Source organism: Mycobacterium mantenii (assembly GCF_001667865.1).
GTDB classification, from domain to species: Bacteria; Actinomycetota; Actinomycetes; order Mycobacteriales; family Mycobacteriaceae; genus Mycobacterium; species Mycobacterium mantenii_A.
In genome coordinates this window covers 56530-114200 of record NZ_LZJP01000029.1, presented here as the reverse complement: position 1 = coordinate 114200, position 57671 = coordinate 56530, and the positions used below count along the sequence as shown (strand labels likewise).

Here is a 57671-nt window from a genome sequence, read left to right as displayed (position 1 = left end):
CGTCATCGACTGGGAGATCTGGTCGATAGGCGATCCCCGCATCGACGCGGGCTGGTTCCTGATCAACTGCGATCCGGACACCTACCGGCGGGTGGCACCCGACGGCACGGTGCCGCCGATCGGCGAGCTCGCCGAACTGTATGAGTCTGAGTTGGGTTGCGCGGTCAGCGACTTGGCCTGGTTCAGAGCGCTGGCGTGCTTCAAATCGGCGGCGACGTGGTCGCTGATCGTCAAGCACAATCGGCGGCGAGCTTCGCCCCGAGCCGAATTGGAGGCCATGGCGGCAACGCTTCCGGGGTTGCTGGATCGGGCCCGGTCACTACTGGATTAACGGGGCAGCCGATCAGCTGCAGTTGGCGTGGAGATTTTGGCACCACATTCCGACGCCGCCCCAGTCACCTGACGAGCCGACTGAATCTTCGTATGGGTTCGTCATTGTGGTCGGGTACTGGATCTGCCATTCGTCGATCGTCGGGATGTCGTCCACCTGGCCCGGGTCCGGAGACGCGAGCGCTACTCCCACTGCCATTCCGGCGCCGCCCGTCAAAGCGGCAAGGGCCGTCAAACCCACGATAAGTAGAGCAGCAAATCTACGTTTCATCGTCGCGGCCCTTCCGTCGTCTGCCTGAACCGCCGGCTAACAGAGCTCAATTCTACCTTCGGTGTCTATATCGCATAAGAGTCACAAACAGACAACAACTCTGATCGGCCACCCAGCAAATTTCGCGACTCGGAACGGGGAGTGCTTACGTTGGCGTGCGTGAGGCCGGTAGCCATGGTTGTTCGTCGCGCGCTGGTGGTCGCCGTTTGCCTGGCTATGTCTGTGGTCACGGCGCCGGCGGCGACCGCTGATCCCGATGACGGTCCCGAGATCGAGCCTGCCGCCGCAGCTTCGGCACCGGCCGGGGGCGCCGTGCCCTCGAATCCCCCCGTCATCCTCAACACTCCGGACGGCTGGACCCTGGGGCTGGGCGCGAAGGACGAAGCGCAAGTCCCGGTGGCACCGCTGACCACCTCCATAGCGTCGCGCGAGTACATGGCCAGCGGCATCTTCGTCGGCTCGCTGAAGGGATCGGAAGAGCCCCACGGAATCCTGGAGGTGGGCTATCAGATCGGCTGCGGGATCGATATGAGTACATCCAACGGCGTGATCATGGAGGGTGGTGCCGGCATCATCCCGGGCGTCAGCCCCACCTTCGATACCACCGGTACATTGCCGCCCCTGCTGCCGTTCGTTTCGACTCCGCTGAACGGCGTGATGAGCGTCGGAATGAAACCCGGCCTCGTCCTCACGGTGCCGGTGATCAAGAAAAATTTCAAGGGTGCGAATCCCTGGGTCATGATCAGCAACTTCCACATCAAGATCGACGGATGCGTGGGCCAGTCGTTCATCCGCTCCTACGCGGTGCTGACGCGAATGACCGACCTGTCCGACATCGTGCTGTCGTACGTCGGCGTCACCAAATCGGTCTAAGGCCGATGGTGGCGACCCGCTTCGCCCGGCTCCGCCGCGCTAGCGATCGCCACGCCGCGCGATGCCGGCCAGCTTATCGGCGAACTTCGCCTCCGCCGCCGCGCGCAACCGCAGCAGGTGTTCGGACGGGAACAGATCGGGCGCGGGCTCGCGGTCCTTCAACAGCAATCGGGCCAACGTGACCTTGTGCACCTCGGTCGGGCCGTCGGCCAGTCCGAGCACGAACGACTCCACCAGATACTGCACGAACGGCATCTCATGCGTGGTGCCTAAAGACCCGTGCACCTGCAGCGCCCGCGAGGACACGTCATGCAGCACCTTCTGCATCATCGCCTTGACGGCCGAGATGTCGGCCCGCACCGCCTTGTAGTCGTTCAATTGGTCGATCTTCCAAGCCGTTTGCAGGGTCAGCAGCCGAAACGCCTCGATCTCCATCCACGAGTCAGCGACCATCTCCTGGACCAGTTGCTTGTTGGCCAACACCTCGCCCTGGGTGTAACGCGACACCGCCCGCTCACAGATCATGTCGAAGATCCGGCGGACCAGGCCCACGGTGCGCATCGCGTGGTGAATTCGCCCGCCGCCCAGGCGGGTCTGCGCGACGACGAAGGCCCCACCCCGCGGGCCCAACATGTGATCGGCGGGCACGCGGACGTTTTCGTATCGGACATAACCCTCACGCCCACCGCCGATCGGCTGGTAACCCAGCCCGACATCGCGCAGCACGTTGATGCCGGGGGTGTCGCCCGGAACCACGAACATCGAGTAGCGCTCGTACGGCGGGGCCTCGGGATCGGTCATCGCCATCACGATGAGGAACGACGCCATCGAGGCGAACGACGAAAACCACTTCTCCCCGTTGATGATCCAGTGATCACCGTCTTGGACCGCGGTGGTGCGGAACACCTTCGGGTCGGCCCCGCCCTGCGGCTCGGTCATCGAGAAACACGAGACGATGCGGTTGTCCAGCAGCGGCTCCAGGTAGCGCTCCTTGAGCTCGGGTGTGCCGTAGTGCGCCAGGATTTCGCTGTTGCCCGAATCGGGGGCCTGTGAGCCGAAGACGATCGGCGCGCACTCCGAGCGGCCCAGGATCTCGTTGAGCAGCGCCAACTTCACCTGCCCGTAGCCCGGACCACCCAGCTGCGGGCCCAGGTGGGTGGCCCACAGCCCGCGCTTTTTCACGATCTCCTGCAGCGGCGGGATCAGCGCCTGACGCACCGGGTCATTGAGGTCGTGGGATTCCTTGACGATCAGGTCGATCGGCTCGCACTCTTCGCGCACGAAGCCTTCGACCCACTGCAGTTGTTCAGCCCACTCCGGGTCGGTGGCGAAGTCCCACGACATTTGTCGTCCTCTCTGGGTCGGTCACTTGGCGCTGCTTTGGGCCACCACGCCGGCGTGCTCGAGCGCGGTGATGGCGTCGGCGTCCAGGCCGAGCTCGCGCAGCACCGCGCGGGTGTGATCGCCGGGAAGCGATGGCGGTGCGGGCGTGGCCGGACGGGTTCGGGAGAAGCGGGGCGCCGGTGCGGGCTGCGTGACGCCGTCGAGTTCGACGAAGGTCTGCCGCGCCACGTTGTGCGGATGCCCCGGCGCCTCGGTCAGCGAAAGCACCGGCGTCGCACAGCATCCCGGCGCGTCGAGGAGGCGCTGCCACTCGGCGCGCGGCTTCTCGGCGAAGCGCGCGGCCAGCGCGGCCCGGTGGGCGGCCCACGCGTCCGGGTCGTCCTCGTCGTGTGGTACGTCCACGTCGAGCCGGTCGCACAGTTCGGCGTAGAACTTCGGCTCCATCGCGCCGACGGCGATGTGGCCCCCGTCGGCCGTGGCATAGGCGCCGTAGAAGTGCGCGGCACCGTCGAGCAGATTGTCCTGACGCCGGTCGCGCCAGGTGCCGGCGCGAAGCATGCCGAAATACGGGGCCAGCAAAGCGGCGACGCCGTCGACCATCGCCACATCTAGGACCTGACCCGCACCCGACTCGCGGGCCTCGAGGATCGCGCTGAGCAGCCCCACCGCCAACAGCATTGCGCCGCCACCGTAGTCGCCGACGAGATTCAGCGGCGGTACCGGTGTTTCCGCGGTCCCGATGGCGTGCAAAGCGCCCGTCAGCGCAAGGTAATTGATGTCATGACCGGCGTGACCGGCCAGGGGACCGTCCTGCCCGTAGCCGGTCATGCGGGCATAGACCAGGCGAGGATTGAGTTCCCGCAATACCTCCGGGCCGATGCCCAGGCGCTCGGCCACTCCGGGCCGGTACACGTCGACGAAGGCATCGGCGTCGGCGGCCAGCCGATGAACGAGCTCCCGGCCGCGCGGGTCCTTCACATCGGCGGCCAGTGAACGCTGGCTGCGCCGGACCGTGTAGTCGACGGGCAGCGGAGCGTCGACACCCGCCAGCGCATCGATGCGGATGACTTCGGCGCCCAAGTCTCCCAACAGCATTCCGCACAGCGGTGCGGGTCCCAACCCGCCCATCATGATGATGCGCACGCCGTGCAGGGGACCGGTCATTTCGACCACTTTTGCCGGCGTTCGGCCGCCTCATCGGTCGCGTGGGAGATCACCTGATTGCGGTTTTCCAGTTCCATGGCCGACGCCAGGCTCGCGGCGTCGGCGTTGACCTGAAGGGCGCGCTTGGTGAGTTGCGCGCCGAGCGGCGCATGGCTCGCGATCAGCGACGCCAACTCCACCGCGCGTTCGGTCAGCCGGTCCGGTTCGACGACCTCGCTGACCAGGCCGCGCCGGTCGGCCTCGCCGGCCGACACGGTCCGGCCGGTCAGCATCCAGTCCGCCGCAACGCTGGTGCCCACGATGCGCGGCAGGTGGTAGCTCATGCCCATCTCGGCGCCCGAGAGCCCGAGCAGGATGGCGGCGTTGCCGAAAGAGGCTGCTTCCGAACAGATTCGGATGTCAGCAGCCAGGCACAGCGCGAGCCCGGCCCCCACGCACGGACCGTTGACGGCGGCGATGACGGGCTGCGGCAACGCACGCACCGCTTCGGCGAGGGCGGCCATCCGCTCCTGAAAACGCATCCGATCCAGCGCGGGTGCGCCGGCGTCCGGCATCGAGGGCCCGAAGCCGCGCATGTCGATGCCCGCACAGAAGCCACGTCCGGCGCCGGTCAGCACGACGGCGTGCACCGTAGGGTCTGCGGCCAAATCGCCGAGCGCGTCCCGCAATTCGGTCTGCATTGTCTCGTTGATGGCGTTGAGCCGCTGCGGGCGATTCAGCCGCAGAACGGCAACCGCGTTGCAGGGCTGTTCGAGCTCCACCGTTTCCGGCATGGTCACACCCGCTCGATGATCGTTGCCGTGCCCATCCCGCCGCCGGTACACATGGTCACCAGACCCGTTGTCAGATCGCGGCGTTCGAGCTCGTCCAGAACGGTGCCGATCAGCATTGCGCCGGTGGCGCCGATGGGGTGCCCGAGCGCGATCGCCCCGCCGTTGACGTTGACCACCTCGGGGTCGATGTCCAGATCGCGCATGGTCTTGAGCGGTACGGCGGCGAAGGCCTCGTTGATCTCCCAGAGGTCGATGTCGGCCACGGTCATGCCGGCGCGCTCGAGGCATCGCTGCGCCGCGGGACCGGGCGCGGTGAGCATGATGATCGGTTCGCTGCCGACGGCCGCGGTGGCCCTGACCTGCGCGCGCGGCGTCACCCGATGGGTGTGCATCCAGTTCGAGGAGGCCAGCGCAACGGCGGCGGCGCCGTCGACGACGCCGGAGGAGTTGCCCGCGTGGTGCACGTGGTCGATGTGGTCGATGCCGGGATAGCGCTGCAGGCATATCTCGTCGAACGTGCGCTGCTCACCGTCGGCACACGCGGCGCCCATCGCGGCGAAGGCCGGTTTGAGGCGGGCCAGCGATTCGGGGGTGGTGCCGGGGCGGGGATGTTCGTCGCGTTCGAGGCAACCGGCCGGTGTCGGCACGTCGACCAGCGAACGCTCGAAGTGTCCCTGCTCGATGGCCGCGCCGGCGCGGCTCTGGCTCTGCGCGGCGTAGGCGTCGACGACGTCGCGGGTGAATCCCTCCAGGGTGGCGATGAGGTCGGCCGAAATACCCTGGGGGACAGTCGGATAGAGTGCGCGAAGGTCCGGGTTGTTGCCGTCGATGGTCGGGACACCCGCGGTGACGTCCCAGCGCGACATCGACTCGACGCCGCCGGCGATCACCAGATTTTCGCTGCCCGCGGCGATGGCCGAGGCGGCAACGGTCACGGCCTGCTGGCCCGACCCGCAGAATCGGCTCAGCGTCATCCCGGGAACGCTCTCGGGCCAGCCCGCCAGCAGCACCGACAGGCGGGCGATGTCGTCGCCATGGTCCCCGCTGAGAATGCCGTTGCCGGCGATCACGTCGTCGACGTCGGCGGGGTCGAAGCCGGTCCGCTCGGCCAGCGCGGTGAGGCACCGGGCGAGCAGGGCTTGCGGATGCACGTTGTGCAGTGCGCCGTCGGGGCGGCCACGCCCGCGGGGCGTGCGGACCGCGTCGAGAATCCAGGCGTCGATGATGGACTCCGATCGTCATGGTTCACCGGACCTGCTTCGGACGGACCGGCACAGGTCATCAGCGATCGTAATCTGTCTCTCGAGTGCGGAGAACTACCTTCTCCAAATTGGCGAAGCTGTTCTCGCTCGGCGCTGGCGGGCGGCGGTTGCGTTTCTCTGGTCACATGCGCCCCGCCAGTCCCCGCTGGGCCGGATGGGATGTTTGCCCGCCTTTGAGCGACAACGCTGCGGGCGGGCCGGAGCGCGGTGGAGTTGTCGCTCAGAGGCGGGCGCTTGACACTGTCTTCCGCGGAGCGAGCGAAGCTACCCGAGCGGTTGCGCCTAGTCGCCGATCCGGCGCATCGATCAGTGCCGCGAAACCCGCTGTCCGGTGGGGTGATTCGGCCGGGTCCGAGGTCGCGCAGCCGGGCTCAGCACGAAAACCCCGCGCCGCAGGTAAACAGCGCTGGCGGCGCATAACCGGGCGCGCAGCGGGTAGCCAGGCGCCATGACCAAGATCGGATACTTTCTGACCTGCGAGCAATTCGGCCCGAAGGAACTCATCGACCAGGCCAAGCGTGCGGAGGACGCCGGATTCGAAGCGCTGTGGATCTCCGACCACTATCACCCCTGGAATGACGAGCAGGGCCAGAGCCCGTTCGTGTGGGGAGTCATCGGTGCGCTGTCGGAGGCGACGTCGCTGCCGGTGAGCACCGCGGTCACCTGCCCGACCATCCGAATCCACCCGGCGATCATCGCGCAGGCGTCGGCCACCGCGGCCGTCCAACTCGACGGACGCTTCGTGCTCGGGGTCGGCAGTGGCGAGGCCCTCAACGAACACATTCTGGGCGATCCCTGGCCGTCCGCCGGGGTGCGTCTCGAGATGCTGGAGGAGTCGATCGAGGTCATCCGCAAGCTGCACAAGGGTGGTGAGGTCAGCCACCACGGCACGCATTACGAGGTGCAAGAAGCGCAGATCTACACCCGGCCGGACCAGCCGGTGCCGATCTACGTCTCGGCGTTCGGCCCGCAGGCCGTCGAGCTGGCCGCCCGCGTCGGCGACGGCTACAGCATCGCCATGCCCGACGGCGACCTGGTCCGACAATTCCGGGAAGCCGGCGGCGGCGACAAGCCGGTGCAGGGCGGCATGAAGGTCTGCTGGGACTCCGACGCCGACGCCGCGCTGAAGACGGCGCACCGGTTGTGGGCCAACGAGGGGCTGCCCGGTCAGACATCGCAAATCTTGCCGCGGCCCAAGGACTTTGCGGCCCTCATGTCGCTGGTGCCGCCGGACGCGGTGTCCGAGAGCGTCGCGTGCGGACCGGATCCCGAAAGGCACATCGCCCAGGTCCGCAAGTACATCGACGCCGACGTCGACGAGATCTACGTGCAGCAGATCGGCCCCGACATGGACGGGTTCTTCGCGGCGTGGGAGCAGGGCGTGCTGCCCGAGGTGCGCGGGTAGGTTCACGCCTGCGCATCGCCGTAAAAGCCGACCCGAAGCAATGCGGTGATCTCGCTGACCAAGGGCATCCGGGGATTTGTGCGGTTGCTGAGGTCCTCGAATGCCGTCATCGCCAGCGTGGGCAATGCCGCCAGGAATTGCTCCTCCTCGACGCCGCACTCCCGCAGCGATCGCGGCATGTTCAATCGGTTCAGCAGATCGTCGACCCCATGAAACAACCGGCCGCGGCATTCGTCGGATTCGTGGCCGCCAAAGATCAGCCGGCCGAGCTGTGCGTATTTGTCCGGCGCAACGTAGGCGGAATACCCCGGCGCGGGCATGAACTTGCTTGGCAGACTTGCGTTGTAGCGCAGCACATGCGGGAGGAATATCCCGTTCGCCCGGCCATGCGAGATACCGAACGTCGCGCCGACGGCATGGGCGAGCGCATGATTCGTCCCGACGAATGCATTCGAAAAAGCAAGCCCGGCAAGGGTTGCCGCGTTGGACATGTCCGTTCGAGCGGATAGATCGTCGGGGTCGTCGTATGCCCTCGGCAACGCCTCGAAGATCAGTCGTGCCGCCTGGGCGCATAATGCATCCGTGTACGGCGACGCGAAGATCGAGACGCCCGCCTCCAGGGCGTGGGTCAGCGCGTCGATGCCGGTGTCGGCGGTCAGCGTCTGTGGCATCGACGAGGTGAGGATCGGGTCGACGACCGCGAGGTCGGGCACCAGGCTGTAGTCGACGAGGGTCTCCTTCCTTCCGCGCACCGTCAAGACCGCCGCTGGCGAGACTTCCGAGCCGGTGCCCGATGTTGTTGGGACAGCGACTAATTGGATGCGATGACGGTCGACCGGATAGTCTGCCACCCGCTTGCGGGGGTCGAGGAAAGGCATCGTCAACTCGTCGAGGCTCTTTTCCGGGTGTTCGTAGAACAGCCGGATCGCCTTGCCGGCGTCCAGCACCGAGCCGCCGCCCACGGCGACCAGCAGATCGGGTTGGACCCGCTGCAGCAGCGCGACCCCACGGCGGATGGTCATCTCGTCGGGCTCCGGTGTGACCTCGCTGAACACCTGCACGTGCTGGGCGCGTAACTTGCCGCGTAGCTGGTCGACCACGCCGCGCTCCTCGGTGGAGGCGTCGGTGATCATGACGACGGTTTCGCAGTCGAGTTCGCGCAAGTTGTCCAGTGCGCCTTCGTTGAAGTAGGTATTGGACGGAACGCGAAACCATTGCGGCGGGGTGCGGCGCCGCGAGATGGTCTTGATGTTCAGCAACTGGCGGTAGTTGACGTTCTCCGTCGTGCTCGACCCGCCCCAGGTGCCGCAACCCAACGAGAACGTGGGTGTCAGGTTGTTGTAGACGCCGCCGAGGGCCCCGACCGCAGTGGGCGCGTTGACCAGGATGCGTCCCGTGCGAACCGCCAGACCGTATGCCTCGATGACGTCCTCGTCGTTGGCGTACACCGCCGAGGTGTGCCCCAGCCCCCCGTGCTCGGTGACCAGAACGGCCACGTCGATGGCGTGCTGGACGCCGCTTGCGCGGACCACCCCGAGCACCGGCATCAGCTTCTCGGCCAACAGGGGATGCGCAGCGAGCTCGTCGAGGTCGGCGGGAAGCTGTGCCAGCAGCACCTTCACGGTCGGCGGCACGCTGAAGCCGGCCCGGGCGGCCAGCTCCGACGCCTTCTGGCCGACCGCCTCGAGCGAGATCTTGTCGCCGCAGCCAAACGCGAACTCCGCCACCGCCTCTGCCTCGTCGGAGGTGAGCAATCGGGCGCCCATCCGCTCGAACTCGGCCATCACCTCGTCGTATACCTCGTCGTCGACGATGCAGGTCTGCTCGGCCGGGCAAATGACCGACGAGTCAAAGGTTTTCGAGATCAGGATGTCGACGACCGCGCCCTTGAGGTCCGCCGTCTTGTGAACGTAGATCGGCGCGTTGCCGGGACCGACGGACAGGCCCGGCTTTCCGGCCGAATTCGCCAGCGCGACGATCTTCGGTCCGCCCGTCACCCAGATGAAATCAACTCCCGGGTGCTTGAACAGATAGTGCGTCACCTCGTGCGCGGCGTCGGGAATGACCTGCAGCGCCCCTGGTGGCATCCCGGCCTCCTCGGCCGCCGTGCGGAGGATCTCCACGCTGCGTTCGCAGCAGCGCACCGCATACGGCGACGGCCGAAAGAGAATGGCGTTGCGGGTCTTGGCGGCGACGATCGCCTTGAACAGCACCGTCGACGTCGGGTTGGTCACCGGGGTGATGGCCAGCACGACGCCGATCGGCTCGGCCACGTAGGCGATGTTGTGTTCGACGTCCTGGTCGATGACTCCCACCGATTTCTTGCCGCGCAGATAGTCGTGCAGGAACTCGGTGGCCACATAGTTCTTGACGACTTTGTCCTCGAAGACCCCGAAACCCGTCTCCTCGATCGCGACACTCGCCAGTTCCCCGGCGGCGCGTACCCCGGCGCGCACCATCGCTTCGACGATCGCATCGACCTGCTGCTGGTCGAGGTTGCGGAAAGCTCGGGCCGCCTCGGCCGCAGCGTCGACGATCGCGTCGACTTCGTCTCTGCGCTGTTCGGCAACCGCGGATGTATCGAGGGAGGAGGCGGGCTGGGTTTGCGTAGTGGTCATGATCGCGTTCTCGACTCGGGAAGGGACACCAAGGGTGTCGGAGAATGAGCAGACGCTACGCCGTTCGCCTCGGGGCAAACTAGGGCTGAAAGGCCCTCGACGAGCTGGCCCGGCCAGGCCACATCTGGCGCGTGCGGACCGTCCGCGGTGGCCCGCAGCCGCCGACACTGGGTCTCATGCACATCGCCGTCGACTATGACCTGTGTGAGGGGCACGGGCAGTGCCTACTGGCCGCCCCCGACGTTTTCGACATTCCCGACGGCGCCGAGCAAGTGGTGGTGCTCGAGCCGGACCTGCCCGAAGCCGACCGTGAACGGCTGATCCGGGCGGCCGCAATGTGTCCCATGCAAGCGATCCGAATCCTCAACTGATCCGGCCGTTTTCGGCAACACCGTCGAGCAACCGGTAACGCCCGGCCAGCGCGGCAGCGGCGATGCGATTGCTGACCCCGAGTTTGTGCAGCAGCGCGGCGACCATGCGCTTGGCGGTGCGCTCCGACACCAGCATCCGCTGGGCGATGTCTCCGGTCTCCATGCCGGTCGCGAGCAGGGTCCACAATTGGAGATCCTGGGCGCCGAGGCTGTCCAGCAGTTCGGACGGCGGCTTGCGGGTGTTGCTCAGCAGCGCATCGACCAGCGCGCCGTCGATGACCCGCAGGCCCTCCGCGATCGTCCACAGCGGCCCCGCCAGCGCCTCGGGCCGCGCGGTTTTGGGCAGAAAGCCGTCGGCGCCGGCCCGCAACGCCTCTTCGGCCAGCGCCAGGTCGTCGGTCCCCGACAGCGCCAGGATTCGGGTTTTCGGGTGGCGTGCCTTGATGTGCCGGATGGCGGCCACCCCGCCCAGCGGCGGCATCGAGAGGTCGATGATCGCGACGTCGGCATCGCAGCGGGCCACCAAGTCGGCGGCCTCTTCCACGTATGTCGTCTGGCCGCCGACGGTGAACAGTTCGCCCCATTCACGGGTGAGCAACAGGGCCAGGCCCTGTGCGAACAGTTCATGGTCGTCCACGATCACCACGACATACGGCGAACGAGTCATTGCCGCGATGCTAGCCCCAACTCTATGGTCAGCCTGGTGAGACCGCTCGATCAGCTCGGAACCGCGATGGACTTCGACGGCGGGGACTACGGACTGGCCCGCACCGTCGTCGCGGTGCGGGTAGCCGTGGTCGTCTCGATCGGCGTCCTGCTGGCGATCGGACCCCAGTGGGTCCGGCAGCACGCGGCGGCCACCGTGGCGGTCCTGGCCGCCGCGATGGTCTACGCGGCTGTGCTGATGGCCTATCCGCAGCTGGAGGTGCGGCGCACTCGGTATTCGTGGCTGGTCACCGGGTTCGACTCGGCGTTCACGCTGGCGCTCATCGCCCTGAGCGGGGGCGTCTACAGCCCCGTGGTCGCGGTGTTGGCGCTGGCGGTCATCGCCTCGGCGGCGCGGCTGTCCTTCAGCGAAACCCTGCTGGTTGCCGTTCTTTTGGGCGCCGCTTACGTACCCGTGGCGCTGACGTCGTCGCCGAGACTTCCGGTTAACGCGGCTCCGGCGCTACAGGCCGGCTGGTCGGCGGTGTACCTAATCTTCGTCGCGATCATCACCGCGGGGCTGTCCGCGCTCGCCGAACGCGAACACCGCTCGCGGCTGCGGGCGCTGGTGGAGGCCGAGGCCGAGCACGCCGCCGCCGAAGAGGAGCGCGACCTGCGGGCGCGACTGCTGCGGTCCTACCAGTCCCAACAGGACGGACTCCAGGTGATGGTGCACGAATTTCGCACTCCCGTAACGTCTTTGGAGGCGCTGACCGAGGCGCTGACGTCGACGCGGCCGATGTCGCAGGGTGACCGGGACACCAGTCTGCAGCTGGTGGCCCGGCACGTGCGCCACCTGACCGACATGCTTGACGCCCTCTCCGACGTCGCGCTGAGTCGCCGTCCGACATTCTCGACGGGGCGAGTCCGCCGCGTCGAGGTGGCCGACCTCATCGTTGCCGCCGCCGATGCTGTCGGCCTTGCCGCGCCGCGGTTGCGGCTGAGCGTCGGCGGCGACGTCGGCGCCGTGGCCGTGAACGCCCAAGGGCTGCGCCGGGTGCTGACCAACCTGCTGGAGAACGCCTCCCGGCACGGCCGACAGGAACCGGTCGACGTCACGTGCTCGCGGGAAGGCGACGAGCTGGTCTGCACCGTGGCCGACCGGGGGCCCGGTATCCCGGCCGCCAGCGTGGGCGAGCTGACCACCAAATACGTCAGCGTCGGCGGCCAGCGTGGCACCGCGGGCCTCGGCCTGTGGATTGTCCAGCAGATCGCGGAAGCGATGGGCGGCCGGGTCGACTTCGCCGCGCGCGACGGCGGCGGCCTGGTCGCCACCTTTCGCACGCCCATCGCCTGATCGCCGGTTCCTGCGCTGGCCCGTGCAGGCCAGTGATTGGCACTCGCGTCTGTGCCGCGCCGCCGTCGCGCTGACCAGCATGGGTGCGAAGCCGCGGTGACGTGCACCACTGCGCACCGCCAGAAAGGGCCCCTGATGACCGCACCCACGACCGCACCCACCCATAAGGACATCGATCTCAGCGCCCGCGAGTTCTGGGCCAGACCCCCGGAAGAGCGGGACGCCGCCTTCGCCGTCCTGCGCGCGGAGAACCCCGTGCCGTGGAGCCGCCCCGCGGAGTCGGATCTGCTGCCCCCCGAGCTCAACACCAGGGGGTTCTGGTCGCTGACCAAGCAAGACGACATCCGGATGGCCAGCCGCCACCCGGAGATCTTCTCCTCCGCGCAGGGCATCACGATGGAGGACTTCGCCCCCGAGGCGGTGGAGATCGCGCAATCGTTCATCGCGATGGACGCCCCGCGGCACACCCAGCTGCGCGGGATCACGACGGAAGCCTTCAAGCCCAAGAACGTGCGCCGCCTGGAAGGCTGGATCCGCGGCCACGCCCACGACCTGGTCAGCGAAATGGCGCACCTGGGCGAGGGGGACTTCGTCCAGCTCGTGTCCGTCAAGCTGCCCGGCCGCATCTTCGGCAGCTTCTTCGGGCTGCCCGACGGTGAGCTGCGGGACAAGGCGGTCACCGCCGCCCAGCGGCTGGTGGGGTGGACCGACCCGAACATCCGCGGCGCGCAGTCCGAACTCGAACTGTTCATGGGCGCCGTGATGGACCTGCACGAGGTCGCGACGGTGTTGATCCCCCAGCGGCGGGCCAATCCCGGCGACGACCTGATGACCTGGATGGTGCAGGCAGAGTTCGACGGCAAGAAGATGACCGACGACGAACTGAAGGCCTTCTTCGTGTTGATGGGTGTGGCGTCCAACGACACCACGCGGCACGCCTCGGCCCACGCCATCGCCGCCCTCTCGAAATTCCCCGACCAGCGCGCGCTGCTCGCCGACGACGTCGAGGGCCGGGTCGGCACCGCCGTCGAGGAGGTGCTGCGCTGGGGGTCGCCGCTGCTACACATGCGCCGCACCGCCACCCAGGACATCACCGTGCGCGGCTCTCAGATCAAGGCCGGCGACAAGGTGGTGCTGTGGTACTACTCGGGCAACCGCGACGAGGACGTCTTCGACGATCCGCACACGTTCAACATCCTGCGAAACCCGAACCCGCACATCGCCTTCGGCGGCGGCGGTCCGCACTTCTGCCTGGGTGCGGCCCTGGCCCGCACCATGCTCAAGGCGTTGCTGACCGAGGTCTACACGCGCATCCCGGACATTTCGGCGCCGGAGCCCAATTACGCCCTGGCCAACTTCATCAACGGTGTCAACAGCCTGCCGGCTACCTGGACGCCCGAGAAGCGCTGAGCGCAAGGAGTTTCCGATGAAAACCAAAGCAGCGGTGCTGTGGGGGCTGCACCAGAAGTGGGAGGTCGAAGAGCTCGACCTCGACGGGCCCAAGGAGAACGAGGTCCTGGTCAAGATGGCCGCCGCCGGACTGTGCCACTCCGATGACCACCTGATCACCGGCGACATGCCGATGCAGCTACCGGTCGTCGGCGGGCACGAGGGCGCCGGCGTCGTCGTGGATGTCGGCCCGGGTGTCACCGAAGTCGCCGAAGGCGATTCGGTTGCGCTGAGCTTCATTCCGGCCTGCGGCCGCTGCGAACCGTGTTCGCGCGGAATGAGCAACCTGTGCGTGCTCGGCGCCGCCATCATCGCCGGGCCGCAACTCGACGGCACCTTCCGGTTCCACGCGAAAGGCCAAGCGCTGGGCCAAATGTGCGTGCTGGGAACATTCTCCGAATACACGGTGGTGCCACTGGCCTCGGTGATCAAGGTCGATCAATCCACCGCGCTGGACACCGCCGCCCTGGTGGGGTGCGGCGTCACCACCGGCTACGGCAGCATGGTGCGCACCGGCGAAGCGCGGGACGGCGACACCGTGGTGGTCATGGGTGTGGGCGGGATCGGCATGAACGCGGTGCAGGGTGCACGGATCGCGGGTGCACGCGTCATCGTCGCGCTCGACCCGGTCGAATACAAGCGGGGCCGCTCGGCCGAGTTCGGGGCCACCCACACCGCGGCGAGTGTCGAGGAGGCCCAAGCCCTGATCGCCGACCTGACGCGCGGCCAGATGGCTGACGTCTGCGTGGTCAGCACCGACTCGGCCGAAGGCGCGTACGTGGCTCAGGCGTTGAGCCTGGTCGGCAAGCGCGGCAGGGTGGTGATGACCGCGATCCCGCATCCGACGGACACGTCCGTCGCCTTGTCGCTGTTCGATTTGACACTCTACGAAAAGCAGGTTCGCGGTTCGCTTTTCGGATCGTCCAATCCCCGGCACGACATCCCCCGAATGCTCGACCTGTACCGCGCCGGCCGGCTGAAGCTCGACGAGCTCGTCACCCGGGAATACACCCTCGACGAGATCAACACCGGCTACGCCGACCTGCACGCCGGGGTGAATCTGCGCGGGCTGATCCGGTTCTGATCGCCGGAGGTTCAGTCGAAGTTGGTGCCACTGGTCAGTTCTTCCCATTTTGCGATCTCGGCCGCCCGCGCGTCCGCGGTGTAGCGATAAAAGCCGAGCGCGTCGGGCCCCAGCAGCAAAAAGGCCGGCGGCTCAGGCGATTCGACGGCCGCGATGATCGCGTTGGCCGCCTTGGCGGGATCACCGGCCTGGTTGCCATGCATGGTGTCGTTCTCCTTGCGCCGCTGTCCCGCGGTGGCGGCGTAGTCCCCGATGACGGTCGCCGACTGCACCAGCGAGCGCCCGGCGAAGTCGGTGCGAAACGCGCCGGGCTCGACGATGGTCACCGAGATGCCCAGCGGCGCAAGCTCACCGCGCAATGCTCCACTCATACCCTCGATGGCGGCCTTGGCCGCCGCGTAGTAGCCGGAACCCACCGGGGTCACAGTTGCGCCGATCGAGGAGATGTTCACGATGGCGCCGCTGCGGCGCGCCCGCATGCCGGGAAGTACGGCCTTGATCATGGCGACGGTGCCGAAAAAATGCGTCTCGAACAGGGTGCGGACCTCGGCGTCGTCGCCCTCCTCGACCGCGGCACGATACCCGTAGCCGGCGTTGTTGACCAGCACGTCGATATCGCCGAATCGCTCGACCGCCCGAAGCACGGCCGAGGCGACCTGCGCGGGCTCGGTGACATCGAGGGCGGCGGCCAGCACCCGCTCGGGTGCTGGCTCGGCCAGGTCGGCGACCGCGGCCGCGTCACGCGCGGTGACGACGGCGTTGTGGCCGGCGCCGATCACCGCCTGAGCCAACGCCCGGCCGAGCCCGGTCGAGCACCCGGTGATCAGCCAGCTGGACATGCGGGACGGCTCCTTCTCGCCGAGACGCAGCTAGTACCGTGAAATGTGTTGTCAGACTGCGGCACTAATTGCGTCAGGTCACTCGTCGTGCTGTCGTCGATATGGCCGCCACTGCAGGCGTGCGAATCGCGCCAGCTGTGGGCAGCGTCAACCGGTGATAGGCCCGCCACGTCGGGGAGCAAAGGGGGGTTCCGATCGTCGTCCAACTCGATCACGTCGACTACATCCTCGTCGGGAGGTCGCAGGGGATCACGAAAGCATCGTACGAGTGTGGTCCGACATCCGGCGTCGGCTTTCGGCAGGCAATTCTTCTCTTTGATCGCGGGACGAGGGGCTTCATAATCAACTATGGTCCGATTCAAGGGACTGATCGGCATCGGTGAAGGAAACAGGCAGTGCGGACGCTAGAAGGCGTTCTGGCCAGACACCCGTTCTTCCGTGGGATGGACCCGCGCTATTTGCAGTTGGCGGTCGGGTGTGCGGCAAACATGCGCTTCACCGCGGGTGAGTCGGTCTTCCGCGAGGGCCACCCCGCTGATCACTTCTATCTCATCCGCGCGGGCAGGATCGCGCTCGAAACCCCGGTTCTGGGCCGTGGCAGCTTGACGGTGCAGACACTCGGAGACGGAGACATCCTTGGATGGTCGTGGTTGGTGCCGCCGTACAACTGGCGGTTCGATGCGCGCGCCGTTGAGACGACGCGCGCCATCGGTTTCGATGGCAAGTGTCTGCGTGGCAAGTGCGAAGAGGACCACGAACTCGGGTACGAGCTGCAGAAGCGTGTGATCGCGGTTCTCGGACAGTATCTCGATGCGACAAGGTTCCGGCTCCTGGACATCTACGCCGATGTCATCGGATAAGGACGGACCAGCCCAGCGACCGGCCCTCAGCCCTCGAATGCCGGACCGTCGAACCGATCACGGGTGATGAACTCCGCGACCGGCCTGCGGCGCAGTTTGGTCAACTGCCGCACCGGTTTTCCCAGCGGCACCACGGCCGCCACCGCGTGTAGCTCGGGGATGCCCAGCAGTTGGCGGACTTGTTCTTCGGCCGCGATGGCCATCGTCGTGATGGTGCCGCCGTAGCCCTCACTGCGCGCCGCGAGCAGGATGTTCCAGATCAGTGGATATACCGAGGCCCCACCCGCGATACCGACGCGGTCCAGTTCCTGATCGACGGCGGCAACAACGGCCAGATCTACTGAAACGACAAGGACGACAGGCGCTTTGGCGATCGGCGCCACGAACGTGTCGGGAACCTCGGTCGCGTCGATGACGTCTTGGGGCAGGCCGCTCGGATGCACCGAATTCCACGGGTTTTCCTCCGCCTGCAGCTGGGCGAAGTAGCGGCGGGCGGCTGGCTCGCCGAGTTCGGCCAGCCGGCGGCGGGCCGTTTCGTCGCGCACCACGGTGATGTGGGCGCCCTGCCGGTTGCCGCCGCTGGGAGCGAACCGGGCGTTGTCGAAGATGCGCCCCAGCACGTCGTCGGGCAAGGGATCGTCGGTGAACTCCCGTGCCGCGAAAGTTGTTCGCATCACGTCGTATAGGCGCATGGCGGAATGAATCATCAACTCGCCGACGCGCACCGCTCCAGGCGGAAGGTGCGTTCGAAGCCGGCCGGCCGCGTCGTCAACGTCACTTCCACCGCACCGCTGGGGGCGATGACGTAGCGCTCCTCGACGTCGGGCCCGTCCGTCCACCGGCCGACCGGCTGACGCCCGAGGTCGTCGCGGTCGTAGAGAGCCGGGTCGAACGGGAACAGCACCGGGTCATAGGGCGTGACGTCCCCGTCCGGCCGCCCGTTGACCAGGCGGCTGCACTCCACGAACCGGAAGTGCCCGATGTTGTGTGCCGCTCGATACCGTCGTTTCACCACTAGCGGGGATTGCCCTTCGGCCGGCAGCGAAACGTCCTTGCACACGATCGGGTCGAACACCACCCCGGCGCCGGCCTCGGCCTCCCGGAAGACCCCGAAATTACGCGAGAAGCGTTCGGACAGCGCGAAACCGGACTCCTTGTCCAAAAAGACCGCGAGTCCGATGGCCGTGGCGGCGAAGGGGTGCGGCGAGCGCTTCACCCGCTTCTCGCCGAAGGCGCCGCGCAGCATCCGGGACACCAGCGGGAAACCGCCGGCCCCGCCGACGACGTAGATGCCCGCCACCTCCGACCAGTCCACGTCCGCGCGTCCTCGGGCCGGGTCGTGCAGGACCCGGTTGAGTAACTCCATCGTCTGGTCGATCAGCGGTGCGCACACCGAGTAGACGTCGTCGATGGAGCAGGAGAACGGGGGCCGATCGACGGGGGACAGGTCCACCAGGAATCGGCGCGTCTGCGGCCCGACGGCCTCCTTGCGCGCGGCGCACTCCTCGGCCAGCAGGTCGCGCTGGGCGGCGTCGAGGGCGGGCAGGTTCGCGCCCGCCTGCACGAGTTCGACGATCGCCTCGTCGAAGTCGTCACCCCCGAGGCGCTGAATGCCCTCGCTGACGACGACCTCGTTCGCGTGGCCGGTCATCTTCAGCAGCGACGCGTCGAACGTGCCGCCGCCGAGATCGTAGATGAGGACGTATTCGCGTTTGGCGGTGATGGTCGACCGGTATCGGTGGGCGTATTCCAGGCTGGCGGCCGACGGCTCGTTGAGCAGCGCGACGACGTGAAAACCGGCGGCCACGTAGGCATCCAGGGTCAGCAGGCGCTGGGCACTGGAGGCGTTGGCCGGCACGCTGATCGCGGCTTCGACGGCTTCGCCCGGGGCCAGGGTGGCGTTCGAGTGCCGCTGCAGATCGGTTTTCAGCTGGGCCAGGAAGCCGGTGAGGAGGTCGGCCAGGCGGTAGTCACGGCCGGCCAGGGTGACCTCGGTCTGGGGTCCGGCGTCGTTGAGCAAGCGTTTGAACGAGCGCAGCACCGACCATGCCGGGTCGTGGCGGACGGCGGCGGCCTCCGCGCCGAACCGCAACTCCCCGGCGGCGTTGGCGGCGATGAGCGACGGCCACGCATCAGCGCCCTCGAAGGAGACGACGGGATAGTTGCCGCGGTCGACGGCCGCAACGACGGTGTGGGTGGTGCCGAAGTCGATACCGACTCTCATCGCGCAAGTTTAGGACCGCGCCGCTGACTTCGGCAGGACCTTTTCGCGGCGTGCCCCCCGGTTGGATCAGTCCTCGAAGTGGCGCTCGTAGTCGTTGCGCTCGAGGCGCCACTGCAGGTTGTGGGTCCCAACTGCGAGCAGCATCATCAACCCGGCGCAGGCGACGCTGGTGATCACGTTCACAGCCTGTCCATTTCGCGTGCCATGCGAGCGTCCTCGAGGTAGGCGTAGTGCCTGAGGTAGGGGTGCCGCGGCCGATTCGCGTCGGCGACCATGTGCCGCAGCGCGGCGGCGATCCGGCTGCCGAGCGGGACGCGGCGCGTCTCCTGGACGACGGCTGTGCCGAAGAGCACCTGCTGGGTGCTGATCAGAACCTCTGCGCTTGCCGCGTTCACCGAGGCCGCCGAGGGCGATTGCGGAATGGGCTCGTTGACGGTAGGGGGTGAGGTCCGTAGTCCCGTTGGCGTGACCAGCATTTCGTCCACCTTCTTCGCGTTGCGTCCCCGTTGAGCAGTTAGGTCGGCTCGTGATGGACTCAACGTACGGTCGGCGATCACCGGTTGGCACGCGTAGTCGACTACCTATTTGTGCGCGACCGGCTACCGCATCTCGGCAGGCATAGGCAACGCGCGGTCAACGCGTCGGAGCGCCAGCTGCGGAAGGAGTCGACGTCGGCGGCGCGTCCCATCGCCGTTGCACCTCGCGCTCGGCGGCGGTGGGGATCAGGCCCGACGGCGCGAAGAACTTCGACGGCACCGGGTCGTCCTCGGTCAGCGGCCGGCTCAGCCTGCTCGCCGGCCCGCGAATTGCCCCGAGCGCGACCACGACTCCGGCGATCACCACGATGACGACGGCCGCCGCGAACAGGATGGACAGCGTGCCCTGGATGAAGGTGTTACGGATGACCGCGTCGAGTTGATGCGCGTTCTTGGCCGATCCGAACGACGTCTTACCGGCGCTGCGGGCGGCCAGGTATTGGAAGTGCTGCGTCCAATAGCCGACGGCGGGATCCGCGGAGAAGATCTTCTGCCACGACGCGGTCAGCGTGACCACCAGGTCCCACAGCAGCGGCACCCCGGGAATCCACGCCCACCTCAGCAGGCCCTTCTTGATGACGATCACCGTGATGACGGTGAGCGCGATCGCCGCGAGCAGCTGGTTGGCGATGCCGAACAGCGGGAACAGCGTGTTGATGCCGCCCAGCGGATCGGTCACGCCCATCAGCAGGATGCCGCCCCACGCGGCGACCACGGCCAGGCTGCACCCCCACACGCCGGGGCGCCAACTCGGGTTTTGCAGCTTGGTCAGCGGCCCGCCCAGGTTGCCGAGCGAATCGGAGAGCATGAACCGGGCGACCCTGGTGCCCGCGTCGACGGCGGTGAGGATGAACAGCGCCTCGAACATGATCGCGAAGTGGTACCAGAACGCCTTGAGACCGGCGCCGCCGAAGGCCCGGTTCAACACCTCGGACATGCCCACCGCCAGCGTGGGGGCCCCGCCGGTGCGGGACACGATCGATTTTTCGCCGACGCCGGCGGCGGCCTGGTTCAGCTGATCGGTGGTTGCCGGGCCACCCGGCAGCCCGAGCCCGTTGACGTAGTGCGCGGCGGTGGCCGCGGTGCCGCCGGTCTGCGCGGCCGGGGCGTTGAGGGCGAAGTACACGTGCTGGTCCAGGATCGCCGCGCTGATCAGCGCCATGACGGCGACGAACGACTCGGTCAGCATGCCGCCGTAGCCGATGAAGCGCATCTGGCTTTCCTTTTCCAGCAGCTTGGGCGTCGTCCCCGACGAGATCAGCGCATGAAAACCGGACAGCGCGCCGCACGCAATGGTGATGAACAGAAAGGGAAACAGCGAGCCGGGGAAAACCGGCCCGTCGCCGCTGTGGGCGAACCGCGAGACCGCCGGCGCCTGGATGAGCGGGTGGGCGAGGAAGATCCCGAGCGCCAGCAACGCGATGGCGCCGACCTTCATGAACGTCGACAGGTAGTCGCGCGGCGCCAGCAGCAACCACACCGGCAGCGCCGACGCCACGAAGCCGTAGATGATGATCAGCCACGAGACCGTGACCGCCGACAGGTTCAACCAGGATGCGCCCCAAGGGGTTTCGCTGACCCAATTGCCGGAGACCACGGCCAGCATCAGCAACGCGAAACCGATGAGTGAGACTTCGCCGACCCGGCCGGGACGCAGGAACCGCAGGTAGCAGCCCATGAACACGGCGATGGGAATCGTCATGGCGATGGAGAACACACCCCAGGGACTCTGGGCCAGTCCGCGCACCACGACCAGTGCCAGCACCGCGATGATCATCACCATGATGACCAGGACGCCCACCATCGCGGCGACCCCGCCGGCCGCGCCCAGCTCGTCACGGGCCATCTGGCCCAGCGAACGGCCCCGCCGCCGGGTGGAGATCCACAACACCAGGTAGTCCTGCACGGCACCGGCGAATACCGCACCGAAGATGATCCAGATGCTGCAGGGGAGATAGCCCATCTGGGTGGCCAGCACCGGACCGACGAGGGGCCCGGCGCCGGCGATGGCGGCGAAGTGATGGCCGAACAGCACCCGACGGTCGGTCGGCACGTAATCGGTGCCGTCATCGAAAATTTCGGCGGGCGTGGCGTGGTCGTCGCGCGGCCGGACGATCTTCAATTCGATCAGCCGGGCATAGAACCGGAATCCGATCAGGTACGTGCAGATCGCCGCGAGGACGATCCACACCGCGTTGACCGTCTCGCCCCGGGCGAACGCGATGATCGCCCACGCGGCGGCGCCGAGCACCGCGATGATCGCGAACGCGACCTTGTGCCGGGCGGTGATGGGGGAGCGGTCGACGATGGCAACGGGTGGCAGGTCGTCATCGGTGTGGATGTAGCTGACGTCTGTGTCGTGCCCTGTGACTGCCACGGCGGAAACCCTACGCGCGCAAAACCAACTGCGCCTGTCCGAAATTCAGTACAGCGCGCGCACGACGTCGATGGTGTCGGCTTCGGCGGGGCTCTTGTCGTCGCGGTAGCGCAGCACCCGCGCGAACCGCAGTGCCAGCCCGCCGGGGTAGCGCGACGACTTCTGCACTCCGTCCAGCGCGATTTCGACCACCTGCTCGGGCCGGACGTGTACGACGTACCCGTCGGTGCCGCCGACCGCGAGTTCGCCGAACCGGGCGGTCTGCCACTCAAGCATGGCGTCGGTCATGCCCTTGAAAGTCTTTCCCACCATGATGAATTCGCCGGTGACCGGATCGCGGGCGCCCAGGTGGATGTTGGAGAGTTTGCCGCGGCGACGCCCCGATCCCCACTCCACCGCGAGCACCACCAGATCCAGCGTGTGCACCGGCTTGACCTTCAGCCAGCCCGCTCCCCGGCGACCCGCCGCATACGGCGCATCGGCCGCCTTGGCCATCACACCCTCGTGGCCGGCGGCCAGCGTCGCGTCCAGGAAGGCGCCCGCCTCCGTGGGGTCGGCGGTGAACAGCCGATCGACGCGCTGCGCCGGCGGCACCAACGCATCCAGGGCGGCCAGCCGCTCGGTGGTCGGCGCGTCGAGCAGGTCGATGCCGTCGCGATGCAGGATGTCGAAGAAGAACACCGAAAGCCGTTGCGCGGCAAGCGCTGCGGCGATATCGACGGAGCGGCCGAACCGCGAGGCGGTGACCTGAAACCGGTGCGGCCGGTTATCGGGCCGCAGCGCGATCGCCTCGCCGTCGGCGATGAGGTTGTCGACCGGCAGCGCCAGCGTCGCCTCCACCACTTCGGGCAGCCGGGCCGTGACGTCGTCCAGGCTCCTGGTGTAGACGGTGACGTGGTCGCCGGCGCGATGGATCTGCACCCGCGCGCCGTCCAGCTTGGCCTCGAAAATCGCCTGCCCGCCGTGGCGTTCGATCGCATCGGCCACGCCCGTTGCGGTCTGCGCCAGCATCGGGCCGACCGGCCGCCCGACCCGCAGGGTGAACGCGTCCAGCGCCGACGCCGAGCCGGACGAGGGACCGGAAAGGGCCGCCGCCGCCACCGCCGGCAGGTTCCCGCCCAGCATCGCGGCGCGCTGCACCGCGGCGGCCGGGATCCCGGCGGCCTTGGCCACGGCGTCGGTCATGATCCCGGCCAGTGCGCCCTGGCGCAGTTCGCCGCCGAGGAGTCGCAGCAGAAAGGTCTGCTCGGTTTCGGTGGCGGCGGCGAACAGGGCGTTCAGCAGGGCGGCGCGGCGCGCCTGCGCGCCCTTGCCCGACACGGCGCCGATGTCGGACAAGGTGGCGTCGACGCCGGTGACGGTCAGCGTGGCGTGTTCGGCCGCCGGCGGCCGCGAGCGCAGCGCCGCCCAGCCCACGCCGATCTGGCGCTGCCGCAATTCACCGGAAAGCCACGACACGATGATGGCGACCCGAGCGGCGTCGGGCGCGGCGCGGGCCAGCAGGTCGGCGATGTGGGCGACCTTGGTCAGCCGCGACGACGTGCTTCCGACGTCGTTAGACGTCGTTGCCACGTCGAGAAGGAGCACGGTTGCCAGCTTGGCATGGCTCGGTGACAGGCCTGGGGAACGGACACGCTAGCGTGCCTACGTAACGTTACAGATTGCACGGGTTCTGACAACCACAAAGGAGACGTCCGGATGGAGATCAACGGGAAGAAGGCCGTCGTCATCGGCGGCGCATCGGGGATGGGACGCGCCACGGCGGAACTGTTCGCCGCGCGCGGTGCGGATGTCGCCGTCCTCGACCGCGAGGGTTCGGATGGTAAGGCGGTCGCCGAGGGCTTCGGCGGCGCGTTCTACCCCGTCGACGTCACCGACTTCACCGGCACCGAAGAGACGCTGCAGACCGCGGTCGACAAGCTCGGCGGCCTGCACGTCATCGTCACCACCGCCGGCGGCGGCATCGCCAAGCGGACGATGACCAAGTCCGGTCCGCACGACCTCGAATCCTTCCAGTCCGTGATCGACCTCAACCTCATCGCCTCCTTCAACATCAGCCGGCTGGCCGCCGCGCACATGGCCAAGAACGAGCCCGAGGACGAGGAACGCGGCGTCATCATCAACACCGCCTCCATCGCGGCCTTCGAGGGCCAGATCGGGCAGGTCGCCTACACCGCCGCCAAGGCGGGCATCGCGGGCATGTGCCTGACCATGGCCCGCGACCTGGGCTCGCTGGGCATCCGGGTGCTGGCCATCGCCCCGAGCCTGTTCGCCACCGGACTGACCCAGGGCATCCCGGACGAGTTCGCGGCGGCGCTCACCAAGGACGCGGCGTTCCCCAAGCGTCTCGGCCGTCCCGAGGAGTACGCGAAGCTGGCCGCCGCCATCGTGGACAACCCGATGCTCAACGGGCAATGCCTGCGACTGGACGCCGGACAGCGGTTCGCGCCCAAGTAGCCGCCCCCCGTTGGGGCCCTCCCCGCATTAAGTACACTCTTTAGGCAGCCGCCCCGCTTCCCCTCGAAGCGGGGCAGGCCACCCAGCTTCAGCCCCGACAATGCGGGCCGCGCGGCGGTCCGAGCGGGGGCGGGACGATCACACCCGGCTGGCATGCGGCGCGAGGAGGGCCCTCATGGGTATCGCAATAACCGACGACCATCGTGAACTCGCCGACGTGGCGCGCGGGTTCTTGACCTCGCAGAAGGCGCGCTGGGCGGCCCGATCGCTGCTCGACGCCTCCGACGAACCCCGCCCCGGGTTCTGGCACAACCTGGTCGAACTGGGCTGGCTCGGCCTGCACGTCGACGAGGAATACGGCGGCTCGGGCTTCGGACTGCCCGAGCTCGTCGTGGTGATCGAGGAACTCGGGCGCGCGGTAGCGCCGGGGCCCTTCGTGCCGACCGTGATCGCGTCCGCCGTGATCGCCAAAGACGGTACCGCCGAACAGAAGTCGCGGCTGCTGCCCGGCCTGATCGATGGAACCGTCACCGCCGGCATCGGGCTGGACAGCCAGGTGCGGGTCACCGATGGTGTGGCCGAGGGTGAGGCCGGAATCGTCCTGGGCGCCGGGCTGGCCGAGCTGTTGCTGATCGTCGCGGGTGACGACGTTCTGGTGCTCGAGCGCGGCCGCGACGGTGTCTCGGTCGAGGTGTCGGAGAACTTCGACCCGACGCGGCGGTCCGGACGCGTTCGCCTGCAGAACGTGCGCGTCTCCGACGATGACGTGCTGGTGGGGGCGCGCCCATCGGCGTTGGCCCGGGCCCGCACCCTGCTCGCCGCCGAGGCGGTGGGCGGGGCGTCGGACTGCGTCGACGCCGCAGTCGACTACGCGAAGGTGCGCCAGCAATTCGGGCGCACCATCGCCACGTTCCAAGCGGTCAAGCATCACTGCGCCAACATGCTGGTCGGCGCGGAGTCCGGGGTCGCCGCCGTCTGGGACGCCGCCCGCGCGGCGGGCGAGGACGAGGAGCAATTCCGGCTGGTCGCGGCGGTGGCCGCGACGCTGGCCTTCCCCGCCTACGTCCGCAACGCCGAACTCAACATCCAGGTGCACGGCGGCATCGGCTTCACCTGGGAGCACGACGCGCATCTGCACCTGCGCCGGGCGGTGGTGACCACCGCGCTGTTCGGTGGCAGTGGCCCTCAGGCACCGGCCGCCGACGTCTTCGAGCGCACCGCCGCCGGCGCCGTTCGCGAGAACAGCCTGGACCTGCCCCCGGAAGCCGAAGAACTGCGCACCAGCATCCGCGCCGACGCCACCGAGATCGCCGCCCTGGGCAAAGAGGCCCAGCGCGACAAGCTGATCGAGACCGGCTACGTGATGCCGCACTGGCCCAAGCCCTGGGGACGCGCGGCCGACGCGGTGGCGCAGCTGGTGATCGAGGAGGAGTTCCGCGCGGCCGGCATCAAGCGGCCCGACTACGGGATCACCGGCTGGGTGATTCTGACCCTGATCCAGCACGGAACGCCTTGGCAGATCGAACGATTCGTGGAGAAGGCGCTGCGCAAGGACGAGATCTGGTGCCAGCTGTTCTCCGAGCCCGACGCCGGATCGGACGCCGCCTCCATCAAGACGCGCGCCACCCGGGTCGATGGCGGCTGGAAGATCAACGGCCAGAAGGTCTGGACCAGCGGTGCGCACTACTGCGCGCGCGGCCTTGCCACGGTGCGCACCGACCCCGACGCCCCGAAGCACGCCGGCATCACCACGGTGATCGTCGACATGAAGGCGCCCGAGGTCGAGGTGCGGCCGCTGCGGCAGATCACCGGTGGCTCCGACTTCAACGAGGTCTTCTTCAACGACCTGTTCGTCCCCGACGAAGACGTCGTCGGGACGCCCAACTCCGGATGGACCGTCGCACGCGCAACGCTGGGCAACGAGCGGGTCAGCATCGGCGGCAGCGGGTCGTTCTACGAAGGCCTGGCCGACCAACTCGTGCAGCTCACCCAGCAACGTCCGGATCGATTGGCGGGCGGGCGAATTCGAGTCGGCTCGTACCTCGCCGAGGAAACCGCGCTGCGGCTGCTGAACCTGCGGCGCGCCGCGCGCAGCGTCGAAGGCGCGGGGCCCGGCCCGGAAGGCAACGTCACCAAGCTGAAGCTGGCCGAACACATGGTGGAAGGCGCCGCGATCATGGCGGCGCTGCTGGGTCCCGAGGTCGCGCTGACCGACGGTCCCGGCGCCCTGGCCGGCCGGCTGATGATGGGGGCCCGCGGCATGGCGATCGCCGGTGGCACGTCGGAAGTGACGCGCAATCAGATCGCCGAGCGGATCCTCGGCATGCCGCGCGACCCGCTGATCAACTAGCCCGCGGACGTCAGGCCGGCGCGAACTGCGCCGCGCCGCCGCTGCCGCGCTGCGGCCGCAGCTCGACGGGCATGCCGCAGGTCACCGAATCCGGTTCGCAGTCAACGATATTGGCGGCGATCCGCAGGCCGCTCTGCTCGGCGAGCTCGACGATGGCGATGACGTACGGGGTGGGGATCTCCGGGTTGTACGGGTGATGGTTGACCGTATAGGTGAACACGGTGCCCCGCCCGGAGACTTCTCGCGGCACCAGCGGGCCCCCACACTCGCGGCATTCGCCGCTGGCCGGATGCACCCAGCGCGCGCAGTCGTCGCAATACTCGATGAGCAGCGGCCCGTCCGACACGACGAATACAGTACACTCAATTGATTCGATGGTGGCGGTGGGTGTGGTCTGACGGGCGGTGTGCATGACGCATTTCGAAAAAGACGCGATCTTGTCCGGCATCGGGATCTCCCGGATCGGCCGTCGCACCGGCATCCCGGGCCTTGAGCTGACCATGGAGGCGGTCCGCGCCGCCATCGAGGACGCCGGCCTGGCCGCCACGGACATCGACGGCATCGCCACGCTGGGTGACACACCGGCGACGGACGTCAACGCCCAGCTGCGCATCGACGCCGCGGACTGTGGGTCGGGCTTCGGCACCGGTGGCCTGCTTTCGCCGGTGATGTCGGCATGCCGCGCGGTCGCCGAGCGCCGTGCCCGCCATGTGGTGGTGTACCGGACGATACAAATGCTCGGCGGCACCGTCCCGGTCAAGCAGGAGGAAAACGCGCCCGCTCCGCCGCTGGCGCGGATGTTCGAGACACCCGAGGGCGAGCCGAAGCCCGCCGTCGGCGCGATGGACGACGTGAACGATCTGGTTGCGGCGCACGCCTACTCGGCCGCCAACTGGCTGGCGCTCAACTGCCGCCGCCACATGGAGCTGTACGGGACCACCAAGGAACAGCTGGGCTGGATCGCGCTCAACGGCAGGCGCAACGCGGCGTTGAATCCCCGCGCGGTGTACCGGGATCCGATGACCATGGCCGATTACCTCGGCGCGCGGCTGGTATCCACCCCGCTCGGGCTGCTGGACTGCGACGTCCCGATCGACGGCTCGATCGCGGTGGTGGTGTCGCACGCCGAGTACGCCGCCGACTGTCCACACCGCGCGGTGAAGGTGGAGGCGATCGGCGGGTCCGACGGCGCCGGCGGCTGGTTTCACCGTGCGGACTATCCGAAGATGGCGATGTCGGATGCGACGGCGCAGATGTGGTCGCGCACTGAGCTGAAGCCCGCCGACCTCCAGCTCGCCGAGCTGTACGACGGGTTCACCTACCTCACCCTGGCGTGGCTGGAAGCGCTGGGGGTCTGCGGCGACGGCGAGGCCGGCCCGTTCGTCGAGGGCGGGGCGCGGATCGCCCGCGACGGCCAGCTGCCGCTGAACACCTACGGCGGCCAACTTTCGGCCGGGCGCATGCACGGCTACTGGGCGCTGCACGAAGGGTGTCTGCAGTTGCGCGGCGACGCGGGGGAGCGGCAGGTATCGCGTCGCCCCGAGGTCGGGGTCGTCTCCGTCGGCGGTGGGCCCGTCGCGGGGTGCATGCTGCTGACCTGTTGATCGAGAGCAATCGAGCCGGCATGACCGAGGAGCCGACGACCGGCCAGGCGGACAAACTCGCGTCGATCCTCGCCCGGGACATCGAGGCCGACATCGTCCGCCGTGGCTGGGCGGTGGGTCAATCGCTGGGATCGGAACAAGCCCTGCAGCAGCGCTTCGGGGTGAGCCGGTCGGTGCTGCGGGAGGCCGTTCGCCTGGTCGAGCACCATCAGGTCGCGCGGATGCGCCGGGGCCCCAACGGGGGGCTGTACATCTGCGAGCCGGACGCGGGGCCCGCCACCCGGGCCGTCGTCATCTATCTCGAATACCTGGGCACGACGCTGGACGACCTGCTCAACGCCCGCCTGGTGCTCGAGCCGCTGGCGGCCTCGCTCGCCGCCGAGCGCATCGACGAGGCCGGCATCGCGCGGCTGCGGGCGGTGTTACACGCCGAGGAGCAGTGGAAGCCCGGTTTGCCGACCCCGCGCGACGAGTTCCACATCGCGCTCGCCGAGCAATCCAAAAACCCTGTGCTGCAACTGTTTATCAACGTGCTGATGCGGCTCACCACCCGCTACGCCCTGGCGTCGCGAACGGATTCGGCGACCGAGGCCATCGAGGCGGTCGACCATCTGCATGCCCACCACTCCGAGATCGTCGCCGCCGTCACGGCCGGCGACTCGGCGAGGGCCAAGACACTGTCGGAGCGACACGTCGAGGCGGTGACCGGCTGGCTGCAGCAGCATCACGCCGCCGACGGAAGGCGGGGGCGCAAGTCGCGTCGGCGACTCGATTCCGAGGCGCCGCGGGGCAAGCTGGCCGAAATGCTGGCGGCCACCATCGGTGACGACATCGCCGCCAGCGGCTGGCACGTGGGTTCGGTGTTCGGCACCGAGGCCGCCCTGCTGGAGCGCTACCGGGTGAGCCGCGCAGTGCTGCGCGAAGCGGTGCGGCTGCTCGAATACCACTCGGTTGCGCACATGCGCCGCGGACCCGGCGGCGGGCTCGTCATCGCCCAACCCGCCGCGCAGGCCAGCATCGACACGATCGCCCTGTATCTGCAATACCGCGAGCCGAGCCGCGAAGACCTGCGATGCGTCCGCGACGCCATCGAGATCGACAACGCGGCCAAGGTCGTCAAGCGGCTCGGCGAATCCGAGGTTGCGGCCTTCCTGGCCCACCACGGGTCCGGGCTGCCGGACGACTCCCGCCGAACACCCGAGGATGTTCGGCGGGCCATGGCGGAGGAGTTCAATTTTCACGTCGGCCTGGCGCAGCTAGCCGGCAACGCGCCGCTGGATCTCTTCCTTCGCATCATCGTCGAGCTGTTCCGCCGGCACTGGTCGAGCACCGGCCAGGCGCTGCCGACATGGTCGGACGTGCTGGCCGTGCACCACGCTCACCTGCGGATTGTCGACGCGGTCGGGGCCGCCGACGAGAGCGTCGCCTGTTATCGCCTCCGCCGTCATCTCGACGCGGCCGCCTCGTGGTGGCTCTAGATCGGCGACCGGCGACCACCGGATGGGGCCCACCAAATCAGGTGAACCCAAATGTGATCCGTGGCGCGGTATAGCGAAGGCCCGTCTTGGGTACTGGAAGGGAGGGAAGGCGACAGCCGACTCAGCAGGGGGTTGGCATAGTGATCGAAAGCGAGAGCGCTGAAGTGACGGCGGGTAACGAAACCAGACAATACGGTTTCGTCCACTCCGCTCTGATTTACCACTCTCAGCGGGAATTTTTGGACTTGGTAGACCGCTTCGTCGGCGACGGCCTGGAGCGGGCCGAGGCGGTGCTGGTCGCCGTGCCGCCCCAGACGATGGCGCTGCTGCACGACACGCTGTCCGCCCGTGACGACCTGCCCGGTGACGTGCAAATGGTGGATATCACCGAGATCGCCCGCAACCCGACCCGGTTCATGGCGATGGAGGGCGGGTTCATCGACGAGCACCCCGACCGGCGCGTGCGAATCGTCAGCCAACTCGCCTGGCCCGGCCGCACCGAGGAGGAATTCGTCGCCTGCGTCGAGCACGAGGCCCTCGTCAACGAGGCGATGGACGGCTACCCGGCGACCAGCCTGTGCCTCTATGACGCGAGCCAGCTCGACGCGGCCGTGCTGGCCGACGCGCGCGCGACGCATCCGCTGCTGTGGGAATGCGGTGCGCTGCAGCGCAGCTCGGATTACGCCCCCATCGAGGTCCTGGAACGCTGCAACCGTCCGTTGGCCGCCAAACCCGGGGCCGTGACCTACATGGTTCGCCGGTCGGCGGACCTGCGGCCGGCGCGGTCCTTCGCTGTCGACTACGCGGGCTGGATGGGGCTGTCCCAGGAAAGCATCGAGGATCTGCAGTTGGTCGCCACCGAGCTGGCCACCAACAGCCTGATGTATACCGGGGGCGCCTGCCGGTTGGCCTTCTGGCAAGACGACGGGCATCTGGTCTGCGAGGCGCGCGACACCGGACAATTCGACGACCCGATGGTGGGCCGGCTCGACCCGGGCCCGTGCGGCCCCGCGAGTCGCGGCCTGTACCTGGTCAACGCCATCTCGGACCTGGTGCGCACCCACACCGCCCGGACCGGCACGACGATTCAGGCATATCTGCGGTTCGATCGGGCGCCGGGGCCGGCCGGATAAGACGAAGCGGCCGAAAGAAACCAGCGACCCGCCGAGACCACAGGTCCGGGCGGGTCGCTTGTCTTTTGGGTCAGATGCAGATCACCAAAACGCAGGTGCCTCCCGAGGATCCACCCGTGGTGGCCCCGGTGGTCGTAGTCTCCAAACATCCGGTGGGTACAAACAGGACCATAACAAATCCCGCAGCGGCGGCGGCGACCTTAAAGGCCCTCTTCGTCCTAATTGAATTCATATTCACATCCTTCCTTCCGGAGGCATAGCCCCGCGTGTAGATCGCCCGACAAATCGGATGTTATAACGGCTATTAGACACACGTAAATACCCAGTTAGTTTTAGTTAACGTGACGTTTGTCAGTTGAGTATGCGCGTCAATCATTCACTGCAGCAACAGTTGTTCGACGTTTTAATGCGCGCGAAAGCGAAGGATCTCTCGCTTGAGGGAGGCCACCGACGAAAGCGCCATAGGCATCGACAATGCGCTTTTAATAAATGGCTATCGCGATGTCAATCCAGGCCGAATCGAGCGTCCCGTACTTCCATCATCCGGGTGTGCCGGATTTGGGGACGCGTGCTAGAAATTGCGTCCCGCCGGGACCAAAAGTCCCAGCGGGTCGCTTCTAGTTTGATTCAGATACAAATGGGTCCGACACAGGTGGTGCCGCCCGTGCCCAACCCAGTGCCGCCGGTTGCGGCAGAAGTCGCACACCCTGGCACTGCCAACACCGCGGCCACCCCGAGGGCCGCTGCGGCAGCTTTGAGGGTCTTCTTGGTGCTCTTCGCCTTCATGATCGTGCCTTCCATGTGAGGGGTAGTTGAACAGCCGTCTAATTGACTGCCGATTCGCCCATACCCCCTGTAAACCGCGGGTAAACCAAACTTTTAGGATTATTTTCTGTATTTTTTTGTACGGTCTGTTTGTGCAGGTCAGTATCGTTCGGCATGGATCGGCGGCAGTTGCAGAAATCGTGTCTGAGGGTCTAATGTCAACGCCCGTGCGTCTTTTCGAGCGTGGCGTAGTAGCTAGCACCCGCAGCGGGGTCTGATCCTGACCGACCCCCCGCTGTGGGTCGGAAGCTACTGCCGTCGGTCGATCCTCCTGACCAGAAAAGACCGGCACCATGACTCTTCCCGAGCGCAATCAGTCCGAGAATTTCGAGCCCGCCAGTGCGTGGTTCGGCGACCGCTTCGGCGTCGCGCTGCCCCGCGGTCTGCGCGAGCAGGCCGCTGCGACGTCCTGGGAGGGCTTCGTCGCGGCCTACGGGCGTAACGCCGGCCCGCTGCGATTAGGCCATTGGGAGTGCACCGACCCGGATCGCGCCGCGACCCGACTGGGCCCGCAGGCCCGCGACTTCCGGGCCGTGATCGCCGTGGGCGATCGCATCAGCACCGCCACCGCTGCCGCAGGTGGACCGATCGCGGCCCTGACCGCGATGCTGCACGAGCGGGGGATCACCGTCGAGATCATGGAGTTCCACCAGATGCGATCGGCAACGGGCGTCGCGACTTTCGTCCGCGGCGGCGACGGCACCCGCGCCGAGTGGGCGTTGGGCTGGTCGGACGATCCGACGCAGTCGGCGCTGCGCGCGGTGATCGCCTGCGCCAACCGGCGGTTCGCCTGACGCGTGGGCGTCGTTCGCCCTGGCCTATAGGGGGCGCAACACGATCGGCATGCCGTCCATCGGGATCGGCATACCGCCGTAGTCCCAGTGCGGCTGATAGCCCGGCCGGGCCAACTCGAGGCGGTAGCGCCGCAGCAGCCGGTGCACGACGGTCTTGACCTCCAGCTGACCGAAGACCATGCCGATGCATTTGTGCGCACCACCGCCGAACGGCGCGAACGCGTACCGGTGCTTCTTGTGCTCCGAGCGCGGTTCGGCGAACCGCTCGGGGTCGAACTTGTCTGGCTCCGTCCACAATTCGGACAGCCGATGGTTCATCCCGGGCCAGATGGTGATGTTGGTTCCGGCCGGGATGTAGTGGCCCAGCAGCTCGGTGTCGCGCACAGCCATCCGCATGTTGAACGGCAGCGGCGTCACCATGCGCAGCGACTCGTTCATGATCAGCTCGAGCGTTTCCAGCTTCTCCAGCGATTCGATGTCCAGCGGTCCGTCGCCGAGCCGGGCCGACTCCTCGCGCGCCCGCTCCTGCCACTCCGGGTTGGCGGCCATGTTGTAGACCATCGTGGTGGTCGTCGAGGTGGACGTGTCGTGCGCGGCCATCATCAAGAAGATCATGTGGTTGACGATGTCCTCGTCGGTGAAGCTGTTGCCGTCCTCGTCCTCGGTGTGGCACAGCACCGTGAGCATGTCGTTGCCGGTGGCGTTGCGGCGGTCCTTGACCCGCTCGATGAAGTAGTCCTCGAGCAACTTGCGGGCCTTCAGGCCGCGCCACCACTTGAACGGCGGAATCGGCTGCCGGATGATCGCCCCGCCGGCGCGCGTCGTCGTGGTGAACGCCTGATTGACCTTGGTGACCAGGTCGTGGTCGGACCCCGGCTCGTGCCCCATGAACACCAGGGACGCGACGTCCAGGGTGAGCTCTTTCATCGCCGGGTGGAACAAAAAGCGCGCGTCGTTGGTCGGCCAGTTGGCGACGATGTCGGTGGCGACCCGATCGATGTGCTCCACATAGCCGGTCAGGCGGCTGCGGGTGAAGGCCTCCTGCATGATCCGGCGGTGGTACATGTGCTCGTCGAAGTCGAGCATCATCAGGCCGCGGTTGAAGAACGGCCCGATCACCGGGTGCCAGCCCTTCTGGGAGAAATCCTTGTTCTTGTTGGAGAACACGGCCTGGGTGGCGTCCGGGCCCAGCGCGGTGACCGCGGGCATGATCGGCGAATCCAGATAGATCAGCGGGCCGTGGTTTCGGTAGAGGTGCAACGCGTAGTCCGGGCCGCCGCGGAACAGCTCGATGATGTGGCCCAGGATCGGCAGCCCGGCGTCGCCCAGCACGGGTTTGAGGTCGCTGCCGGCCGGCGGTTCCGCCAGGACTTTGGTCTCCCACTCGTGGGCGAGCAGGCGCTTCTCGATGGCGCCCATTCCCGGGATGGTCTGCAGCGTCGGGGTGAACCGGCGCCGCGCCTGATCCAGCAGGTAATGCGGGGTGCTGATGGTGGCGGTCATAAACGCTCCTTTGCGTGCCCTCCCGTGACGGCCGTCACTGATTCATAACCTTCGCTGAAAAACTTGACGGCTGTCAAGTTTGCTTTTCGCGCGGCGTGGTGCAAGGTCAGGGAGTGACCAGCCACCCCGCCACTCCGGAGTCGGGCGCACGACGGCGTGGCGACAAACAACGCCAGGCGATCGTGCAGGCGGTGCGCGAACTGCTGCAGGAAAAGCCCTTCGCGGAGCTGTCGGTCAGCACCATCAGCCTGCGGGCCGGGGTGGCCCGATCCGGCTTCTACTTCTACTTCGACTCCAAATACGCGGTGCTGGCACAACTCATGGCCGAGGCCGCCGAGGAACTCGAAGAACTCACCGAGTACTTCGCGCCCCGACAGGCCGGCGAGTCGCCCGAGCAGTTCGCCAAGCGGATGGTCGGCAGCGCAGCGGCCGTCTACGCGCACAACGACCCCGTCGTGACCGCCTGCAACGAGGCGCGCAACACCGACGTCGAGATCCGCGAGCTGCTGGATCAGCAGTTCGAGGTGGTGCTGGACCAGATCGTCGGGATCGTGGAGGCCGAAATGAAGGCCGGGACGGCCGATCCAATCAGTGACGACCTGCCGACGCTGATCCGCACCCTGGCCGGCACCACAGCGCTGGTGTTGACCGGCGACCCGATCCTGACCGGGCGCGACAGCGACCGGGACCGACGGGTGCGCGTGCTCGAGCGGTTGTGGCTGCACGCGCTGTGGGCCGGCCGTCCCTAGGCGCGGCGTTACCGCCGGTATCGTCTCCGCCATGGCGCAGAGGGGATCCGGGCGGTCTTTCGCGGGAAAGCGGTGCCTTGTCACCGGGGCGGCGAGCGGCATCGGCCGCGCCACGGCGCTGCGGCTGGCCGCGCAGGGCGCCGAGCTCTATCTGACCGACCGCGACCGCGACGGTCTCGAACTGACCGTGGCCGACGCGCGGGCGCTGGGCGCACAGGTCCCCGAGCACCGCGCGCTGGACATCGCCGACTATGACCAGGTGGCCGCGTTCGCCGCCGACATCCACGCCGCGCACCCGAGCATGGACCTCGTCCTGAACATCGCCGGCGTATCGGCCTGGGGCACGGTCGACCGGCTCACCCACGAGCAGTGGAGCAAGATGATCGCCATCAATCTGATGGGACCGATCCACGTCATCGAGACGTTCGTCCCGCCGATGGTGGCGGCCAAACGCGGCGGCCATCTGGTCAACGTGTCCTCGGCGGCCGGGCTGGTCGCCCTGCCATGGCATGCCGCCTACAGCGCCAGCAAGTACGGATTGCGTGGCCTGTCCGAGGTGCTGCGCTTCGACCTGGCCCGCCACCGCATCGGGGTGTCGGTGGTGGTGCCCGGCGCGGTGAACACCCCGCTGGTGAACACCGTGGAGATCGCCGGCGTGGACCGGGAGGACCCCGACGTCGCGCGGTGGGTGAGGCGGTTCGCCGGCCATGCCGTGTCGCCGGAAAAGGCCGCCGACAAGATCCTGGCCGGGGTGGCCAAGAACAGATACCTGATCTACACCTCGGCCGACATCCGCGCGTTGTACGCCTTCAAAAGGCTTGCGTGGTGGCCTTATAGCGTGGCGATGCGCCAGGTGAACGTCATCTTCACCCGCGCGCTGCGGCCCGCCCCGCCGCTAGTGCGGCATGGCCAGCTCGAGGCGCACGCCGAGCAGGCGGACCGGCCGGTCGAGCTCGAATAGATCGAGAACACGAAGGGCCGCGGCCACGATGACGTCGTGGTCGGTACTGGGCGCGTCGAGCTTGCGGATCTTGGTGCGCGTGTAGAAGGTCGCCGTTCGCACGGTGACCGCCAACCGGGTCACGACTCGGCTCGCCGCCAGCACATCGGCCAGCGCCTGTTCGGTCAAATCCGTTACGGCCGTGTCCATCTCGGATCGGTCGGTGAGGTCGCGCGGAAAGGTGACGACGTGGCTGCGGGAGCGTGGCACCCACGGCTCGGCGCTGACCTGGCTGTCGCCGCCACCCTTGGCCAACAGCAGCAGCCACAGCCCGGTGCGCGGGCCGAACGTGGCCGTGAGCAGCTCCGCGTCGCAGTGGGCCAGTTGCCACACCGTCGTAACGTCAAGATTCGCAAGCTTTTTCGCCGTCTTGGGGCCCACACTCCACAGCGCGTCGACCGGACGGTCGGCCATCAGCGGCATCCAGTTCGCATCGGTGAGCACGAATATGCCGCCCGGCTTCGCGAATCCAGTGGCGACCTTGGCGCGCTGCTTGTTGTCGCTGATGCCGACCGAGCAGGATAGCCCGGTCTCCGAGGAGATGACGGCGCGGATCTGCTGTGCGACCTCGCTGGGGTCCTGCGCCGTCACCGCGACATAGGCCTCGTCCCAGCCCCACACTTCCACCGGGTGCCCCAGGTCGCGCAGCACACCCATCACCTGATCGGACGCCGCGTCGTAGGCCGCCGGGTCCGACGGGAGGAAGGTCGCCTCGGGGCAGCGGCGGGCGGCCGCGCGCAGCGGCATGCCCGCCCGCACCCCGAACTCCCGGGCCTCGTAGGAGGCGCAGGTGACGACCTTGCGCGGTTCATCCGGATCGCCGCTGCCGCCGACAATGACTGGCAGCCCGGCCAATTCGGGGTGCCGGCGCAGCTCGACCGACGCCAGGAACTGATCGAGGTCGACGTGCAGGATCCAGTTCGTGGTGGTCACCGCCCGCAGAGCTTGCGCGCCAGGCTCTCCCACGCGTCGCCCAGCGTCTGGATGGTATGGCCTCGATCGTTGAGCTGATGCTCGACGTAGTTCACATTGAGCAGAGCGAGCAGGGCATCGGTCTGGGCGTCGAGATCGCCGGTGGTATGAGCCGCCTGAAGTAACACGCGGATGTGGGTGCGGTGCACCAATACCGGCGCACTGTAGCGAGTCTGGGGATCACGGTGGGCTTCCGACAGCAGTTCGCAGTGGTCGTGGGCGAAGCGGATCCGCTCCCGGCCGAAAGCGATCAGCCGATCGGTGGGCGGTGCGCCGGGGCCCAGCGGCGGCGGGCCGAACAGGAACGCCTGCTGCACGGCCCGTTCGTCCTCGTCGAGCAGCACCATCATCAGGCCGGCGCGGCTGCCGAAGCGGCGGAACAGCGTGCCTTTGCCGACTCCGGCGGCGGCCGCGATGTCATCGGTGGTGACGGCGTCGGCGCCGCGCTCGGCGACCAGGCTTCGGGCGGCCTTCAGGAGCAGGGCACGGTTGCGTGCCGCGTCGCCCCGTTCCTGGTGCCCCACCTGGGGGGCGAACACGTGCAACTCACCGGCCCGCTCGCTCACCTCTGCACTTTAACGCTGCCGGAATTAATCGGACTATAGTCCGGTTAGATCGTGCGAGGATGTACTACAACGATCGAAGGGAACTCCGACCAGTGGCAATCAAAATTCTGGCGTTCGTGGGCAGTCTGCGCGCGGCGTCGATCAACCGCCAGATCGCCGAGTTGGCAAGGGCGGTCGCCGCCGACGACGTGACCGTCACGATCTTCGAGGGGCTCGGTGAGCTGCCGTTCTATAACGAGGAGATCGACGACGTGATGAACACCGACGCGCCACCGCTGGCCCCGGTGGCCGCGCTGCGTGCCGCGGCGGGCGACGCCGACGCCGCCCTGGTGGTCACCCCCGAATACAACGGCAGCTATCCGGCCGTCATCAAGAACGCGATCGACTGGCTGTCCCGCCCGTTCGGCGACGGCGCGCTCAAGGGCAAGCCGCTGGCGGTCATCGGGGGATCCTTCGGCCAGTACGGCGGGGTCTGGGCGCACGACGACACCCGCAAGTCCTTCGGCATCGCCGGCGCGCGGGTCGTCGAGGCGATCAAACTGTCGGTGCCGTTCAAAACCCTGGAGGGCAAGGCGCCCGCCGAGCACGCCGAGCTGTCCGCGAACGTGCGTGACGTGGTGGGCAAGCTGGCCGCCGAAGTCGGCTGATTGGCGGAAGTCGACAAGCCGCTCGCCGGGCGACCAGCGAGGTTGCCACAACCGAATAGCCAAAGCCGCCAGCTCCGTCTGGCGGCTTTGCTAGCGGCGGACCGGGCCGTCGTTCTGGGGGGTGATGTCGGTGGTCGCTGATATATAGATCCGCAGGGGCGCCCACGCCTCGGCGTGTGACCTGCGACACGCCGAATGGGTGTTCAGATTTTTTCGCGACAGGGCTCACGACCAGGGAATTTCAAAATTGTTATTCAGAACATCTTGTATCTCGACATCTTGTCAGCCACTAGGTGTAGTGTTTCGAGCACCGGCAGATCCCCGGACCACCAAGCCAGCCAGGCTCGGTGAACCCTCCGAAATCGGCACCCACAGGTCGTTCGACCTCGACCGCCGCACGACGGGAATCAGGGAGCCTGACGGATCGCTGAACATAGCAAAGACGCAGTCAAAAGTAGTTGCCAGTCCATTGGGTCCCCCTCTTCCGCAAAGGAGCGGCATTCTATGAGCATCACCGTGTACACCAAGCCGGCATGTGTGCAGTGCAGCGCCACCTACAAGGCGCTGGACAAGCAGGGCATCGCCTACGAGAAGGTCGACATCTCGCTGGATGCCGAGGCGCGTGACTATGTGATGGCCCTGGGATACCTGCAGGCTCCCGTGGTGGTGGCGGGTAACGACCACTGGTCGGGTTTCCGGCCCGACCGCATCAAGGCGCTGTCCACGGCGGAACTGAGCGCGTAAGGCAAAGACGTCAGGTAAGGAGGTTGCGGTGCAGTCGCGCAACCCAGATTGGACGGGTGACGACCCGCTTCGCCCGGCTGCGCCGCGCTTGCGATCGTCACTGGTCTATTTCTCCTCGGTATCGGAGAACACCCACCGCTTCGTGGAGAAGCTGGGGATCCCCGCCACGCGGATACCACTGCATGGCCGCATCGAGGTAGACCAGCCCTACGTCCTCGTCCTGCCCACCTACGGCGGCGGCCGGGCCACTCCCGACCTCAACGCCGGCGGTTACGTCCCCAAGCAGGTCATCGCCTTTTTGAACAATGAGCACAACCGGTCGTTGATCCGCGGCGTCATCGCCGCGGGCAACAACAACTTCGGCGCCGAATTCGCCTACGCGGGCAACGTGATCTCGCGCAAGTGCGGCGTCCCCTACCTCTACCGCTTCGAACTAATGGGAACCCAGGACGACGTGGATGCCGTCCGCGCGGGCTTAGCCGATTTCTGGAAGGAACAGACGTGTCACCAACCGTCGCTGCAGAGCCTGTAACCACCGGAGCCCACGCGTTGCCGGGGGAGACGGATTATCACGCGCTCAACGCGATGCTGAACCTGTACGACGCGGACGGCAAGATTCAGTTCGACAAGGACCGCGAGGCCGCGCATCAGTACTTCCTGCAGCACGTCAACCAGAACACGGTGTTCTTCCACAATCAGGACGAGAAACTCGACTACCTGATCAAGGAGAACTATTACGAGCGTGAGGTTCTCGACCAGTACAGCCGTAACTTCGTCAAGACGCTGCTGGACCGCGCCTACGCCAAGAAGTTTCGGTTCCCGACGTTTTTGGGCGCGTTCAAGTACTACACCTCCTACACGCTGAAGACGTTCGACGGGAAGCGTTACCTGGAGCGTTTCGAAGACCGCGTGGTCATGGTGGCGCTGACGCTGGCCGCCGGCGACACCATCCTGGCCGAGAAGCTCGTCGACGAGATCATCGACGGCCGCTTCCAGCCGGCCACCCCGACGTTCCTGAACTCGGGCAAAAAGCAGCGCGGCGAACCGGTGAGCTGCTTTCTGCTGCGCATCGAGGACAACATGGAGTCGATCGGGCGGTCGATCAACTCCGCGCTGCAGCTGTCCAAGCGCGGCGGGGGAGTTGCGTTGCTGCTCAGCAACATTCGCGAGCACGGCGCGCCGATCAAGAACATCGAAAACCAGTCCTCGGGTGTCATCCCGATCATGAAGCTGCTCGAGGACTCGTTCTCCTACGCCAACCAGCTCGGGGCCCGGCAGGGCGCGGGCGCGGTGTACCTGCACGCGCATCACCCCGACATCTACCGGTTCCTGGACACCAAACGCGAGAACGCCGACGAGAAGATCCGCATCAAGACGCTGAGCCTGGGCGTGGTGATCCCCGACATCACCTTCGAGCTGGCCAAGAAGAACGAGGACATGTACCTGTTCTCGCCGTACGACGTCGAGCGGGTCTACGGTCTGCCGTTCGCCGACATCTCGGTGACCGAGAAGTACTACGAGATGGTCGACGACGCCCGCATCCGCAAGACGAAGATCAAGGCGCGGGAGTTCTTCCAGACGCTGGCCGAGCTGCAATTCGAATCCGGTTACCCCTACATCATGTTCGAGGACACGGTGAACCGGGCCAACCCGATCGACGGCAAGATCACCCACTCGAACCTGTGCTCGGAGATCCTGCAGGTGTCCACGCCGTCGGTGTTCAACGACGACCTGTCGTATGCCAAAGTGGGCAAGGACATTTCGTGCAACCTGGGATCGCTGAACATCGCCAAGACGATGGACTCGCCCGACTTCGCGCAGACCATCGAGGTCGCGATCCGCGCGCTGACGGCGGTGAGCGATCAGACGCACATCTGGTCGGTGCCCTCAATCGAACAGGGCAACAACGAGTCCCACGCGATCGGGCTCGGCCAGATGAACCTGCACGGCTACCTGGCCCGCGAGCGCATCCACTACGGCTCCGAAGAGGGCGTCGACTTCACCAACATCTACTTCTACACCGTGCTCTACCACGCGCTGCGCGCGTCGAATCGCATCGCGATCGAGCGGGGTTCGAAGTTCGGCGGCTTCGAGCGCTCGAAGTACGCCTCGGGTGAATTCTTCGACAAGTACACCGAGCAGGTGTGGGAGCCGGCCACCCCGCGGGTGCGGGAGCTCTTCGCCGAGGCGGGCATCCGCATTCCGACGCAAGAGGAATGGCGGCGGCTCAAGGAGTCGGTGCAGCAGCACGGCATCTACAACCAGAACCTGCAGGCCGTCCCGCCGACGGGGTCGATCAGCTACATCAACCACTCGACCAGCTCGATCCACCCGGTGGCGAGCAAGATCGAGATCCGCAAGGAAGGCAAGATCGGCCGCGTCTACTACCCGGCGCCCTATCTGACCAACGACAACCTGGAGTACTACCAGGACGCCTACGAGATCGGCTACGAGAAGATCATCGACACCTACGCCGCGGCCACCCAGCACGTGGACCAGGGGCTGTCGCTGACGCTGTTCTTCAAGGACACCGCCACCACCCGCGAGGTGAACAAGGCGCAGATCTACGCCTGGCGCAAGGGGATCAAGACGCTGTACTACATCCGGCTGCGCCAGATGGCCTTGGAGGGAACCGAGGTCGAGGGCTGCGTGTCCTGCATGCTGTAGAACCTCGGGCTGATCGGCCAGTCTGCCCAGGTCAACGCCGCAGCGCGGTATGGTGCTTGATGTGGTGAGAATTACCCGACCCCACCCCAGCGTCAAGCCTGGGGCCAAGGTCGACGCGCGCAGCGAACGCTGGCGCGAGCACCGCAAGAAGGTGCGCAACGAGATCGTCGACGCGGCCTTCCGCGCGATCGACCGCCTCGGGCCCGAGCTGTCCGTGCGGGAGATCGCCGAGGAGGCCGGCACCGCCAAACCGAAGATCTACCGGCATTTTCACGACAAGTCCGACCTGTTCCAGGCGATCGGGGAGCGCCTGCGCGACATGCTGTGGGCGGCGATCTTCCCGTCCATCGACCTGAAAACCGACTCGGCCCGCGAAGTGATCCGGCGCAGCGTCGAGGAGTACGTGGTCCTGGTCGACAAGCACCCCAACGTGCTGCGCGTGTTCATCCAGGGCCGGTCGTCGGCCAGCCCCCAGATCCTCGACGAGGGACGCGGAATCACCCTGGCCGTGGCCGACATGTTCGACAACGAGCTGCGCGAGATGGAGCTCGACCACGCGGCGGTCGAACTGGCCGGGCACGCGGCCTTCGGCTGTGCCGCGTCGGCCACCGAGTGGTGGCTGGGTCCCGAGCCGGACAGCCCGCGCCTGATGTCGCGCGAGCAATTCGTCGCGCACCTGACCACCATCATGATGGGTGTCATCGTCGGCACCGCCGAGGCGCTGGGCATCAGGATGAACCCTGACCTGCCGGTTCACGACATGGTGGCCGGCGACTCGGCCGCGAGCTGAGCGAGCCGCGGCGTTGACAACCGCCGCGGCCATCGATAACACTCGTCCAATCCGATACCCTGGGTACCGGGTATTCTGCGTCAGCCGGGAGCCATAGCGAAGACGCCGGCTAAAGCCGACCCGAAGCAGGCCTGGAGAGAAAGACCGATCGACCGTGACCGACGTCGTGACACAAACCGAGACCATCCCGGGGGCCAACGCCTCGAAACCCGTGCACACACGTGCCGTCATCATCGGGACCGGGTTCTCCGGCCTGGGGATGGCCATCGCGCTGCAGAAGCGGGGCATCGGCTTCGTCATCCTGGAAAAGGCCGGCGACATCGGCGGCACCTGGCGGGACAACAGCTACCCCGGGTGCGCCTGCGACATCCCGTCGCACCTCTACTCGTTTTCGTTCGAGCCCAAGCCCGACTGGAAGAACCCGTTCTCCTTCCAGCCCGAGATCTGGGACTACCTCAAAGGGGTCACCGAGAAGTACGGGTTGCGCCGCTACATCGAGTTCGACTCGCTGGTCGACCGCGCCCACTGGGACGACGACGAGAACCGCTGGCACGTGTTCACCACCGACGGGCGCGAATACGTCGCGCAGTTCTTGATCTCTGGTGCCGGCGCCCTGCACATTCCGTCCATGCCCGACATCGAGGGTCGCGACGAATTCCGCGGCGCCGCTTTCCATTCCGCGGAGTGGGACCACAGCGTTGACCTGACCGACAAGCGGGTGGCGGTGATCGGGACCGGTGCCAGCGCGATCCAGATCGTGCCGGAGATCGTCGGGCAGGTCGCCGAACTTCAGCTCTACCAACGCACTCCGCCGTGGGTGGTCCCGCGCTCCAACCCCGAGATCCCGCCGGCGGTGCGCGGGGCCATGGAGAACGTGCCCGGCCTGCGCGCGCTGGTCCGTCTCGCGATCTACTGGGGGCAGGAAGCGCTGGCCTTCGGCATGACCAAGCGGCCGAACCTGCTCAAGTTCATCGAGGCCTACTGCAAATACAACATTCGCCGGTCGGTCAAGGACCGGGAGCTGCGGCGCAAGCTGATCCCGAACTACCGCATCGGGTGCAAGCGAATCCTGAACTCCTCCACCTACTATGGCGCGGTCGCCGACCCGAAGACCGAACTGGTCACCGACCACATCGCGCGGATCACCCCCGACGGCATCGTCACCGCCGACGGCACCCACCGGCCGGCCGACGTGATCGTGTATGCCACCGGCTTCCACGTCACCGACTCCTACACCTACGTCCAGATCAAGGGACTGCACGGCGAGGACCTGGTGGACCGCTGGAACCGCGAGGGCATCGGCGCGCACCGCGGGATCACCGTCGCCGACGTGCCCAACCTGTTCTTCCTGCTGGGCCCCAACACCGGGCTGGGACACAACTCGGTGGTGTTCATGATCGAATCCCAGATCCATTACGTCGCAGACGCGATCGCGACCTGCGACAGGCTGGGCGCACAGGCGCTGGCGCCGACCCGCGCCGCCCAGGACAAGTTCAACGACGAGCTGCAGCGCCGGCTGGGGCCGTCGGTGTGGAACAGCGGCGGTTGCAGCAGCTGGTATCTGGACGAGCACGGCAAGAACACCGTGCTCTGGGGCGGCTACACCTGGGAGTACTGGCGGGCGACCCGCTCGGTCAAGCCGGAGGAATACCAGTTCTACGGCATGAACATGGGCAAGGCCGCGGCCGCCTCCTAGGTGCCGAGCGAAGTCGTTGCGGTGGTGCGGTTTTCGCTCGGCTTTGCCTCTTTGGCGAAGGATCGCAGGTTCTGCCGGATGATGCGGTCCAGGATCCGGTCGGACACCAAGCGGCTGATTCGCACCAGGATCGCGGCGTCGCGTCCGATGGTGTAGCGCGTGCGGGGACGCGATACGGTCGCGGCCTTGGCGATCACTTTCGCGGCGTGTTCGGCCGAAACGCCATCCTCGCCGAACGACCGCGCTTGTGCGGTGACGGCCGCGATGAGATCGGCGTAGCGGGCGAGTTGGGCATCGGTCAGGCTCGCCATCAGTGCCTCGGCGGTGGCGATTCCGCGTTCGGCCATTTCGGTTTTGACCGCGCCGGGTTCAACGACGACCACCTTGATGCCGAGCTCGGCGACCTCACGCCGCAGCGCGTCACTGGCGGCCTCCAGGGCGAACTTCGAACCGGCATATGCGCCATACGTCGGCAACACCACCTTGCCGCCGACCGAGCTGATATTGACGACGGTCCCAGAGCTGAGCAACAGGGCCGGCAGCAGCGCCTGAGTCATCGCGATGTGGCCGAACAGGTTTACCTCGAACTGCCTGCGCCACTGGTCTATCGGCAGCGTTTCGACAGGAGAATTGACAGCGATCCCGGCGTTGTTGACCAGCGCGCGCAGGGGGCGGCGCTGCGGATCGCGCGTGACACGGTCGGCGATCGCGGCCACGTCCGATTGCATCGTGATGTCCAGGATGTACGGCTCGATACCGTCGGCGCGCAGTGCGTCGGCGTCCACCTCGCGACGCACACCGGCCAGCACGTGAAAACCCTTGTGGGCCAGTTCTCGCGCGCTGGCCGCGCCCATGCCCGTCGAGGCACCGGTCACGACGATCAGCTCATTACGGGCGGTGCGATTCGACGACATCATGGTCTCCAATCGGAGGGATTCAGTTTGAGTTGACGATGTCATCTCAAACTAGCAGTTAAGTTGACATTGTCAACCCAAGGCCGGCTTATGCTCTGCGGATGACGACACGAGCCGAGAGTGCGGCGGCCACGCGTCGTTCGTTGGTCGAGGCGGCGGGGGTGCTGCTCGACCTGGGAGGTGTCGAGGCGGTGACGCTGCGCGAGGTGGGTGCCCGCAGCGGCGTGTCGCGCTCGGCGGCGTATCGCCACTTCGCAGACAAGGAATCCCTGCTTGCCGAGCTGGCCACGAACGCATTGCGTGAATTAGGTGACGCACTCGAGGCATTGGCCGGTAGCGAGGACTCGCCGGAGGAATGCTTGCGCTCGGCGCTGCTGTCGCTGATCGCCATCGGCCGCACCCGGCCTCATCTCTATCGCCTGATGTTCACTCCGCCGGCGGGCGACCCGACCGCGGCGATGCGGGCGGCCGAGCGCACGCAGGGACTATTTCTGGAGATGGTGGGTCGCATCACCGGTCCGCAGCAAGCGCCACGCTATGGAGCGCTCATTTTGACGAGCGCACACGGCATCACGGGGCTGGACTTGAGTGGCCACATGGATCTGGACAAGTGGCACACCAGCGCCGAGGAACTCGTCGACACCCTCATTTCGGTGTTGCCAAAAGCCGGATAAAGGCCTGCGCGGCCGCCTCGACGCCGGTCTCGTCATCGGTCGCAACCAGATCCAGCAGCAGGCCGCGGGTGACGGCCAGTCCCAGTCGCGCCAGGGCGGGGTCGACCCGCCCTTCGGCGATCGCATCGACCTCGGCCAGCCAGTCGGTGACTGCGCCGGGAATCATTCGGGCAAAAGGCTTTTCGCCCTGGGCGGCGCGGGCGTAACACTCGAAGAACAGGCGCTCGGATGCGCGCAATTCGGGCCGGCGAAGGTCGGCCCACATCGCCGCGAAGCTGTCGGCCGGATCGTCCGGCATTTCGGCCAGCAACCCCATCTGACGGCGCTCGACCTCCTCGACGATCGCCACGAGCAGATCTTCTCGAGAGCCGAAGTGGTGCAACAGCATCCGGTGGCTGGTGCCGACCGCGGCGGCCACCTCGCGCAGCGACCGGTCGCCGATGCCGCCGGTGGCGAACTCGGCGATCAGCGCATCGAGCAGTTGCCGGCGACGCTCGGTGTCAGGAGTGCGCGCCATCGGCGCGACTGAGCTGCTCGGATCTGGCCATGAGGCCCTGGCCCTCCAAATCGAGGAACCGCTCGGTCTTCTTGGCCATCAGCCGCCCCACCAGGGCGCCCAGCACACCGCGCTGGTCGAGCTGCTGGCGCACCAGCGTGCGGCCGCCGGGCCGGGCGACGACATCGTGGCGAGCGGTCACCCGCACCCCCGGAGAGCTCTGCACCCAGGTCCAGGACGTTCCCGGGTCGATGTCGGTGACCTTCCAGACCAGCTTCGACATGCCGGGCTGCTTGATCGCGAATCGTCTGCCGACGGCGAGCCCGGGCCCGTCCAGCCCGGTCAGGGAGGTCACCGACGCGGTCCAGTCGGGCCAATGCTCGACGTCGGTGAAAACCTCCCAGACAAGTTGGGGCGGTGCGTCGATCTCGACACTGTCTTCGGTAAACATGTACCAAATGGTACATGTTTGGCGGCGTGGTGAACAGTGGCCGGCCGCGTCGATCGCGCCGGTGCGCGGCCGATCCGGCCGGCGCGCCGGCTCGCAACGGATTCGGCCACATCGCCTGAGCCGCGGAGCTCATACTGGAGGTGGCCTGACAGGTGTGCACGACACGCAAACACAAGTTCTTGTGTTCCGCTGGGTTGTCGCACCCCAGGGGTAGTGTCTGGAGCCTGAGATCCCTCAGGCGAAAACGGTGTGTGAAGTGGGGTTCTGGTGACCGACAACATGAAGCTGATCGACCGCGTCTCGGCGATCAACTGGAACCGGCTGCAAGACGAAAAAGACGCCGAGGTGTGGGACCGGCTGACCGGCAACTTCTGGCTCCCCGAGAAGGTGCCGGTGTCCAACGACCTGCCGTCGTGGGCGACGCTGACGCCCGGGGAGAAGCAACTGACCATGCGGGTCTTCACCGGCCTGACGCTGCTGGACACCATCCAGGGCACGGTCGGCGCGGTCAGCCTGATTCCCGACGCGCTGACCCCGCACGAGGAAGCGGTCTACACCAACATCGCCTTCATGGAGTCGGTGCACGCGCGCAGCTACAGCAACATCTTCTCCACGCTGTGCTCGACGGCCGAGATCGACGACGCCTTCCGCTGGTCGGAGGAGAACCCCAACCTGCAGCGCAAGGCCGAGATCGTCATGCAGTACTACAAGGGCGACGAGCCGCTCAAGCGCAAAGTGGCCTCCACGCTGCTGGAAAGCTTCCTGTTCTACTCCGGCTTCTACCTGCCCATGTACTGGTCGAGCCGGGCCAAGCTGACCAACACCGCCGACATGATCCGGCTGATCATCCGCGACGAGGCCGTGCACGGCTACTACATCGGCTACAAATACCAGCGCGGCCTGGCCCTGGTCGACGACGCACGCAAACAGGAGCTCAAGGACTACACCTACGAGCTGCTCTTCGAGCTCTACGACAACGAGGTGGAGTACACCCAGGACCTCTACGACGAGGTGGGGCTGACCGAGGACGTCAAGAAGTTCCTGCGCTACAACGCCAACAAGGCGCTGATGAACCTCGGCTACGAGGCGCTGTTCCCGCGCGACGAGACCGACGTCAACCCGGCCATCCTGTCGGCGCTGTCACCCAACGCCGACGAGAACCACGACTTCTTCTCCGGCTCGGGCAGCTCGTACGTGATCGGCAAGGCCGTCGTCACCGAGGACGAGGACTGGGACTTCTAGCAAGTCGGCGGAGGAGTTTTCGCCGCGGCAAACCCGGGTACTTGACACGCGAATTCATCGTTTGGACGGAGAACGCGTGACCACCGCCGAACAGCCGCCACCAGAAGGCGACGAACAGCCCCCGCAGGCCACCGAGGACGAAGGCGGCTCCGACGCGGAGTCCGGGGAACGCACCCGCTCGCCGCGGCGGTGACGCCGCGCCCGCGGGGGAGTGAACCCGAGCCGCCGGTACCGACAGCGTCAAATCGATGGCGGGCTAACGGCTATGCGCTCTGCTGACGCTGTTGGCGGGTCTGGTTGATCAGGTTGACGCCGACCGCTACGCCGCCCAATACCGCTGCGGGAAGGGCGATTTCGAGTTGTCCGGTGGTGGCGCCGACTGCGGCCAACAGGCCCAGGCCCCCCGCGACTATGTTGAGGTTTCCGGCGACCTTGTTCGCGCGTTGGTGCTGATAGGCGCCGACGGCAATCTCGCCGACCCCGAGTATCCCGGAGACGATCAGGGGCGCCCCCGTCGCGGTCATTGCGGTGGCGATTACATCGAATTGCACTTGTCTCCCAAATGATTACGGCTGAGCCGCCCCAATCGCAGGGCGCGGCACACGTCGACAGGCTGCGGCCTCAACCTTTCACCGAGCCTATCGGCGATGGCCGCGCTGCCGTCGCTTACGCGATCGCGCCGTCCGCCGGCCGACGTTGACGCGTTGTGCCCCGTGAGTAGGCCGTTCGGCGGGCACGGGTCGCGTATGCGTGGATGGGAGTTTTCGCATATCGACCCGTGCCCGGGGCATCGTCGTTCGTTTCGTGGCCACCCGTGCGCCGCAAAGGCGTCGACCACCGGGCGGACATGAACAAGAGCGTGAACGACGCATGAATTGTGTGCATGGCGTCACGGCCAGCTGGCGCGGGTGACAAGGCTGCCCTGACACTGTGTGGGTGACGAATACCGCCGCCTCGCATACCAGCAATTTCTGCCGTTCGGTGCTGCGCTGGCTGCGCGCCGGTTACCCCGAGGGCGTCCCCGGGCCCGACCGCGTGCCGCTGCTGGCCCTGCTGCGCAGCACCCCGCTGACCGAAGAGCAGATCGCCGAGGTGGTGCGCAACATCACCGCCGACGGATCCCCGGCGATCGCCGACGGTGTGATCGACCGCGACGAGATCGCGCATTTCATCTCCGACATGACCCACTACGACGCCGGGCCGGAGAACATCATCCGGGTGGCCGCCACGCTGGCCGCCGTCGGTTGGCCGCTGGCGGGCATCGACGTCAGCGAGGTCATTCCCGGTGACGAGTGGGGAGAGGCGGCCGAAATCGCCGCCCGGGGTCACGCTCCCGAAGGAGCTTCGGGCGTCGGGGTGTAGCGCGCCCTCGCCCTACAGCTTCGAGATGTCGATGACGAAGCGGTAGCGCACGTCGCTGGCCAGGACGCGCTCGTAGGCCTCGTTGATGTAGTCGGGGTCGATGAGCTCGATTTCCGGCGTCACGTTGTGCTCGGCGCAGAAGTCCAGCATCTCCTGGGTCTCAGCGATGCCGCCGATGTTCGACCCGGACAGGCTGCGGCGCGCCAGCGCGAGTGAGAACGCGCCCACCTCCATGGGGTGCTCGGGAATGCCCAATTCGACGAGCGTGCCGTCGACGTCGAGCAGGCTCAGATAGTCGTTGAGGTTCAGGTTCGCCGAAACGGTGTTCAGGATCAGGTCGAAGCTGTTGCGCAATTTCTTGAAGGTCTCGCGCTCGGCGGTGGCGTAGTAGTGCTTGGCGCCCAGGCGCAGCCCGTCCTCCATCTTCTTCAGCGACTGCGACAGCACCGTCACCTCGGCGCCCATCGCCGCGCCGAGCTTGACGCCCATGTGGCCCAGCCCGCCCAGGCCGATGATCGCCAGGCGGGTGTCCTGACCGGCCTTCCAGTGCCGCAGCGGCGAGAACAGTGTGATGCCCGCGCACAGCAGCGGCGCCGCCTTGTCCAGCGGCAGCGAGTCGGGGATGCGCAGGACGAAGTTTTCGTCGACGACGATCGCCTGGCTGTAGCCGCCCTGCGTGGTCGTGCCGTCCCTGTCGGTGGCGTTGTAGGTGAAGGTCGTGCCCCGGCTGCAGTACTGCTCGAGGCCAGCCTGACAACTGCGGCACTGGCCGCAGGAGTTCACCATGCAGCCCACCCCGACGTGGTCGCCCACCTTGTGCTTGGTCACCTCGGAGCCCACCGCGGTCACGACGCCGGCGATCTCGTGGCCCACCACCAGCGGGTAATTCGGTGTGCCCCATTCGCCTTTGGCGGTGTGGATGTCGGAGTGGCAGATTCCGGCGAACTTGATGCCGATCGCCACGTCGTGCGGACCCGGCTCACGCCGCTCGATGGTGGTCTTGGTCAGCGGTGCCGTCGGCGAGGTGGCCGCGTACGCCGAAACTGTGCTCATGCAAATCCCTCTTCGATTTCGATACGTCGCCAAGAAGTTTAGCTAAGGTAAAGGTTCCGCCGCCATCGGACGGGGCGAACATCACGTTATGACTGGCGTACCGGCCGTCGGCCGTCAGTTGATCGGGGCGTTCACCAGGCGCAGGTCGTCGACGATGCCGCGCGCGGCGATCAGGCCCTCGCCGGTCTGCCAGATCTCGTCGTTGACGACGTAGACCCGGTTGTCGCGGTTGGCGGACAGCTTGCGCCACGGGTTGCTGTCCAGGATCACCGCGGCCCGGTCGGCGGCGGCCGGGGTGTTGCAGGACACGTACACCACGTCGGCGTCAGCACTGGACAGGTCCGGGTTCTTCGCCAGGTCCGCGTCGGTGGCGCCGATCTCGATGTAGGGCTTGTCGGTGAACCGCTGGGCGGCCGGCCGGTCCACCCCGACCGCCCCGAGCACGCTGGCCGGGAAGTTGTTGGCGCCGTACACCCGGATGGTGTTGGCCGTCAGCTGCACGATCGACGCCTGGTAGTGGGAGGCGTCATGCCGCGCGCCGATGTCGGTGGCCCGCTGCGAAAAGCCGCCGAGCAACGCGTCCACCGCGGCGCCGCGGCCGGTGGCCGCTCCCACGGCGCGCAGGTTGTCCTCCCAGGCCGCGCCCGGTGCGGCGGTGAACACCGTCGGGGCGATCGCGGTCAGCTGCGGATACAAGGTGGGCGTCAATCCCTGCGATCCGAGGATCAGGTCCGGGTGGGCCGCCGCGATCGCGTTGACGTCCGGGTGGGACCGGGTGCCGACGCCGGGCACGGCGTGCACCGCGCCGCCCAGATAGGCGGGCTGACTCGAGGATCCGTCCGGCAACGCCGCGCCGACCACCCGCGACTGCAAACCCAGCGCGCACAACGTGTCGAGCTGGTCACCGGAGAGCACCACGATGCGCTGCGGATCGGCGGGCACCGCCACGACGTCCGGCTCGGCTCCCGCCGCGTTGTGGACTTGCCGCTTGGCGGACCCCGCGTCGGCACCGGCGGCGTCCCGTGCGCACGAGTCGTCGGGCCGGCGGTCGTTGCCGAGCACCCCGGCGCCGGCGATCTGGGTGGTGGGGGTGATCAGCGCGGGGGTCGACGTCTGCCCGGCGGGTTTGTCGGATCCACAGCCGCTGCATGCCAGCACGACCGCCGCCGCCAACGCGGCCGGTAGGGCGGGTCTGGTCGCGCCGAACAACACGCGTCAGACGCTAACATCCGGCCCCCACGATCCGGCCCCGTGGCGATCGCGAGCGCGGCGAAGGCGGGCGACGCGGGTCGCCACGATCCGGCCCCGCCCGGCGCCGCGCCGACGGACACACCGCACCGGTGAGCCATTTACGACAGTTTGTAGGACCAGCCCTGACGTCGTCATGATCGACGGCTAAGATTCGTTCCAATACCGCCTTTTGGGCCAGTGTCCGATCTGGATGTTTGGAGAAGCTGTTGACAGCCGAAGCGCCCCCCTTGGGAGAACTCGAGGCCGTTCGTCCGTACCCGGACCGCATGGGCCCCAAAGGGAACCTCGTCTACAAACTGATCACCACCACCGATCACAAGATGATCGGCATCATGTACACCGTCACCTGCTTCGGCTTCTTCTTCATCGGCGGGCTGATGGCGTTGCTGATGCGCACCGAGCTGGCCGCTCCCGGGCTGCAGTTCCTGTCGAACGAGCAGTTCAACCAGCTGTTCACCATGCACGGCACGATCATGCTGCTGCTGTACGCCACACCCGTGGTGTTCGGTTTCGCCAACCTGGTGCTGCCGCTGCAGATCGGTGCGCCCGACGTGGCCTTCCCGCGGCTGAACGCCTTCTCGTACTGGCTGTTCCTGTTCGGCGGGCTGATCGCGGCGTCCGGCTTCATCGTCCCGGGTGGGGCCGCCGACTTCGGCTGGACGGCCTACACGCCGCTGTCCGACGCCATTCACTCGCCCGGCGCCGGGGGAGACCTGTGGATCACCGGCCTGATCGTCGCGGGTCTGGGCACCATCCTGGGTGCGGTCAACATGATCACCACCGTGGTGTGCATGCGCGCTCCCGGCATGACCATGTTCCGGATGCCGATCTTCACCTGGAACATCCTGGTGACCTCGATCCTGATCCTGATCGCGTTCCCGATCCTGACCGCGGCGCTGTTCGGGCTGGCCGCCGACCGACATCTGGGCGCCCATGTCTATGACGCCGCCAACGGCGGAGTCTTGTTGTGGCAACACCTGTTCTGGTTCTTCGGCCATCCCGAGGTGTACATCATCGCGCTGCCGTTCTTCGGCATCGTCACCGAGATCTTCCCGGTGTTCTCGCGCAAGCCGGTCTTCGGCTATACCACCCTGGTGTACGCGACGCTGTCGATCGCCGCGCTCTCGGTCGCGGTGTGGGCGCACCACATGTTCGCCACCGGAGCCGTTCTGCTGCCGTTCTTCTCGTTCATGACGTATCTGATCGCGGTGCCGACCGGGATCAAGTTCTTCAACTGGATCGGCACGATGTGGAAGGGCCAGATCACCTTCGAGACGCCGATGTTGTTCTCGGTGGGCTTCCTGCTCACCTTCCTGCTGGGTGGCCTGACGGGTGTGTTGCTGGCCAGCCCGCCGCTGGACTTCCACGTCACCGACACCTACTTCGTGGTGGCGCACTTCCACTACGTGCTGTTCGGCACCATCGTGTTCGCCACCTACGCCGGCATCTATTTCTGGTTCCCGAAGATGACCGGCCGGCTGCTCGACGAGCGGCTGGGCAAGCTGCACTTCTGGTTGACCTTCATCGGGTTCCACACCACCTTCCTGGTGCAGCACTGGCTGGGTGACCTGGGCATGCCGCGCCGCTACGCGGACTACCTGCCCAGCGACGGCTTCCAGCCGTACAACGTCGTCTCCACGGTCGGCGCCTTCATCCTGGGCGCGTCGATGTTCCCGTTCGTCTGGAACGTCTTCAAGAGCTGGCGTTACGGCGAGGTCGTCACCGTCGACGACCCGTGGGGCTACGGCAACTCCCTGGAGTGGGCCACCAGCTGCCCGCCGCCGCGGCACAACTTCACCGAGCTGCCCCGAATCCGTTCGGAGCGACCGGCATTCGAGCTGCACTACCCGCACATGGTGGAGCGGCTGCGCGCCGAGGCGCACGTGGGCCGCGCGCACGGGCCTACGGACAAGGACGTCACCAGACTGGATGACGTCCAGGTCCGCAGCTGATGGCCTGACGGGGGCTGTCGGGAGTGAACTCACCACTCAAGGTGTCGGTGTTGATCACCGTCACCGGCGTGGATCAACCAGGCGTGACGGCCACCCTGTTCGAGGCGCTGTCGCGGCACGGGGTCGAACTGCTCAACGTTGAACAGGTGGTGATCCGGCACCGCCTGACGCTGGGCGTGCTGGTGTGCTGCCCGGCCGACGTCGCCGATAGCGCGCAGCTGCGCGATGACGTCGAATCAGCCATCCGCAAGGTTGGTCTCGACGTCAGCATCGAGCGCAGCGACGACGTGCCGATCATGCGAGATCCCTCGACCCACACCATCTTCGTGCTGGGCCGGCCCATCACCGCCAGCGCGTTCGGCGCGGTGGCCCGCGAGGCGGCCGGGCTGGGCGTCAACATCGACCTGATCCGCGGTGTCTCCGACTACCCGGTGATCGGCCTGGAATTGCGGGTCTCGGTGCCGCCGGGCGCGGACGGGGCCCTGCGGACCGTCCTGAACCGGGTGTCCAGCGAGGAACAGGTCGACGTCGCGGTCGAGGACTACACCCTGGAACGACGGGCCAAACGGCTCATCGTGTTCGACGTCGACTCGACGCTGGTGCAGGGCGAGGTCATCGAGATGCTGGCGGCCCGGGCCGGCGCCGAGGGCAAGGTCGCCGCGATCACCGAGGCCGCGATGCGCGGCGAGCTCGACTTCGCGCAGTCGTTGGAGCAACGGGTGGCGACGCTGGCGGGCCTGCCCGCCAGCGTGATCGACGAGGTCGCCGACCAGCTCGAGCTGATGCCCGGCGCCCGCACCACGCTGCGGACCCTGCGGCGGTTGGGCTATGCCTGCGGCGTGGTGTCCGGGGGCTTTCGCCGCATCATCGAGCCGTTGGCCGAGGAGCTGATGCTGGACTATGTCGCGGCCAACGACCTGGAGATCGTCGACGGCACGCTCACCGGCCGGGTGATCGGCCCCATCGTCGACAGGGCCGGAAAGGCCACGGCGCTAAGGGAATTCGCCGACCAGGTCGGGGTGCCGATGGCGCAGACCGTCGCCGTGGGCGACGGCGCCAACGACATCGACATGCTGGCCGCGGCCGGATTGGGGATCGCGTTCAACGCCAAGCCCGCGCTGCGGGAGGTCGCCGACGCGTCGCTGAGCCACCCCTACCTGGACACGGTGCTGTTCCTGTTGGGCGTGACGCGCGGGGAGATCGAGGCCGCCGACGCGGTCGACGGTGAGGTCCGCCGGGTGGATATCCCGCCCAACCCGTAGCGACCGCAAGCGCGGCGAAGCCGGGCGCGTCGGGTCGCTACGCATCCGACCCCGTAGCGATCGCAGGCGCGGCGAAGCCGGGCGCGTCGGGTCGCTACGCATCCGACCCCGTAGCGATCGCAAGCGCGGCGAAGCCGGGCGCGTCGGGTCGCTACGCATCCGACCCCGTAGCGATCCCAGGGGCGGCGACCCGACAGGTATTCGAGCGCCGCGGTACGGCACGATGGTCGGGTGCCCGAAGCCGACCACACCAGCGAGGCAGCCGATCCCGATCTGCTGCTCGACTTCCGGCAGGTGTCGCTACGCCGCGGCGGCAACGTGTTGGTCGGGCCGCTGGATTGGGCGGTCGAACTCGACGAACGCTGGGTGATCGTCGGGCCCAACGGGGCCGGCAAGACCTCGCTGCTGCGGATCGCCGCGGCGGCCGAACATCCCTCGTCCGGCATCGCTTTCGTGCTCGGCGAGCGGCTGGGCCGGGTCGACGTGACCGAGTTGCGGTCCCGGATCGGGCTCAGCTCCTCGGCATTGGCGCAGCGGATACCCACCGACGAGGTGGTGCGCGATCTCGTCGTCTCGGCCGGCTACGCGGTGCTGGGCAGGTGGCGGGAGCGCTACGACGACGTCGACTACCGCCGCGCGATCGACATGCTGGAGAGCCTGGGCGCCGAGCACCTCGCGGACCGCACCTACGGAACGCTGTCGGAAGGTGAGCGCAAGCGGGTGCTGATCGCCCGCGCGCTGATGACCGACCCCGAGCTGCTGCTGCTCGACGAGCCCGCCGCCGGCCTGGACCTGGGCGGCCGCGAGGAACTGGTCGCGCGGCTGGCCGACCTGGCCGCCGACCCCGACGCCCCCGCCCTGGTGCTGGTCACCCACCACGTGGAGGAGATCCCGCCCGGGTTCAGCCACTGCATGCTGCTCGCGGAGGGCGAGGTGGTCGCCGCGGGATTGCTGACCGACGTCATGACGTCGGAGAATCTGTCCACCGCGTTCGGCCAAGCGATCGCCCTCGAGGTCGTCGACGGGCGCTATTTCGCGCGGCGAGTCCGTACCCGCGCAGCCCACCGGAGGCCCTTATGACGTCACCCGACCAAGCCCCGCTGATCGCGCGGCCGGCCGCCACCGTGATGCTGATCCGCGACGACCCGGGCGGTATCGCGGTCTTCCTGATGCGCCGGCACGCCAAGATGGAGTTCGCCGCGGGGACCATGGTGTTCCCCGGCGGCGGTGTCGACGACCGCGACCGCAACGCCGACATCGCGTGGGCCGGCCCGCCACCGCAGTGGTGGGCCCAGCGCTTCGGCATCGAACCCGACCTGGCCGAGGCGCTGGTCTGCGCCGCGGCCCGCGAAACGTTCGAGGAGTCGGGGGTGCTGTTCGCCGGGCCGGCGGGCGACCCAGACGGCATAGTGGGCGACGCCTCGGTCTACGGCGAGGCCCGCCGCGCGCTGGCCGACGGGACATTGTCATTCGCGGACTTCCTGCGCCGGGAGAACCTCGAACTGCGCTCGGATCTGTTGCGGCCGTGGGCCAACTGGGTCACGCCGGAGGCCGAGCGCACCCGGCGCTACGACACCTATTTCTTCGTGGGTGCCCTCCCGCAGGGGCAGCGCGCCGACGGGGACAACACCGAATCCGACCGGGCGGGCTGGACGACGCCGGAGGCGGCCATCGACGACTTCAAGGCCGGCCGCAGCTTCCTGCTGCCTCCGACGTGGACGCAGCTGGATTCGCTGGCCGGGCGGACCGTCGCCGAGGTGCTGGCCGTGGAGCGCCAAATCGTGCCGGTGCAGCCGAATCTGGAGATCCAGGGCGACAACTGGGTGTTCGAGTTCTTCGACTCCGACCGGTATCACCAGGCGCGGGAAGCGGGCGGCCTGGGATGGCGGCATTGAGCGAGTTCGTCAGCGTGGTGGTCAGCGACGGCTCGCAGGACGCCGGGCTGGCCATGCTGCTGCTGTCGCGCCCGCCGACGAACGCCATGACCCGCCAGGTGTATCGGGAGGTCATCGCGGCGGCCGGGGAACTGGGGCGCCGCGACGACGTCGCGGTGGTGATCCTGTTCGGTGGCCACGAGATCTTCTCCGCGGGCGACGACATGCCCGAGCTGCGGACGCTGCGGGGCTCCGAGGCCGAGAGCGTGGCGCGGGTCCGGCAGGAGGCCGTCGACGCCGTGGCGGCGATCCCCAAGCCGACCGTCGCCGCGATCACCGGATACGCGCTGGGGGCCGGTCTCACGCTGGCCCTGGCCGCCGACTGGCGGATCAGCGGGGACAACGTGAAGTTCGGGGCGACCGAAATCCTGGCCGGCCTGGTGCCCGGCGGCGACGCGATGGCCCGCCTGACCCGGGTGGCCGGCGCGAGCAAGGCCAAGGAGCTGGTGTTCAGCGGCCGCTTCTTCGACGCGGACGAAGCCCTGGCGCTGGGCCTGATCGACGAGACGGTGGCCCCCGACGACGTGTACGACGCCGCCGCCGCGTGGGCGCGCCGTTTTCTCGACGGGCCGCGCCACGCGCTGGCCGCCGCCAAGGCCGGGATCAACGACGTCTTCGACCTGGAGCCGCCGGAGCGGCTCGCCGCCGAACGCCGGCGCTACGTCGAGGTGTTCTCCGCTGCTCAGGGCGGCGGCGACCTGGCGGATCCCGGCGGCCGTTAGGCTGCCCTGCATGACCAGTTCGACCGACGCCGTCCCGACGCCACACGCCACCGCCGAGCAGGTGGAAGCCGCCCGGCACGACAGCAAGCTGGCCCAGGTCCTCTACCACGACTGGGAAGCCGAGACGTACGACGACAAGTGGTCGATCTCCTATGACCAGCGCTGCATCGACTACGCCCGCGGCCGCTTCGACGCCATCGTGCCGGACGAGGTGCTGCGCGAGCTGCCCTACGACCGGGCCCTCGAATTGGGTTGCGGCACAGGATTTTTCCTGCTGAACCTGATCCAGTCCGGGGTGGCCCGGCGCGGGTCGGTGACCGACCTGTCGCCGGGCATGGTCAAGGTGGCCGCCCGCAACGGGCAGTCGCTGGGGCTCGACATCGACGGCCGGGTCGCCGACGCCGAGGGCATCCCGTACGAGGACAACACCTTCGACCTGGTCGTCGGGCACGCCGTGCTGCACCATATTCCCGATGTGGAGCTGTCGCTGCGCGAGGTGATCCGGGTGCTGCGCCCGGGCGGCCGGTTCGTCTTCGCCGGCGAACCGACCAGCGCTGGCGACGTCTACGCCCGCGAGTTGTCCACCCTGACCTGGCGCATC

Annotated in this window: 53 protein-coding genes (2 of these 53 only partly in view); 31 read left to right on the top strand and 22 right to left on the bottom strand. The window is 67.4% G+C overall.

Annotated elements, in window-relative coordinates; translation table 11 throughout:
- A protein-coding gene (locus A5688_RS04625) for a phosphotransferase family protein (RefSeq protein ID WP_067914507.1) crosses the window boundary here: on the top strand, positions 1-331 show its 3' portion. 626 nt of this gene lie to the left of the window's left edge; 331 of the gene's 957 nt are visible here — the last part of the coding sequence; its start codon lies off the left edge, out of view; the stop codon is at positions 329-331.
- A 444-nt stretch (positions 332-775) separates the two neighbouring features.
- Entirely contained in the window at positions 776-1474 is a 699-nt protein-coding gene (locus A5688_RS04615; protein WP_067914510.1) for an MspA family porin, read from the top strand.
- 39 nt (positions 1475-1513) lie between these two features.
- Here the strand turns inward: A5688_RS04615 and A5688_RS04610 are convergent, their stop codons facing one another.
- From A5688_RS04610 to A5688_RS04595, 4 genes are read right to left on the bottom strand one after another with little or no spacing between them, the layout of a single operon-like run.
- On the bottom strand, positions 1514-2818 hold the full coding sequence (locus tag A5688_RS04610; RefSeq protein ID WP_067829667.1) for an acyl-CoA dehydrogenase family protein: 1305 nt from the start codon (positions 2816-2818) through the stop codon (positions 1514-1516).
- A gap of 21 nt (positions 2819-2839) precedes the next feature.
- Positions 2840-3982 (bottom strand): CaiB/BaiF CoA transferase family protein, encoded by a 1143-nt coding sequence (locus A5688_RS04605; RefSeq protein WP_067914513.1) that lies wholly within the window; start codon positions 3980-3982, stop codon positions 2840-2842.
- Positions 3979-4755: an enoyl-CoA hydratase/isomerase family protein gene (locus A5688_RS04600; protein ID WP_067829662.1), complete on the bottom strand. Its 777-nt coding sequence runs from the start codon at positions 4753-4755 to the stop codon at positions 3979-3981. The genes A5688_RS04605 and A5688_RS04600 overlap by 4 nt, the downstream gene beginning before the upstream one ends.
- A gap of 2 nt (positions 4756-4757) precedes the next feature.
- Positions 4758-5966 carry an acetyl-CoA C-acetyltransferase gene (locus tag A5688_RS04595; protein ID WP_082951076.1) on the bottom strand — a complete coding sequence of 403 codons (1209 nt, stop codon included), beginning with the start codon at positions 5964-5966 and terminating at the stop codon, positions 4758-4760.
- Between the two features lie 499 nt (positions 5967-6465).
- Between A5688_RS04595 and A5688_RS04590 the strand changes: the two genes are divergently transcribed.
- Positions 6466-7422, top strand: a complete 957-nt coding sequence (locus A5688_RS04590) for an LLM class F420-dependent oxidoreductase (RefSeq protein WP_067914516.1) — start codon at positions 6466-6468, stop codon at positions 7420-7422.
- A gap of 2 nt (positions 7423-7424) precedes the next feature.
- On the opposite strand, the gene adhE is transcribed toward A5688_RS04590, so the two are convergent.
- Positions 7425-10040 carry a bifunctional acetaldehyde-CoA/alcohol dehydrogenase gene (gene adhE / locus A5688_RS04585; protein WP_067914520.1) on the bottom strand — a complete coding sequence of 872 codons (2616 nt, stop codon included), beginning with the start codon at positions 10038-10040 and terminating at the stop codon, positions 7425-7427.
- A gap of 176 nt (positions 10041-10216) precedes the next feature.
- Here adhE and A5688_RS04580 point away from each other — a divergent pair, with 176 nt between their 5' ends.
- Positions 10217-10411, top strand: coding sequence for a ferredoxin (locus A5688_RS04580; protein ID WP_067914543.1), 195 nt, complete (start codon positions 10217-10219; stop codon positions 10409-10411).
- Here A5688_RS04580 and A5688_RS04575 read toward each other — a convergent pair.
- A complete protein-coding gene (locus A5688_RS04575; RefSeq protein WP_207546598.1) occupies positions 10404-11078 on the bottom strand; it encodes a response regulator transcription factor in 675 nt (224 codons plus the stop codon). The genes A5688_RS04580 and A5688_RS04575 overlap by 8 nt on opposite strands.
- 36 nt (positions 11079-11114) lie before the next feature.
- On the opposite strand from A5688_RS04575, the gene A5688_RS04570 reads away from it, so the two are divergent.
- The 3 genes from A5688_RS04570 (at position 11115) to A5688_RS04560 (ending at position 14946) form a co-directional block, all read left to right on the top strand.
- Positions 11115-12413, top strand: a complete 1299-nt coding sequence (locus tag A5688_RS04570; RefSeq protein WP_242660400.1) for a sensor histidine kinase — start codon at positions 11115-11117, stop codon at positions 12411-12413.
- A 135-nt stretch (positions 12414-12548) separates the two neighbouring features.
- Entirely contained in the window at positions 12549-13823 is a 1275-nt protein-coding gene (locus A5688_RS04565; protein WP_067829649.1) for a cytochrome P450, read from the top strand.
- 16 nt (positions 13824-13839) lie between these two features.
- The gene (locus A5688_RS04560; protein WP_067914525.1) at positions 13840-14946 is read left to right on the top strand and encodes an NDMA-dependent alcohol dehydrogenase; all 1107 of its coding nucleotides are present in this window, start codon (positions 13840-13842) and stop codon (positions 14944-14946) included.
- 11 nt (positions 14947-14957) lie between these two features.
- Here A5688_RS04560 and A5688_RS04555 read toward each other — a convergent pair whose 3' ends face one another.
- Positions 14958-15785, bottom strand: a complete 828-nt coding sequence (locus A5688_RS04555) for an oxidoreductase (RefSeq protein WP_067914527.1) — start codon at positions 15783-15785, stop codon at positions 14958-14960.
- Between the two features lie 395 nt (positions 15786-16180).
- On the opposite strand from A5688_RS04555, the gene A5688_RS04550 reads away from it, so the two are divergent.
- The gene (locus A5688_RS04550) at positions 16181-16645 is read left to right on the top strand and encodes a cyclic nucleotide-binding domain-containing protein (protein ID WP_067836246.1); all 465 of its coding nucleotides are present in this window, start codon (positions 16181-16183) and stop codon (positions 16643-16645) included.
- 26 nt (positions 16646-16671) lie between these two features.
- Here A5688_RS04550 and A5688_RS04545 read toward each other — a convergent pair whose 3' ends face one another.
- The 5 genes from A5688_RS04545 to A5688_RS04525 form a co-directional block, all read right to left on the bottom strand.
- Complete coding sequence (locus A5688_RS04545) at positions 16672-17370, bottom strand: nitroreductase family protein (protein WP_067914530.1); 699 nt, start codon at positions 17368-17370, stop codon at positions 16672-16674.
- The gene (locus A5688_RS04540; protein WP_067914532.1) at positions 17352-18869 is read right to left on the bottom strand and encodes an Hsp70 family protein; all 1518 of its coding nucleotides are present in this window, start codon (positions 18867-18869) and stop codon (positions 17352-17354) included. Before A5688_RS04540 ends, A5688_RS04545 begins: the two co-directional genes overlap by 19 nt.
- Before the next feature lie 179 nt (positions 18870-19048).
- Complete coding sequence (locus A5688_RS04535) at positions 19049-19345, bottom strand: hypothetical protein (protein ID WP_131811895.1); 297 nt, start codon at positions 19343-19345, stop codon at positions 19049-19051.
- A 157-nt stretch (positions 19346-19502) separates the two neighbouring features.
- Positions 19503-21782 carry a carbon starvation CstA family protein gene (locus tag A5688_RS04530; RefSeq protein ID WP_068268063.1) on the bottom strand — a complete coding sequence of 760 codons (2280 nt, stop codon included), beginning with the start codon at positions 21780-21782 and terminating at the stop codon, positions 19503-19505.
- 45 nt (positions 21783-21827) lie between these two features.
- Positions 21828-23369 (bottom strand): ATP-dependent DNA ligase, encoded by a 1542-nt coding sequence (locus tag A5688_RS04525; RefSeq protein WP_067912147.1) that lies wholly within the window; start codon positions 23367-23369, stop codon positions 21828-21830.
- Positions 23370-23480: 111 nt separating this feature from the next.
- On the opposite strand from A5688_RS04525, the gene A5688_RS04520 reads away from it, so the two are divergent.
- Together A5688_RS04520 and A5688_RS04515 are read left to right on the top strand one after the other, a co-directional pair.
- The gene (locus tag A5688_RS04520) at positions 23481-24239 is read left to right on the top strand and encodes an SDR family NAD(P)-dependent oxidoreductase (RefSeq protein ID WP_067827497.1); all 759 of its coding nucleotides are present in this window, start codon (positions 23481-23483) and stop codon (positions 24237-24239) included.
- Between the two features lie 175 nt (positions 24240-24414).
- Entirely contained in the window at positions 24415-26589 is a 2175-nt protein-coding gene (locus tag A5688_RS04515) for an acyl-CoA dehydrogenase (RefSeq protein ID WP_067912144.1), read from the top strand.
- A gap of 10 nt (positions 26590-26599) precedes the next feature.
- Here the strand turns inward: A5688_RS04515 and A5688_RS04510 are convergent, their stop codons facing one another.
- Positions 26600-26935 carry a Zn-ribbon domain-containing OB-fold protein gene (locus A5688_RS04510; RefSeq protein ID WP_067912197.1) on the bottom strand — a complete coding sequence of 112 codons (336 nt, stop codon included), beginning with the start codon at positions 26933-26935 and terminating at the stop codon, positions 26600-26602.
- A gap of 64 nt (positions 26936-26999) precedes the next feature.
- Between A5688_RS04510 and A5688_RS04505 the strand changes: the two genes are divergently transcribed.
- The 4 genes from A5688_RS04505 (at position 27000) to A5688_RS04490 (ending at position 32423) form a co-directional block, all read left to right on the top strand.
- Positions 27000-28193, top strand: a complete 1194-nt coding sequence (locus A5688_RS04505; protein WP_067912141.1) for a thiolase family protein — start codon at positions 27000-27002, stop codon at positions 28191-28193.
- Positions 28194-28213: 20 nt separating this feature from the next.
- Entirely contained in the window at positions 28214-29671 is a 1458-nt protein-coding gene (locus tag A5688_RS04500) for a FadR/GntR family transcriptional regulator (protein WP_067912138.1), read from the top strand.
- A 140-nt stretch (positions 29672-29811) separates the two neighbouring features.
- The gene (locus tag A5688_RS04495; protein WP_067912136.1) at positions 29812-30804 is read left to right on the top strand and encodes a sensor histidine kinase; all 993 of its coding nucleotides are present in this window, start codon (positions 29812-29814) and stop codon (positions 30802-30804) included.
- Positions 30805-31922: 1118 nt separating this feature from the next.
- A complete protein-coding gene (locus A5688_RS04490) occupies positions 31923-32423 on the top strand; it encodes a homocitrate synthase (protein WP_067912133.1) in 501 nt (166 codons plus the stop codon).
- 24 nt (positions 32424-32447) lie between these two features.
- Here A5688_RS04490 and A5688_RS04485 read toward each other — a convergent pair whose 3' ends face one another.
- On the bottom strand, positions 32448-33926 hold the full coding sequence (locus A5688_RS04485; protein ID WP_067827480.1) for a cytochrome P450: 1479 nt from the start codon (positions 33924-33926) through the stop codon (positions 32448-32450).
- A 113-nt stretch (positions 33927-34039) separates the two neighbouring features.
- Here A5688_RS04485 and A5688_RS04480 point away from each other — a divergent pair, with 113 nt between their 5' ends.
- Positions 34040-34675: a TetR/AcrR family transcriptional regulator gene (locus A5688_RS04480; protein ID WP_067827477.1), complete on the top strand. Its 636-nt coding sequence runs from the start codon at positions 34040-34042 to the stop codon at positions 34673-34675.
- 31 nt (positions 34676-34706) lie between these two features.
- The gene (locus tag A5688_RS04475; protein ID WP_067827474.1) at positions 34707-35636 is read left to right on the top strand and encodes an SDR family oxidoreductase; all 930 of its coding nucleotides are present in this window, start codon (positions 34707-34709) and stop codon (positions 35634-35636) included.
- Here the strand turns inward: A5688_RS04475 and A5688_RS04470 are convergent.
- Together A5688_RS04470 and A5688_RS04465 are read right to left on the bottom strand one after the other, a co-directional pair.
- Positions 35571-36608 (bottom strand): DNA polymerase IV, encoded by a 1038-nt coding sequence (locus tag A5688_RS04470; protein ID WP_067912194.1) that lies wholly within the window; start codon positions 36606-36608, stop codon positions 35571-35573. The genes A5688_RS04475 and A5688_RS04470 overlap by 66 nt on opposite strands.
- Entirely contained in the window at positions 36605-37213 is a 609-nt protein-coding gene (locus A5688_RS04465) for a TetR/AcrR family transcriptional regulator (protein WP_067912130.1), read from the bottom strand. The genes A5688_RS04470 and A5688_RS04465 overlap by 4 nt, the downstream gene beginning before the upstream one ends.
- Before the next feature lie 92 nt (positions 37214-37305).
- On the opposite strand from A5688_RS04465, the gene A5688_RS04460 reads away from it, so the two are divergent.
- The 6 genes from A5688_RS04460 to A5688_RS04435 all read left to right on the top strand — a co-directional run bounded on the left by A5688_RS04460 (position 37306) and on the right by A5688_RS04435 (position 43757).
- Complete coding sequence (locus A5688_RS04460; protein ID WP_242660322.1) at positions 37306-37860, top strand: NAD(P)H-dependent oxidoreductase; 555 nt, start codon at positions 37306-37308, stop codon at positions 37858-37860.
- Positions 37861-38364: 504 nt separating this feature from the next.
- The gene (locus tag A5688_RS04455; RefSeq protein ID WP_064952259.1) at positions 38365-38604 is read left to right on the top strand and encodes a redoxin NrdH; all 240 of its coding nucleotides are present in this window, start codon (positions 38365-38367) and stop codon (positions 38602-38604) included.
- An 88-nt stretch (positions 38605-38692) separates the two neighbouring features.
- The gene (gene nrdI, locus A5688_RS04450; protein ID WP_067827465.1) at positions 38693-39136 is read left to right on the top strand and encodes a class Ib ribonucleoside-diphosphate reductase assembly flavoprotein NrdI; all 444 of its coding nucleotides are present in this window, start codon (positions 38693-38695) and stop codon (positions 39134-39136) included.
- The gene (nrdE, locus tag A5688_RS04445) at positions 39106-41271 is read left to right on the top strand and encodes a class 1b ribonucleoside-diphosphate reductase subunit alpha (protein ID WP_067912123.1); all 2166 of its coding nucleotides are present in this window, start codon (positions 39106-39108) and stop codon (positions 41269-41271) included. Before nrdI ends, nrdE begins: the two co-directional genes overlap by 31 nt.
- Before the next feature lie 61 nt (positions 41272-41332).
- On the top strand, positions 41333-42061 hold the full coding sequence (locus tag A5688_RS04440) for a TetR/AcrR family transcriptional regulator (protein WP_120312473.1): 729 nt from the start codon (positions 41333-41335) through the stop codon (positions 42059-42061).
- A gap of 154 nt (positions 42062-42215) precedes the next feature.
- Positions 42216-43757: a flavin-containing monooxygenase gene (locus tag A5688_RS04435; RefSeq protein ID WP_067912120.1), complete on the top strand. Its 1542-nt coding sequence runs from the start codon at positions 42216-42218 to the stop codon at positions 43755-43757.
- Here A5688_RS04435 and A5688_RS04430 read toward each other — a convergent pair.
- Positions 43754-44671, bottom strand: coding sequence for an SDR family NAD(P)-dependent oxidoreductase (locus A5688_RS04430; RefSeq protein ID WP_242660321.1), 918 nt, complete (start codon positions 44669-44671; stop codon positions 43754-43756). The genes A5688_RS04435 and A5688_RS04430 overlap by 4 nt on opposite strands.
- A 101-nt stretch (positions 44672-44772) precedes the next feature.
- On the opposite strand from A5688_RS04430, the gene A5688_RS04425 reads away from it, so the two are divergent.
- Positions 44773-45345, top strand: coding sequence for a TetR/AcrR family transcriptional regulator (locus A5688_RS04425; RefSeq protein WP_067827456.1), 573 nt, complete (start codon positions 44773-44775; stop codon positions 45343-45345).
- On the opposite strand, the gene A5688_RS04420 is transcribed toward A5688_RS04425, so the two are convergent.
- Positions 45317-45862 (bottom strand): TetR/AcrR family transcriptional regulator, encoded by a 546-nt coding sequence (locus A5688_RS04420; RefSeq protein ID WP_067912117.1) that lies wholly within the window; start codon positions 45860-45862, stop codon positions 45317-45319. The genes A5688_RS04425 and A5688_RS04420 overlap by 29 nt on opposite strands.
- Complete coding sequence (locus A5688_RS04415) at positions 45846-46292, bottom strand: SRPBCC family protein (protein WP_067912114.1); 447 nt, start codon at positions 46290-46292, stop codon at positions 45846-45848. The genes A5688_RS04420 and A5688_RS04415 overlap by 17 nt, the downstream gene beginning before the upstream one ends.
- 267 nt (positions 46293-46559) lie before the next feature.
- Here A5688_RS04415 and nrdF point away from each other — a divergent pair, with 267 nt between their 5' ends.
- Positions 46560-47534, top strand: a complete 975-nt coding sequence (nrdF, locus tag A5688_RS04410; protein WP_207546597.1) for a class 1b ribonucleoside-diphosphate reductase subunit beta — start codon at positions 46560-46562, stop codon at positions 47532-47534.
- Positions 47535-47797: 263 nt separating this feature from the next.
- On the opposite strand, the gene A5688_RS04405 is transcribed toward nrdF, so the two are convergent.
- Positions 47798-48085, bottom strand: coding sequence for a hypothetical protein (locus A5688_RS04405; protein ID WP_131811905.1), 288 nt, complete (start codon positions 48083-48085; stop codon positions 47798-47800).
- 385 nt (positions 48086-48470) lie between these two features.
- On the opposite strand from A5688_RS04405, the gene A5688_RS04400 reads away from it, so the two are divergent.
- Complete coding sequence (locus A5688_RS04400) at positions 48471-48896, top strand: DUF3349 domain-containing protein (protein WP_067827515.1); 426 nt, start codon at positions 48471-48473, stop codon at positions 48894-48896.
- A gap of 12 nt (positions 48897-48908) precedes the next feature.
- Here A5688_RS04400 and A5688_RS04395 read toward each other — a convergent pair whose 3' ends face one another.
- Together A5688_RS04395 and A5688_RS04390 are read right to left on the bottom strand one after the other, a co-directional pair.
- The gene (locus A5688_RS04395; RefSeq protein ID WP_067912111.1) at positions 48909-49949 is read right to left on the bottom strand and encodes an NAD(P)-dependent alcohol dehydrogenase; all 1041 of its coding nucleotides are present in this window, start codon (positions 49947-49949) and stop codon (positions 48909-48911) included.
- Positions 49950-50063: 114 nt separating this feature from the next.
- The gene (locus A5688_RS04390) at positions 50064-51161 is read right to left on the bottom strand and encodes an iron-siderophore ABC transporter substrate-binding protein (RefSeq protein ID WP_067827441.1); all 1098 of its coding nucleotides are present in this window, start codon (positions 51159-51161) and stop codon (positions 50064-50066) included.
- Positions 51162-51406: 245 nt separating this feature from the next.
- Between A5688_RS04390 and ctaD the strand changes: the two genes are divergently transcribed.
- From ctaD to A5688_RS04360, 6 genes are all read left to right on the top strand, one after another.
- Entirely contained in the window at positions 51407-53152 is a 1746-nt protein-coding gene (gene ctaD / locus A5688_RS04385) for an aa3-type cytochrome oxidase subunit I (protein WP_067912186.1), read from the top strand.
- A gap of 23 nt (positions 53153-53175) precedes the next feature.
- Positions 53176-54414, top strand: a complete 1239-nt coding sequence (gene serB / locus A5688_RS04380; RefSeq protein ID WP_068268061.1) for a phosphoserine phosphatase SerB — start codon at positions 53176-53178, stop codon at positions 54412-54414.
- Positions 54415-54645: 231 nt separating this feature from the next.
- The gene (locus tag A5688_RS04375) at positions 54646-55494 is read left to right on the top strand and encodes an ABC transporter ATP-binding protein (protein ID WP_067827434.1); all 849 of its coding nucleotides are present in this window, start codon (positions 54646-54648) and stop codon (positions 55492-55494) included.
- Positions 55491-56309, top strand: a complete 819-nt coding sequence (locus tag A5688_RS04370; RefSeq protein WP_067827430.1) for an NUDIX hydrolase — start codon at positions 55491-55493, stop codon at positions 56307-56309. The genes A5688_RS04375 and A5688_RS04370 overlap by 4 nt, the downstream gene beginning before the upstream one ends.
- Positions 56306-57070 (top strand): enoyl-CoA hydratase, encoded by a 765-nt coding sequence (locus A5688_RS04365; RefSeq protein WP_120312270.1) that lies wholly within the window; start codon positions 56306-56308, stop codon positions 57068-57070. The genes A5688_RS04370 and A5688_RS04365 overlap by 4 nt, the downstream gene beginning before the upstream one ends.
- Positions 57071-57080: 10 nt before the next feature.
- A protein-coding gene (locus A5688_RS04360) for a class I SAM-dependent methyltransferase (RefSeq protein ID WP_067827424.1) crosses the window boundary here: on the top strand, positions 57081-57671 show its 5' portion. 381 nt of this gene lie beyond the right edge of the window; 591 of the gene's 972 nt are visible here — the first part of the coding sequence; the start codon lies at positions 57081-57083; the stop codon falls past the right edge of the window.

Coding starts and splice junctions, on each gene's coding strand:
- A5688_RS04395 (WP_067912111.1), bottom strand. CDS start 49,949: ATGAGCACAGTTTCGGCGTACGCGGCCACCTCGCCGACGGCACCGCTG.
- A5688_RS04615 (WP_067914510.1), top strand. CDS start 776: ATGGTTGTTCGTCGCGCGCTGGTGGTCGCCGTTTGCCTGGCTATGTCT.
- A5688_RS04420 (WP_067912117.1), bottom strand. CDS start 45,862: ATGGCGCGCACTCCTGACACCGAGCGTCGCCGGCAACTGCTCGATGCG.
- A5688_RS04505 (WP_067912141.1), top strand. CDS start 27,000: ATGACGCATTTCGAAAAAGACGCGATCTTGTCCGGCATCGGGATCTCC.
- A5688_RS04455 (WP_064952259.1), top strand. CDS start 38,365: ATGAGCATCACCGTGTACACCAAGCCGGCATGTGTGCAGTGCAGCGCC.
- A5688_RS04430 (WP_242660321.1), bottom strand. CDS start 44,671: ATGTCGTCGAATCGCACCGCCCGTAATGAGCTGATCGTCGTGACCGGT.
- A5688_RS04425 (WP_067827456.1), top strand. CDS start 44,773: ATGACGACACGAGCCGAGAGTGCGGCGGCCACGCGTCGTTCGTTGGTC.
- A5688_RS04515 (WP_067912144.1), top strand. CDS start 24,415: ATGGGTATCGCAATAACCGACGACCATCGTGAACTCGCCGACGTGGCG.
- A5688_RS04610 (WP_067829667.1), bottom strand. CDS start 2,818: ATGTCGTGGGACTTCGCCACCGACCCGGAGTGGGCTGAACAACTGCAG.
- A5688_RS04520 (WP_067827497.1), top strand. CDS start 23,481: ATGGAGATCAACGGGAAGAAGGCCGTCGTCATCGGCGGCGCATCGGGG.
- A5688_RS04475 (WP_067827474.1), top strand. CDS start 34,707: ATGGCGCAGAGGGGATCCGGGCGGTCTTTCGCGGGAAAGCGGTGCCTT.
- A5688_RS04490 (WP_067912133.1), top strand. CDS start 31,923: ATGACTCTTCCCGAGCGCAATCAGTCCGAGAATTTCGAGCCCGCCAGT.
- A5688_RS04580 (WP_067914543.1), top strand. CDS start 10,217: ATGCACATCGCCGTCGACTATGACCTGTGTGAGGGGCACGGGCAGTGC.
- adhE (WP_067914520.1), bottom strand. CDS start 10,040: ATGACCACTACGCAAACCCAGCCCGCCTCCTCCCTCGATACATCCGCG.
- A5688_RS04540 (WP_067914532.1), bottom strand. CDS start 18,869: ATGAGAGTCGGTATCGACTTCGGCACCACCCACACCGTCGTTGCGGCC.
- A5688_RS04600 (WP_067829662.1), bottom strand. CDS start 4,755: ATGCCGGAAACGGTGGAGCTCGAACAGCCCTGCAACGCGGTTGCCGTT.
- A5688_RS04560 (WP_067914525.1), top strand. CDS start 13,840: ATGAAAACCAAAGCAGCGGTGCTGTGGGGGCTGCACCAGAAGTGGGAG.
- A5688_RS04555 (WP_067914527.1), bottom strand. CDS start 15,785: ATGTCCAGCTGGCTGATCACCGGGTGCTCGACCGGGCTCGGCCGGGCG.
- A5688_RS04565 (WP_067829649.1), top strand. CDS start 12,549: ATGACCGCACCCACGACCGCACCCACCCATAAGGACATCGATCTCAGC.
- A5688_RS04575 (WP_207546598.1), bottom strand. CDS start 11,078: ATGACTCGTTCGCCGTATGTCGTGGTGATCGTGGACGACCATGAACTG.
- A5688_RS04485 (WP_067827480.1), bottom strand. CDS start 33,926: ATGACCGCCACCATCAGCACCCCGCATTACCTGCTGGATCAGGCGCGG.
- A5688_RS04500 (WP_067912138.1), top strand. CDS start 28,214: ATGACCGAGGAGCCGACGACCGGCCAGGCGGACAAACTCGCGTCGATC.
- A5688_RS04415 (WP_067912114.1), bottom strand. CDS start 46,292: ATGTTTACCGAAGACAGTGTCGAGATCGACGCACCGCCCCAACTTGTC.
- A5688_RS04535 (WP_131811895.1), bottom strand. CDS start 19,345: ATGCTGGTCACGCCAACGGGACTACGGACCTCACCCCCTACCGTCAAC.
- A5688_RS04590 (WP_067914516.1), top strand. CDS start 6,466: ATGACCAAGATCGGATACTTTCTGACCTGCGAGCAATTCGGCCCGAAG.
- A5688_RS04605 (WP_067914513.1), bottom strand. CDS start 3,982: ATGACCGGTCCCCTGCACGGCGTGCGCATCATCATGATGGGCGGGTTG.
- A5688_RS04370 (WP_067827430.1), top strand. CDS start 55,491: ATGACGTCACCCGACCAAGCCCCGCTGATCGCGCGGCCGGCCGCCACC.